Raw genomic sequence first — 57,671 nt, 5'->3', positions numbered from 1 at the left:
AATTACGCAAGGAGGGCCGACGGATAGGCCCGATAAGCACCAGATCCGTGCAGTTATGTTGCCGCAAAAGGGAGAGCATACGCCCGGCAGCACCCAGCCGGACATATTCGTGCGGCCAAGGGCCAATCACTTCGGGTTCGGCAAAACCTTCAAACCCAAGAATAAAAACAGGCCGCCCCGCTGCGGCGGCCGCTTCTGCCACCCTGCCCGGCAGAGGGCCACCACCCGCAAGAATGCCAACGGCAGAGGCTGTGCTCACGCGCCCTCGGTTTCTGCGCGTTCCAGATCCTGCCGTGCCGGGCGCACAAGACCACGCCGGCTGGGGGCATCTATAAACTCCAGAATTTCACGCACACGGGGGTTATCACCAAATTCCGCACGCACACGTTCCAGCCGCACAGAAAACGGATCTTCCGTGCACCCATTCTTGGGGTAGAGTGTCAGGAACGCCTTGCGCATGCGGTGAATTTCATCAGACTGCACGCCATTGCGGCGCAGCCAGATCCAATGCAGGCCAATCAGCCGCGCACGGTTACCCAGCACACTGCCATAAGGGATAACATCGGCTTCCACCCCAGCCACACCGCCCACAAGAGCCGCATGCCCGATGCGGACAAACTGGTGGATGGCGGCAGAACCCATGATACGGGCATCATCCTCAATAGTCACATGTCCGCCCATCACCACGTTATTTACGATAATAACGCGGTCACCCAGCACGCAATCATGCGCTACATGGGCGTTGGCCATAATCAGCACATTCTGGCCCACCCTTGTCAGGCCAGAACCCGTGGCCGTGCCACGATGGATGGTAACGTGCTCACGCACCACCGTGCCCGCCCCGATCTCGCACCGGGTTGGCTCACCTTTGTACTTCAGATCCTGCGGGGCCATGCCCACGGTGCAAAACGGAAAATAGCGCGACCCTGCCCCCAGACGTGTGTGGCCATCAACCACCACATGAGAGATCAGCTCCACTCCATCTTCAATCGTGACATCAGGCCCGACAGAACACCAAGGGCCAATAACCACCCCCTGCCCAAGCCGCGCACCGGGAGCAACAAGAGCCGTTGGGTGGACAACGGTTGATCTGGCTTCCTCTGCAGCGTGCACCAATTCAGTTCCTTATTTCCGTTCACCGTTGGCCGGGCAGATTTACCCTAGCTTACCCTTTGCAAAACAATCTGGGCACTTTCGGGGCAAACCTGACTTGCCTTAACAGAATGATGTGAACAGGCCGGGTTCTCAACCCATAATCATGGCGCTGAATGTAGCTTCCGCCACGACAGTGCCTTCCACACGGGCTTCACCGCGGAATTTCCACACATTGGAGCGGTGGCGTTCCTTGGCAACATGAATACGCACCTGATCCCCCGGTTCTACCGGCCGGCGGAACTTGGCGCCTTCAATGGTCATGAAATAGACCAGCTTGCCCTCAAAGTCCTTGCCCAGTGTCAGCACAACCAGCGTTGCGGCGGTTTGCGCCATGGCTTCCACCAGCAGCACGCCCGGCATGACAGGGCGGGCCGGAAAATGGCCCTGAAAGAATGGTTCATTGACCGAAACATTCTTGATACCTGTTGCCTCTTCTCCCAGGACGATATCTTCCATCCGGTCGATCAGAAGAAAAGGATATCTGTGCGGAATCGCCTGCATGATACGGTTGACGTCAATTCTGTCGATCGTCTGAGCGTCCTGCTGCGATTCTTGTTTCGTCTCCACGTCCCCGAAACCACCCTTTGCGCCGGTGTCTGGCACCGACCTTAGTTTAACCCTTGTCCGAACCGTTTTTGGCCGATCCAGACGCTTTTTTTGCCAGCTTGCGCAATACCGCCACGTTCCGGAAAAATTCCCTGAACGGCATAGCCGGGCTGCCAATCACATCCGCGCCGCCTTCTATATCCGACATCACGCCACATTGCGCGCCAATACGCGCCTTTGCACCAATGCGGATATGCCCGATAAGGCCAGCCTGCGCGGCAATTGTTACATAGTCTTCCAGCACGGTGGAGCCAGAGATCCCGGCCTGTGAAACCACAATGCAACACCGCCCCAGACGGGCGTTGTGGCCGATCTGCACCAGATTGTCGAGACGTGATCCTGCACCAATAACCGTATCGTTGACTGAACCGCGGTCAATCGTGCTATTGGCGCCTATTTCCACATCATTTTCCAGCACCACGCGGCCCAGCTGCGGCACGGTTTCAAACCCCTGCGGGCCAACGGCAAACCCAAACCCATCCTGCCCAATGCGTGAGCCGGGCAGAATAATCACCCGCTCACCCAGCACAGCATGAGAAAGGCTGACATGGCTGCCAATGCGGCAATCACGCGCAAGTTGCACGCCATCCCCCACCACAGCGTGGGAGCCAATAATGCAGCCCGGCCCAATTTCCGCCTTGGCCCCAACCACCACAAACGGCCCAATTTCTGCCGTGGGGTCTATGCTGGCTGTGGGGTCAATACAAGCAGAAGGATGCACACCTGCACGCGCTGGCACCCGCGGGTGAAACAACCGCGCGATGCGAGACCACGCCAGATAAGGCGTGGGAGTAACCAGCGCAGCACACCCGGCAGGCACTTTATCTGCAAATGCGGGGGCAACAATAACCAGCCCGGCTTTGGTTTGCTCCAGCAAAGGCGCATACCGGCGGTTATCCAGAAAGCTGACATCACGCGGGCCTGCTGCCTGCAAAGGCGCAATACCCACAAAGCCATCTTCCGGCACACTGCCCGCTTTGGGCAGCACCAGTTCCGCCCCTGCGGTTTCTGCCAGTGTGGCCGCATCAAACGGCCCTGCACGTGTAAAAAAGCGCGGGTCTGCCGGCCCGGAGAATGTTGACCCCTCAGACACGATTACTGCTGCCCGGCAGCCGGTGCCACCACAGGGGCCGGACCCGTGCGCGGGCCCTGATCTGCATCTGCCGTTGTGGGCATCTTGCCAGATTTAGCCAGTTCTTCCGGGTCCACATTAGCTTCTGGAATGAACACAGACGGCAGAATCTTGTTCAGCTGCACAGCCACTTCGTTGGTGATGTCCTGCCCATCAACATGCAGGGCCACCTGCTCACTGTGCAGAACAAGGTTCATGCCATGTGCAGCCGCCACTTTCTGGATAACCTGCACCAGCTCACGCTCGATCTGCCCCAGAGAAACCTGTGCCGCTTCCTGAATGATACGGTTGCGGTTACGGAAATCGCGCTGCGCCTTCATCACACGAGCCTGCAGGCTGCGTTCACGCGTTTGAATCTGCTCGGATGTTAAAGACTTGGCCTGCGCCTGAAGCTTCTGCTGCTCATCCCGCCAGCCGGCCTGTTCCTTCTGCAGGTCCTGCGCAAGCTGATCACGGCGCCCACCCAGCGTACGTTCCACCTGCATGGCGGCGGAGGACTGGCGCATAACGCCGCCAACGCTAATCACACCAATAACAGTTGTGGGTGGCGGGGCTTCCTTGGCGACTTCCGGTGCGGCGGGAATGGGCGGCAACGGCAGCACGGGGGGAGCCTGATCTGCTTCCTGGCTATCAGCCGGTGGGGCTGGCAACTGCACCGGGGCCGGTGCACGGCGGGCTGCGGCAGGGTGCTGCGCCGGGGCCTGGGCCGGCTGCTGGGTTTTGGGCACAAACCACCCACCCCCATTCTGCGCCTGTGCAGAAGGCACAAAAGCGGAGGAGAAGGATAGGACAACAGCCCCCAGCAGGGCAGTTCTGGTGGAAAAACGCATTATTACCTCAGAATTGCTGACCGAAGCCAAAGCGAAGGAGCTGCGTGCGGTCATTATGGCTTCGCATAACAGGCACACCCAGATCGATGTTCAGCAGACCAAACGGACTTTTCCATGAAAAACCAGCACCAGCACTTACACGTGGGCGCAATGTATCACCGCTGACAGGCGTGTAATAGATACCATCATTGGCCTTGCTTGTATAAAGGCGCTTCACACGCAAACCAGCGACACTCCCTGTATCCACAAACGCGCGTCCGCCAATACCCATGTCAGACAGGAACGGAATAGGGAAGTTAAGCTGGGCAGACGCGTTATACATAAAACGCCCCCCCAACAGATCTTCGGACGAATGGTTCATGATACCCACACTACGTGGGCCTGCACCCCCATCAAGGAAGCCACGCAGGTTGTTACCACCCAGATAGAAGTTATCAATAATATCGCGGCGGCCATGGCCCCAGTCCGCCATGTAGCCAGCACCACCGCGGATCATGAACGTCCAGCTATGGCTGTTGGTAATATCATCCAGCGGCACGTAATATGCGCCGTTCACCTTGCCACGGACATATTTTTCATCACCGCCAATACCGGCAAAGTCACCCCCAACAGATACATAGTACCCGCTATGCGGCGCCATGCGGTTATCACGCGTATCATACATAAGGGTTGTGCCGATCTGCGAAAGCAGAGACTTACCCTTCTGGTCCAGCACGTAGTAGGAGGACTGATCCCACGTATCACCCACCCAGCGGCGGATCAGGCTGTAGTTCCAGGACTGTGACAGGTAGCGGTTGTACGAATACCCCATACGCAGGGTAATACCGTAACGCCCTTCAGAATAGTTCTGATAGGTCTGGTAGTTGTTTTCAACAAAGAAGATATCCGCACCAGCAACAAGGTTGCGCCCCATAAACGCGGGGTTGGTGATGGAAATATCCGCCTGCTTCTGCCACTGAGAAACCGTGCCGGAGAACCCGGCATCCACACCCGTGCCCAGCAGGTTATGCTGCTTGAGCCCCACGTTGCCGATCACGCCCACGTCGGTTGAATACCCGCCACCGAGCGAGAATTCCCCGGTGGGTTTTTCCACCACGTTGACCGAAACATTGGTGCGATCCGGCGCAGACCCCTGAGCAGTGGACACATCCACGCTTTTGAAGAAGCCCAGATCCTGCACCGCTTCCTTGGCGTATTTTTTATAGCTGGTTGTGTAGGGGTCCCCTTCAGCAAACGGCAACTGGCGGCGCACCACGTTATCCTGCGTAATGGTGTTACCGTTTACATCAATACGCTCAACGTAATGGCGCGGGCCTTCGCTGACATCAAACAGCAGGTTAACAATCCGCTTTTCGGGATTGCGGGCAATGGTGGGGCGCACCTGTGCGAACGGATGCCCTTCGGCCTGAAGGATTTCCTCCATATCGGTGGCGTTATCCTGCACGGCCTTGCCATCGTACCACTGATGCGGGAACAGCTCGACATACTTACGCAAGGATTTTGCAGGCACATGGCGCAGGCTGGAGCGGATATCCACCTTGCCCAAACGGTAGCGCACGCCTTCATCCATGGTGAAAGTGACGTAGAAGGATTTCCGATCCGGCGAGAGCTCGCCCTTTACGTCCTTGATCTGGAAATCCACAAACCCGTTGCGCAGATAAAACCGGCGCAGCAGTTCCGCATCATATTTCACGCGTTCAGGGTTGTACTCATCGGATGAGGACAGAAAGTGATACCAAGCCGTTTCCTTGGAGGACACAACGCCCGCCAAGCTGGATTCGCTGTAGGCCTTGTTCCCCACAAACGCAATTTTGCTGATAAGCGTTTGCGGCCCTTCATTGATCTGAAAAACCACATCCACACGGTTATGGGCCAGCTTGATGATCTGGGGTGTGACCACCGCGGCAAAGCGGGCCTTCTGGGCATACACTTCCAGAATGCGCTGCCGGTCATCCGCCGTGGTTTCGGCCGAGAACACCGCACGCGGGCGTAGGGCTAGCACCTTGCGCAGGTCTTCATCCTTGGCAGCGTGGTTCCCCTCGAACACGATACGGTTGACGATGGGGTTTTCCTTCAGGCGCACCAGCAGGATGTTGCCATCACGGCGCAGCGTCACATCCTTGAACAGACCGGTGGCGTAAAGGGTCTTGAGCGAACGGTCCAGATCATCCTGGCTGAACGGGTCCCCCACACGTGCAACCATGTAGGACAGCACGGTGTTGGTTTCGATACGGGTGTTCCCCGATACCCGGATATCTTCAATATACCCGTCAGTCGGCGCGACAGATGATGTGGATTCGGAAAGACGTGGCGTACGCGTATGTATAGCGCGGGAGGGCGCCATCACCGCAGCCGGTGCAGCGGCATTTGTGCCTTCTGCTGATGCGGCAGATGCCTGTCTGCCATCCACCATAACAAAAGGTAGCACACAGACAGAAACGAACAGGGCTGAACGCTTACCCGTCAAGATCTGCTTCCTTCCATCCGGGTCGCTTTTCGTACGGAAGCCCATCTCCCGTTCTCATTCCGCCCGCAACGGGAGGTATCCGAAATCACCCCTGTCACGCAAGCACTTCCCTTCCTGTTCCCGCTGTCATTCATCCTACAAGCGAAGCAATCCACCTGAACAGGCCAAAACCTGAAAGGTCGTTGAACGTTGAGAACAGAAACAGGCCCGCAAGCAATGCAAAACCAACCTGAAAACTGATCTCCTGCACCCGCTTGGAAACCGGGCGGCCTCTTATTGCCTCTATGGCATAAAAAACCAGACGTCCACCATCAAGAAGCGGCACGGGGAAGAGATTAATCAGCCCAAGGTTAACAGAAAGCAGCGCCATAAAGGATAACAGGCTGGCAAATCCATACTGTGCTACCTGCCCGGAAAGTTGCGCAATCTTGAGCGGACCGCCCAGATCTTTGGCTGTATGCTGGCCTGTTAGAATCTGCCATACGCCATCTAGCGTCTGCACACTGGCGTTCCATGTGGCTTTTACGCCCGCCACCACAGCCTGCGGAAATGCCAGCGGCTTGCCCACTTCCGTGGCAAAAATAATGCCAAGCTGACCATGCGGCTTTTGAGGAGTCGAATCCGGGGCCTTGCCGATGGTGATGGGGAGTGTCACGCTCTGCTCACCTCGCTTTACGGTGAGCGTGGTTTGCGCACCGGCCTGCGTGGAAATGGTGGCCTGAACATCTTCCACGCCTGTCACATCATGGCTGCCGATACGCTGAATAATATCGCCCTGTTGCACCCCTGCCACAGCCGCCGCGCCATTTGGCATAACGGTTGCAATCTGATCACGCACATGCGGCTGGCCCGTTGTGGCAAACAGCAGGGTGAACAGCGCAAACGCCAGAATAAAGTTAAAAATTGGCCCAGCCAGAATAACAATGGCGCGGGAAAAAACCGATTTATCGTGGAAGGTACGGCCCTTAATCCACGCGGCTTTCTGCTCTGGCGTGGCGTCTTCGGGGTCTTCAAACCCGTGGGGGCGCACGTACCCGCCCAAGGGAATAGGGCAGACACGCCATTCCGTGCCAGATTTATCGCGCCAGCGGAACAGGGCCGGGCCAAACCCCAGCGAGAACACCTCCACATGCACACCGCGCCACTTGGCCGCCAGATAGTGGCCAAGTTCGTGAAAGCTCACCAGCACACCCAGCACGAAAACGAAGGAAAGCAGTGTACGCAGATAATCGTGTATCATCATTCTTCCGATATCGGCTGGGGGCTGCGTTTTCTCAAGCCGCGTGGGCGGGAATCAGGCGCTGTGCGGCACGGCGTGCCTCGGCATCCCAATGCAGCACGGCATCCAGCGTATCTGCTGGTGGTGCGCCAAGAGCCACCATAACCTCTTCCACAATACGGGAAATATCCAAAAAGCCGATCTGTTCGTGCAGAAAGGCCTCAACCGCAATTTCATTAGCGGCGGAAAGAATGGCAGATGCGGCCCCACCCTTGCGCAGGGCCTCACGCGCAAGGCGCAGGGCCGGAAAGCGCACCACATCCGGCGCACTGAATTCCAGCTTGCCAAAAGCCGCCAGATCCAAACGCGGAGACGTCGTGGCCATACGCTTGGGCCAAGCCAGCGTGTGTGCAATGGGGATACGCATATCGGCAGAGCCCATCTGGGCAATCAGGCTGCCATCTGTGTACTGCACCATGCCGTGCACCACAGATTGCGGGTGCACCAGCACATCAATCTTGTCTTCCGGCAGATTGAAAATACGGGCGGCCTCAATAACTTCCAGCCCCTTGTTGAACATGCTGGCGGAATCGATGCTGATTTTGGCTCCCATGCTCCATGTTGGGTGCTTGAGCGCCTGCGCACGGGTGGCCACACGCATTTCTTCCAGCGTAGAGGTGCGGAACGGCCCACCCGATGCGGTGAGAATAATTTTTTCAACCTGATCAATCTGCCGATCAGCCATGGCCTGAAAAACAGCATTATGCTCAGAATCCACAGGCAGCAGCGTGGCACCTGCTTCCTTTACGGCACGCAGCATCACATCACCGGCGCACACCAAGGCTTCCTTGTTGGCCAGTGCAATGCTGTTGCCGTTCTTAACGGCTGCCAACGTAGGCTCCAGCCCCGCAGCACCGGTAATGGCGGCCATTGTCCAATCTGCCGGAAGGGCTGCGGCATCAATCACCGCCTGACGGCCACAGGCCACTTCCGTGCCGCTGCCTGCCAGCAGGGTTTTCAGCTCTTCAAACGCGCTTTCATCCGCCAGAACGGCCAGTTCCGCCTTCAAGCTGCGGGCCTGCTCGGCCAGTTTGGCCGCGTTTTTACCCCCCACAAGCGCCCGTACCCGAAACTGGTCTCGCGCCTGCTCCAGCAGATCTACGGTTGAACAGCCAATGCTGCCTGTGCTGCCCAGAACGGTTACGGTTCTCATGCTTAACGTCTTTCCAAACCTGAAAATAGAAACGGCGGCACACCGCCCAACAGGCGGCCACACCACCTATTGGCCCTACCCCGGCAGATGGCCTGCCAGAGCCCTTAAAATGGTGCGTGCACCCGCTGCCCAGAATGGCATGGATGCCCCCGCACACACAGAAACCAGTGCCGCCACAGGCGCAGCCACCACCAGCCCATCAAACCGATCCAGCAGGCCACCATGCCCCGGCAGCAGCTTGCCCGAATCCTTAACGCCCAAAGCGCGCTTCATGGCACTTTCGGCCAAATCCCCCGCTTGAGCGGAAATACCCAGAATACCGCCCCACACCAGTGCAGAACCTACGCCACCCAAGCCGGAAAGTGTGGCAACAATACCGCCAGTAACCACAGCCCCCACCAAGCCACCTACTGCGCCAGAGCGCGTTTTGCCCGGAGAGATACGCGGTGCCAGCTTGGGGCCACCAAAAATACGCCCGGCCACATAAGCCGAACTATCGCTGGCCACCACAACAGCAATCACAAACAGAACCGGCCAGAAGCTGGCCTGCCGCAACCATAGCAGCGCCGTGCCTGCCAGAATAATCACACACATAATGGCACAAAGGGGTGCACCAAACACCAAAGAACTGATGCAGAAAATACTAAAATAGGCCCAATGCCCGGTGGCGGCAGAAAGCCCCGCACACACTGCCCACAGCACATACAACACACCGCGCCAGCTTTTGACAGAAAGCCCAAACAGGGCCGCAGCCTCTGCCGCCATGCCGCCCATCATGCCCAAAATAAGGGCATCATACGCCAAACCACCCAAGCCGATGCACGTGCCAGCTACAGCCACCAGTACAGCGGCAGACATTAGCCGGGGGCGCAGATCACGCCATGCCGAGGTATCTTGCGGTTTCGTACTCATGCCGGGCCTTGGGGGCGTGCGCCAAAGCGCCGTTCACGCTGGGCGTATTGGTCCAGCACCATAGCAAAATGCCGTTCGTTAAAATCGGGCCAGAACACGTTTAAAAACACCAGCTCGGCATAGGCGCTCTGCCACAACAAAAAGTTGGAAAGCCGACATTCCCCACTGGTGCGCACCACCACATCGGGGTCTGGCACGCCGCTGGTCCATAAAAAGTTGGCAAATACGGTTTCTGTAATCTGCTCTGGCGCAATGCGACCATCCTTGGCCTCCTGCGCCAAACGCTGCGCGGCCTGCACAATATCCAGCCGCCCACCATAAGAGAGCGCCAGAATAAGCGTGAGCTTGCTGTTGCCACGTGTAAGAGATTCAGCCTGCGCCAGTTCTTCGCGCAAGCTGTCATCAAAGCGGGCCAGATCACCAATAAAGCGCAGGCGCACGCCTTCCTTATGCAGTTCCCGCACCTTGTGGCGGAGGTAATACCGCAAAAGACCGGTGAGGTCTGAAACCTCCTCCTGCCCACGTGCCCAGTTTTCTGATGAAAACGCATACAGCGTTAGATACGCCACGCCACGCTGCATGGCCGCACGCACGCAACGGGCCACGGCCTCTGCCCCGGCCCTATGGCCGGCAAGGCGCGGCAGGCCGCGTTCGCGCGCCCAGCGCCCGTTTCCATCCATGATGACAGCAACATGGGTTGGAATTGCCGGTTTTTTATCAGTTAGCCGCGTGGACATAACAGGCAGGGTTCCGCCCCATTAACTGCACAAACACATCTGAAGAAGCACCAATACTGCCTCAGACCTGTTTGATTTCCTTGTCTTTATCGGCCAGCATATCATCAATTTTTTTCACATACTGGTCTGTCAGTTTCTGAATGGCGTCAGACCAGGCTTTTACGTCATCCTGGCTGATTTCACCTTTTTTCTCAAAGCCCTTGGCCTTGTCCATGCCATCACGGCGCACGCCACGTACGGCTACCTTGCCGCCTTCTGCATAACGGGCAGCAGCTTTTGCCAGCTCGTTACGGCGTTCTTCCGTCAGCTGCGGAATGGGCACACGAATGGTCTGGCCTTCGCCCGCCGGGTTCAGCCCTAGACCGGAATCACGGATGGCACGTTCCACAGCGCCAGCCAGTGCGCGGTCCCACACCTGCACGGTAATCATGCGGGCTTCTGGCACGGCAATGGAACCAACCTGCGTTAGCGGCACTTCACCACCATAGGCTTCCACCCGCACAGGCTCCAGCAGAGCCGGGCTGGCGCGGCCGGAGCGCAGGCCGGAAAAATCACGGCGCAGGCTATCCAGCGCGCCTTCCATACGGCGCTTCAGGTCATCCAGCAGAGCATTCAAGTCAGACACGGTGTTTTCTCCCGTTGCATCCTACAGCAGGGCGGTGGCCTCACGCGCCCCGTTCAGTTTGCCGCATCACTCCGGCACCAGCGTTTTGCCAGAAGGATGCGGCGCTTTTCAGGCGGTTTCGATAATCCGTGTGAAAGGCCCTTCATTACGCATCACACGGGGGAAGGCCCCTTCCTCGCCAATATTGAAAACAATGATAGGCAGACGGTTTTCCCGCGCAAGGCTGATGGCGGCGGCATCCATCACATTAAGCTGGTTGGCCAGCACATCCATATATGTCAGCTCATTATAGCGCTTGGCAGAGGGGTCTTTTTTGGGGTCTGCGGAATACACGCCATCTACCTGCGTGCCTTTCAGCAGCATGTCACATTCCATTTCCGCAGCGCGCAGGGCGGCAGCTGTATCCGTGGTAAAGAACGGGTTGCCCGTGCCTGCGGCAAAAATAACTACACGCCCTTTTTCCATATGCCGCACGGCGCGGCGGCGGATATATGGCTCCGCAATGGAAGACATGTGGATGGCAGACATCACCCGCGTTGCAATCTGCTCGCGCTCCAGCGCGTTTTGCAGCAGCAGCGCGTTAATAACGGTGGCCAGCATACCGGCGTAATCACCCTGCGCGCGGTCCATGCCCTTGGCGGCTGCCGCCAGCCCGCGGAAGATGTTGCCACCCCCCACAACAAGGCACACTTCCGTGCCCGAACGCACCACTTCGCCAATATCATGGGCAATGCGTTCCACCGTCTGCTGATCCACTCCGAAGGCGCCATTCCCCATCAGGGCTTCCCCCGACACCTTGAGCAACACGCGTTTACGGCTTGGCTTTTCGCCTACAGAAGCAGTCATTGGCCCTCGATCTTGCAGAAAGTCCCACACAGATCCCACACCGTATGCAGATACGGCGAGATCGCCCCCTCTTATCCTTCATGGCCCACGGCCACAAGCGCCCATGCGGTAGTTTATGGCACGTCGTCCAGACCAATGGCGCGCAAACGCGCGCGCTCCTCATCCCATCCACCGCGTTCCTTGACGTTCAAAAACAGGTGGCAGGGGCGTTCCAGCAGGCTGGAAAGCTGCTTGCGCGCACGTTCTCCAATCTGGCGAATTTTCTGCCCGCCATTGCCGATCAGGATAGCCTTGTGCCCCGCGCGCGAGACATAGATGGTGGCATCTATGCGCACAGATCCATCTGGCCGTTCCTTATAGCTTTCGGTTTCCACCGTGGCGCTATAGGGCACCTCCTCATGCGTTTGCATAAAAATCTGCTCACGCACCAGTTCGGCGGCCAAAAGCCGGTCTGGCAGGTCTGTCAGATCATCTTCGGGGTACAGGTACGGGCCTTCGGGCAGGCTTGCGGCCAGTTTATCCAGCAGGTCTTCCACACCGTTGCCAGTACGTGCGCTGACCATGAACACATGCTCAACCGGTAGTTTTTCCGTAATGGCGGCCGTAAGCGGCAGCAAAGCTGTGGCGGGCACAAGGTCCGTTTTATTGAGCACCAGCCAAACCTTGCGCTTGGTTTCTGCCAGACGCTCAATAATGGTCTGCACAGCTTCTGTCAGCCCGCTGCGGGCATCTACCAGTAGCAGCGTGATGTCTGCATCTTCAGCACCCGTCCAAGCCGCGGCCACCATGGCGCGGTCCAGCTTGCGGCGGGGGCGGAAGATTCCCGGCGTATCCACCAACAGAATCTGGCTGTGCCCGCGCATAAGAATGCCCAGAACCCGAAAGCGCGTGGTTTGCGCCTTGGGCGAGACAATGGACAGCTTGGCCCCGGCCATGCGGTTAAGAAGTGTTGATTTGCCAGCGTTTGGCGCCCCTACAAGGGCAGCAAAACCGCAGCGCGTGGTATCATCAGCCATGCTGGGCTACCCCTCCAGTTTTTCCAGTAAATCAGCGGCGGCGGCACTTTCCGCAGCACGTTTGCTGCCTGCCCGGCCCTCGCCAAACAGGCCGCCTGCCGTAACACGCACCACAAACAGTGGCGCGTGAGAGGGGCCATCTGCCCCTATTGTTTCATACACAGGCAGGTTTTGCCCACGGCCAAGCACCCATTCCTGCAACGCGGTTTTGGGGTCCTTGGGGGGGTGTGCCTGCGCATCCAGCGCAGATTGCCACCAATCCCGCACCATCTGGCGCGCAGGTTCCAACCCACCATCCAAAAACACCGCGCCAAGCACGGCTTCCAACGCATCGGCCACCACGTTGGCGGCGGTTTGCACGCCAGCACGGGCCTCATGCGCGGCAACGGTAAGAGACTGCGGCAGATCCAGCCGATCTGCAATTTCCGCCAAGGAGACGCGAGAGACCAGATGCGCCAGCCGAGAGCCCAGCGCGCCTTCCTGCTCGTTCGGGAAGCGCTCCAGCAGCCATTCGGCCATCAGCAGACCCAGAACGCGGTCCCCTATAAACTCCAGCCGCTCGTTAGAGCCTGCGCCCTTGGCCTTCTGGCGCTTGCGCCCACCTGCCTTCTGATGCGCGGCGGAACGGTGCGTCAGCGCCTCCTGCAACAGATCCGGGTTGGCAAAGCGATAGCCAAGCCGCACTTCCAGCTCTTCCAGCCGGAAGCGTGCAGCATCGGAAATATTGCTCGGTTTTCTCACGATACGCCCCGCAGAATACGTGCCCACCGAATTTCAGCCGGCCAGTACCAGACCTGCCACCATGGATGTGCAGACTGCACCGAGAAGAAAATACGCTGCGCCCGGCCTACCAGATTTTCCATGGGCACAAAGCCCAGATCCTTGGGGCCATCACCCATAAAGCGGCTGTCTGCGCTATCATCCCGGTTATCACCCATAGCAAAGAAATAGCCGGGCGGCACAACATATTCGGGCGTGTTGTTTTGCATGCCCTCATCCGTCAGCTTGAGAATATCGTGCTTGACCACCGTGCCATTGGCGCTGCCGGGCAACTGTTCCGTGCAGGCTTCCCCTTCCATATCCACCTGCGTTTCATCCTGCGCAATATAGGTGTGGGGGTTCAGGCACGGCACTTCCTGCCCGTTCAGGATCAGATGGCCGTTGGTGACCTGAATATGGTCTCCCGGCAAACCCACAATACGCTTGATGTAATCAACCGATGTATCCTTGGTATAACGGAACACAGCCACATCGCCCCGGTGCGGCTCCGCCCCCCAGATACGCCCTTCAAACAGGTTGGGAGAGAACGGGAAGGAATATTTGGAATATCCGTAACTGAATTTGGACACCCAGATGTAATCCCCCACCTGCAGGGTTGGGATCATGGAGCCGGATGGGATAACAAAAGATTCAAACAGGAAGGTGCGCACCACAGTCACCACCAGCACCACCGTGATGATGGTGCGCAGGGAGTCCAGCACGGTATTTCCGCCCTTTTCGGGCTTGTCCGCCCCGGTGGTGGGAGGATGTTCCGGTGTGCTCATGCGTTATCTCGCCCGTTCCTGCGGTTCAATAAAAAAGAAAAATCCGGCGGATCAAGCCGTGCAGGGCGCTGGATGTCAAGGCAAGTGTCATGCCTTGCGGGCTGATATCAGCACCTGCGCCAGCGCGTATGGGGGTTCATCCGTCATGCTCAGCACAATGTGGGGCACGGTGCCGGGGGGCATAAGCTGCGCCAGTTTTTGCGCGGCAGCTCCGCTTAGCACCAGCGTGGGCTGGCCGGAGGGCAGGTTTTGCACGCCTATCTGGCTATGTGCCACCCCTTGGGCAAAACCTGTGCCCAGCGCCTTTGCACAGGCCTCCTTCGCGGCCCAACGCTTGGCATAGGCCCCAATACGTGCCTGGCCAGATCGACCTTCTGCCTTTGCGCGCTCCTGCGGCGTAAACACGCGCTGCACAAACCGATCTCCAAACCGTTCAAGAACCTGGGCAATCCGGCGCATATCGCACAGATCCACCCCGGCGGAAATCAGTGTCATGATTTTACCCTGTCTGCCTGCGTAATGCCGGGGGCCGCACGCAGGCTGGCAATAACCGAGGAAAGATGGCGCAGATCGCGCACTTCCACGTCCACAAGAATTTCCGTGAAATCAAGCTGGCGATGCACGATTTTAAGGTTCACCATCGCGGCATCGGATTTGGAAATGGAGTTGGTGATGTTGGCCAGCACGGCGGCCTCGTTTTCCGCCACAATGCTGATCCGCCCAACCCGCATCTGCCCCGCCCCGCCAGCGCGGGCCATGGCATCGTAATCCCAATCCACATCCAAAAAGCGTTCTGGCGTTGCGGAAAAACTTTCCAGCGTCTGGCAGGTGCGGGTATGAATGGTTACACCGCGGCCTGTGGCCACAACGCCCACAATTCTGTCCCCCGGCAAGGGGTGGCAGCAAGCGGCGTAATGCACGGCCACACCAGCCCCCAGCCCCACCAGCGGCACAGCAGCGTTGGAAGAGCGACGGCCAGAGCCACCACCGGCCCCACGTGCACGCGGCCCCGCCGTACCCAGCACACCCGGCAGGCCAGAGAGCATACGCGGCACCCGCTGCACACGCTTGAGTTCGGGGTACGCTGTATGCACCACATCCCGCGCGGCCAGATTGCCCGCGCCCACGGCCACGTACAGATCTGTTAGCGAGCTTTGCTTGAGCGGCTTGAGCGTGGTTTCCAGAATCTTTTCAGACCCATCCACACCTTCCTGACGGAAGGCTTTAGCCAGTGCGGCACGCCCGCCATCCAGCGAGACCTGACGCTGCTGCTGCGCCACATAACGGCGGATACGCGCGCGCGCCTTGCCGGTAACAACAAACCTTTCCCACGAAGGAGAAGGCGCGCCGCCACGGGCCGTCATGATTTCAACCTGATCGCCGTTTTCCAGCTCATGCCGCAAGGGCATCAGGCGACCATTGATTTTAGCCCCCACGCAGGTATCACCCACATGGCTGTGCACGGCGTAGGCAAAATCTACCGGGGTAGCCCCACGTGGCAGGGAAATAAGCTGGCCCTTGGGTGTGAAGCAGAAAACCTGATCCTGATACAGTTCAAGCTTGGTGTTTTCCAAAAACTCATCCGGGGCGGATGAGGCTTCCAGAATTTCCAGCAGATCCTGCACCCAGCGCGGGCGACGTAGGCCGCCATAGCCGCCTTCCTCCGTGCCTGTGCCTTCCTTATAGGCCCAGTGCGCGGCTACACCGTTTTCTGCCACATCGTGCATATCCTGCGTGCGGATCTGCACTTCAATCTTCTGGTTGCGGGGGGAGCGCAGCGTCACCCCTGTATGCAAGCTCTGGTATCCGTTGGCCTTGGGGGTGGAGATATAATCCTTAAACCGCCCGGCTATCATGGGGTAGGCCGCGTGCACGGCACCCAGCGCCATGTAGCAATCCTCCCGCGTATCCACGATCACACGGAAAGCCATGATATCTGAAAGCTGCTCGAACGCCACATTACGGCGCTGCATTTTCTCCCAGATGGAATAGGGAGATTTCTCGCGCCCCGAAACCTGAACATTTTTCAGCCCGGCTTCATGGCACAGGCGCAGCAATTCACGCCGCACTTCTTCAATCACATCCGCGCCCTGCCCGCGCAGATAGTTCAGGCGTGTGCGGATGGTGGCATCGGCTTCTGGCTCAAGCTGCGCAAAGGACAGGTTCTGCAACTCTGTCTTAACGCGGTCCATACCAATACGCTCGGCCAGCGGTGCATAGATATCCAGCGTTTCACGCGCAATGCGCTGCCGCCTGTCCTGCCGCTCCACAAAATGCAGGGTGCGCATGTTGTGCAGGCGGTCCGCCAGCTTGACCAGCAGAACGCGAATGTCCTTGGACATGGCGAGCACAAGCTTGCGGAAGTTTTCCGCCTGCTTGGTGCGGTCTGATTGCAGCTCCAGCCGTGTGAGCTTGGTTACACCATCTACCAGATCAGCCACTGTCTGGCCGAACTGTGCCTTCAGCACATCGTAGGTAACGCCGGTGTCTTCAATAGTATCATGCAGCAGCGCGGTGCAGATGGACTGCACATCCAGCCGAAAGCGGGCCAGAATCATGGCCACGGCAAGCGGGTGGGTTATGTAGGGGTCACCATTATCGCGCTTTTGGTTTTCGTGCGCCTTGCAGGCCACGGCAAAAGCGCGGCGGATGCTCTCCACATCCGCCTTGGGTGCGTAGCTGAGCACCCTATTGACCAGCCGCTCACAGTTCAGCTCCCCCCGTCCGCCATTTTCAACAGCAGGCACCGGGGCAGAGCTTTCTACAGACGCGACCGTTTTAACAGGCTGCATCACCTCTTTCTCCGAGTCCCTGCTGGAAACCGGAACGGGAGGTGGAGGATCGCCGCCTGCTTGCGCCACGCGAATTACCGACGTGCGCGACCGGTAAGTGCTGCCTCAATGGCGCGCACATCATCAGCGGCCTCTTCTTCCGCAGAAACTTCCTGCAGACCGAAGATATTCTGTTCGGTGGGGATAAGATCCTGCACTTCTTCTTCCACGGGTTCGGGCTCCGGTTCACGGGCCTGAGAGCGGATCAGATCATTGCGCAGCGCGGTGAGGGAAACGGTTTCATCCGCAATTTCACGCAGGGCAACAACGGGGTTTTTATCGTTATCCCGATCAACTGTCAGCTCTTCCCCGCGGGAGATATTGCGGGCGCGCTGTGCGGCGTAAACCACCAGTTCAAAACGGTTCGGGACCTTTTCCACACAGTCTTCAACGGTGACGCGGGCCATTGCGGAGAGCCTCCAGACAAGTTTCAGCTTATAGATGCTTACAGGAACAGAAAGAGTATATTACCGCATCCGCCCCGCCTACGGAAGCGTTTATTCCCCTACAGGCTGTATTTCCTGCCCTGCAACGCCTTCGAGCAAGGTTTTCAGCCCCTTGCCGGTGAGGGGGTCTTTCCAGTCTGGCGCAACATCACGCAGGGGGCAGAGCACAAAGGCGCGCTGGGTGGCGCGCGGGTGTGGCAGCACAAGGCGCGGCGTGTGCATCTGCACATCATCCATTGAAATAATATCCAGATCAAGCGTACGCGCTGCATTTGGCACGGAACGAACGCGGCCCAACTGCGTTTCCACCTTTTGCAGCGCATCAAGCAGGGCCGTTGGCTCCAGCGTTGTGCGGCAAAGCACCACCCCATTAACGTAAGGAGGTTGGCCAGATGGTGGCACAGGCGCACTTTCATACCAGCGGGAAACACGCTCGACTTCCAGCCCCGGCAGAGTGCGCAGGGCCTGTACGGCTTGCGCACACGTCTGGTGGGCACTTTGTCGCAAATGCGGAAGATTCGCACCTATCGCTATCAGCACTGATCTGGTATTATTTCCCTGCATCATCATGCACCCGTTTTCTGTAACCAATTTTGCCACATTGTATGGATATGTATATCAGATGATCTTACCCAACTTTCTTTTAAAACCGAAACAACCCCAGATCATTTAATAATAACGCCTAAAGCAGCACTCCAAATATTTAGAGGAAACTTACTATGAACCTTCAGAAAACTGAAAAAACCTGCCTTTTTATTGATGGCTCCAGCCTGTATTCTACGTCTCGCAGCCTCGGTTTTGATGTGGACTATAAAAAGCTTCTGGATTTCTTTGCTGCCAAAACACACATTATCCGTGCTTATTACTATGCTGCCATTCTGGATACAGAAGATTACTCTCCGCTCAAGCCATTAACAGACTGGCTCTCCTATAACGGGTATTTTCTTGTTACCAAACCTGCACGGGAATTTACCGATTCCACCGGTAAACGCCGCGTAAAAGGCAATATGGACATAGAAATTGCCGTGGACATGATGGAAATGGCCCCGCATATCGACCACGCCATTCTGTTTAGCGGTGATTCCGATTTCCGCCGTGTGGTGGAAGCCGTGCAGCGGCAGGGCACGCGGGTTTCTGTTGTTTCCTCCATGCGCTCCACCCCGCCCCTGATTGGGGATGATCTGCGCCGGCAGGCTGACCAGTTTTTGGAACTGTCCGCACTGGCTGGCAACTTTACCCGCAGGCAGACAGAAAACCCCCGCCCCGTACGCACCAACGCCCCACCGGTGCGCCACCCGGCAGACCAAATGAGCGAACCTGATGAAGATGAAGATCTTCTCAGCTAAAAATAAAAGTACCCTGTGCCATCCTCCCCCAGAGGGTGGCATTTTTTTTCGTCTGCGTGCAAAACTCTCAAGTTGTCTTGTCGTTATTTAAACGTCACCATTGTTGAAACCCCTTGTTGCAAGGGTGAACCGACAGAGTCATTGCCGGAGAGTTTTTATATGCCCTCATGTTCTGAAGCCAGAAGCAGCCTGCTATCCCTGCTGCGTGGCGTTGAGCACTTCAACACCGAAATTTTTCCTGCCAAGAAAGAACTGTTTGCCAGCCTGGCAAAAGGGCAAGCCCCGGAAGCTCTGTTTATTGCATGCGCAGATAGCCGCATTAACCCCAACCTGATTACCCAGACCGGACCGGGGGACCTGTTTATTCTGCGCAATATTGGCAACCTTGTGCCGGCATATGGTGAAATGCTGGGGGGTGTTTCCTCTGCTGTGGAATATGCGGTTCTGGGCCTTGGGGTTTCCACCATTATTGTGTGTGGCCATTCTGATTGCGGTGCCATGAAGGCCCTGCTGGAACCAGAAAAGAACGGGCTGGATAAAATGCCCACCGTGCGCAAATGGCTGCGTAATGCAGAAGCCGCCCGCGCGGCCACCCTGCATACCTTTACGGGGGAAGATGTGGGCCCGGCCACCGTGCGCTCTGTAGCAGAACAGAACGTGCTGCTCCAGTTGGCGCATTTGCGCACGCACCCGGCTGTGGCCGCCGGGCTGGCAAAGGGCACGCTGTTCCTGCAAGGATGGTTTTATGATATCGGCACCGGTGAAATTACGGTGCTGGATGAACAAACACGTAAAAGCCTGCCTATTAAAGCCGTTATTACACAGATGGAAGAACAGGCCGCCTAAAAGCATCTGGTTTTTCTGTTCTGTATATATTTTTGCCGCGTGTTGCCCGTGTTTTACTTCGGCAACCGCGGCAGATACATTCAAACTCAGCACATGGAATCTGGATTGGCTGCTAGATCCGGTACATCCCGGTTACGCACAGGCGCCCCCAGATATTCCCCATCGTACCCCTGCCGATATTGCCAACCTTGCCAGCTATGCCGCCCGCCTGCATGGTGATGTTGTGGCCTTGCAGGAAATAGAAAGCCCTGCAAGCGCCGGGCAGCTTTTTCCGCCCGCGCGTTATCATCTCCCTTTTAGTCAGGACCATATCTTGCAACATACGGCTCTGGCTGTGCGCACAGATATTCCGTTTGAGCAAAACCCGGATGTTACCGCGCTGGATGCCTATGCAACGGCCCCACTTACGCACCACCATTTACGCAGCGGGCTGGATGTTACGCTGCACCCAAATGGCTATACCTTGCGGATTCTGGTGGTGCATCTCAAAGCCGGATGCCCCGATAACCTGCCCCACGCCACCCGCCCCGTCTGCGCAACGCTGTGGCAGCAATTTGCCGCGCTGGATGACTGGGTGGCCGCACGCACCCAACACCATGAAGCCTTTGCCGTTATGGGAGATTTCAACCGCCATCTTACCGCGCATGATCCACTGTTTCTCACGCTGTTACGTATTGCACCGCTGGATCTGGTAACCGCTGGCATGGCAAGCCCCTGCCAAGGCGGTAGCTATTTTATAGACCACATTATTCTGGGTGGGGCCGCACGCGCATGGAAAATCCCCAACAGCTTACGCGTGCTCTCTTTGCCAGAAAAAACCGGGCAAACACTTTCTGATCACTGTCCGGTTTCCGTTACCTTGCACCTGCCACCTGCTCAGACGCTGCCACAACCCTAGCGCCCGGAAACAAAAAAGCTGCTGCACCCACAGATGCAGCAGCCTTGTTTTGCAAGCTATCAGCCTGCGCCTTACATGCGGCCAGCAGGTGCGCCGGAGCGACCACCACGGGCACCACCACCGCCAGAACGGCGCGGGCCGCCACGACCACCACCGGGCATACCCCCACGCGGCGCGCCACCCCGCGGGGCACCACCACCGCCACGAGCCCCCCCGCGGCCACGGCCACCACCACCCAGAACAGGCGGACGCATGGTGGAAGCTTCAGCCTCAGCCGAATGCCACGGATGATCGCGCACAACCGGCACGGTTTTGCCAATGGTGCGTTCAATATCACGCAACCAAGCGCGCTGTTCTGCATCGCAGAAGGAAACAGCCCAGCCATCACGCCCGGCACGTGCTGTACGACCGATGCGGTGCACGTAGCTTTCCGGCACGTTTGGCAGATCGTAATTGAACACGTGGCTTACGTCGTCCACATCAATACCGCGGGCGGCAATATCGGTTGCCACCAGCACCTTAACGGAACCGGAACGGAAGCCCTTCATGGCCCGCTCACGCGCACCTTGAGACTTGTTGCCGTGAATGGCCTCTGCCACCACGTTGTTCTTGTTCAGAAACTCCGCAACCTTGTTGGCTTCATGCTTCATGAGCGTGAACACCACAGCGCGGGAAACCTTGGGAGATTCCACCATGTTCAGCAGCGCATCGCGCTTATCGCCTGCGCCATTTACAAACATGACAGCCTGCTGAATACGATCCACCGTGCTGGAAGGCGGTGCCACTTCAACACGTGCCGGGTCATTCAGCAGAGATGCTGCCAGATCTTCAATACTGCGCGGCATGGTGGCAGAGAACAGAAGCGTCTGACGCTGCTCTGGCACAAAGGTCATGATACGGCGAATATCGCGCACAAACCCCATATCCAGCATGCGGTCGGCTTCGTCCAGCACCAGAATTTCCAGACCGGACAGATCAATAAAGCCCTGGCCGATCAGATCAAGCAGGCGGCCCGGTGCTGCCACCAGCACATCCACACCACGGCGCATGGCTTCAACCTGCCGGCCCTGGCCCACGCCACCAAACACAACAGCCTGTGTAAACTTCATGTGGCGGGCATAGGCCTTAAAGCTATCGCTAATCTGGGCAACCAGCTCACGCGTGGGGGCTAGCACCAGAACACGCGGCTGCTTGGGCGTGTTCGCACGCGGGTTTTTGATCAGATGTTCCAGAATAGGCAGCGCAAAAGATGCGGTTTTACCTGTGCCTGTCTGGGCCAGGCCCAGCAGATCACGCCCCTGCAACAGATAGGGGATGGAACGTTCCTGAATAGGAGTGGGTGTATCATAACCCTGCTCTGCCAAGGCCTTCAGCAATGGTGGAGCAAGTGCAAGATCAGAAAATTTGGTCATCAGGGCCAACCTTATTTGTGCAGCCTGAAAACGAGATCGAGAGACCGCACCCTTTTCAGTTATGCACTGTCATTTTGTGGCGCACGCGGAACATTTCTGCACCGACTGAGAGTTGAGCACACACAAATTTTTGAACACTTAAAGGCCCACAAAGGAAGTTTTTAAACAACGTCCCTGCCTTATGCGCCTTGTATGAGTGTATATAAGGGGACTTGCCAAACCCTGCAAGGCTTCCGTACCATATTAGTCCTAAAATAATGTCGCTGTAATGTTGTGGATTTTTCAGAAATCGGGCTTCTGAATGTTACAACATTACCGGCCCAAAAAACTTTATGCTGATAATTTAAAGAAGTTTTTAAAATACTCCTTTTCTGAAAATTCCAAAGCCTCCTCACGCAAAAGGCATAAATCTAACAGAATTTTTAGGCAACTTCTGGCTTAAACCCGTATCACGGCCTAGCCATTCCGCCGCCGCAGCAGAAAAAGTGCCTGTTCCCCAAACAGATTGGCCATACGAATAGACCGGCGCCACGGCGCGCGCTCCCCTTCCTCATCCACAGCCATCCATTGCTCTACAATGTAGCCATCCTGCTTACACAGCGCCAGAAAGTCGCGGATGGTACAGGGGTGAATGTTTGGGGTTTCATACCACGGGGTATTCCAAACCGATGTCATAGGCATGCGCCCGCTTAACAGCAGCTTGAGCCGCAACTGCCAGTGCCCGAAATTGGGAAACGAGACAATGGCATACCGCCCAATACGCAACATCTGCCGCAGCACCTCACGCGGGCGGGCAACGGCCTGCAAGGTGCGCTGGAGCACCACGTAATCAAACGCGTGGTCTGGATAATGCGCCAGATCGTGGTCTGCATCCCCGTGCACCACGGGCAGCCCATGCGCCACAGACCTGGTAACAAGCTGCATGTTCAGCTCAATACCGCGCGCATCACACCCACGGTAGCGGAACAGATGGTCGATAAGTGCGCCATCTCCGCTGCCAATATCCAGCACACGGGTGCTGGGGGCTATCATTTCGGCAATCAGCCTTTGATCAAGGCGCATCAGGCAAGCCCCGCATGTTCAGCCACGCCACACAGAAAACCGCGTACCGTACGGTCAAAATCCGGTTCTTCCAGCAAGAAGGAATCGTGCCCCTTGTCTGTCTCTATTTCCACAAACGAGACATTGGCCGCAGCCCGGTTAAGCGCACGCACCAGCGTGCGGGCCGCAGATGTGGGGAACAGCCAGTCGGACGAGAAAGACACCACGCAAAACCGTACCGGCGTGCCTGCAAAAGCGTGCGTAAGTTCGCCATCATGGTCTGCGGCAATATCAAACCAGTCCATCGCGCGGGTGATGGTCAGGTAAGAATTGGCATCAAACCGCCGCACAAAGGTGGACCCCTGATACCGCAGGTAGGATTCCACCTCGAAAATATCACTGAACATGGAAACAGGGCCTTCTGGCCCCTGCCCGCTTACAGGCCCGCGCCGCATACGGCGGCCAAATTTGCGCGTTAAGGCTTCTTCCGAAAGATAGGTGATATGGCCCATCATGCGCGCCACGGCCAAACCACGGGCGGGCACAACGTCATCTGCCCAATAGCGGCCACCGCGCCAGTCCGGGTCTGCAATAATGGCCTGACGCCCGACTTCGTTAAACGCAATATTCTGGGCGGAATGGAACGGAGATGTGGCAATGGGCATGGCTGCCAGCATCATCTGCGGGTATGTCACGGTCCATTCCAGCACCTGCATACCGCCCATGGAGCCGCCAATAACGGCAAACAGTTTTTCTATACCCAGTGCGTGCACAAGCTTGTGCTGCGCGCGCACCATATCCCGAATGGTAATGGGCGGAAACGCCGTGCCCCAAAGCTCTGCGCCATCACCTTCTGCATCCGTGCGCAGAGAGCGCGGGCCTGTGCTGCCCATACAGCCCCCCAGCACGTTGGAGCAGATTACAAAAAACCGGTTGGTATCAATGGGCTTTCCCGGCCCCACCATACGGCTCCACCAGCCGGGCTTGCCGGTAAGCGGGTGTTCCTCCGCCACGTACTGGTCCCCCGTAAAGGCGTGGCAGATCAGGATGGCGTTATCCCGCTTTTCTGAAAGCGTGCCATAGGTGCGGTAGGCAATATCAACAGGGGCAAGGGTAACGCCGCAGTCCAGCCCCAGCCCTTCGGCAAACCGGACATGCTGCTGCTCACCAATGGCCAAGGGTGTTGTGCTGTTCATAAAAACGCCGAATGCTCCAAACAATCCCCTCCGGCATACGAGCGTTTACAGGACAAGGCAAGTCCGGTTTCCAATGGCCCTGCCCTGTTACGCCCGGTGTGCCGGAGGGTTCCGCCCGGTTCCGTTTCAGTGTTCCATTTTAAGTGCGGCCAAAAAGGCGCTTTGCGGAATTTCCACCTTACCAAACTGCCGCATGCGCTTTTTACCTTCCTTCTGCTTTTCCAGAAGTTTGCGCTTACGGGAGATATCACCGCCATAACACTTGGCCGTCACATCCTTGGAAAGGGCGCCAATGGTTTCACGCGCAATCACCTTGCTGCCAATGGCCGCCTGAATGGCAATTTTGAACAACTGGCGAGGGATAAGATCCTTCAACCGTGCGCAAATGGAACGCCCGCGAGATTCCGCTGCCGTGCGGTGCGCAATGAAGGACAGCGCATCCACCGGCTCCTGATTAACCAGAATGGAAATGCGCACAAGGTCACTCTCCTCATACCCATCCATCTGATAATCGAAGCTGGCGTACCCACGGGTGAGTGACTTCAGCCGGTCATAGAAATCAAACACCACTTCGTTCAGCGGCAGGCGATACACGGCCATGGCCCGGCTGCCCACATAGGTCAGGTCCACCTGCACGCCGCGCCGTTCCGTGCACAGGGTCAGCACCGCGCCCAGATATTCATCCGGCACCATGATGGTGGCTTTAATCCACGGTTCCTCAATAGATTCAATCAGAGAGGAATCGGGCATGTCCGCGGGGTTGTGCAGTTCCTCATGTTCCCCATTGGTGCGGGTGATCTTGTACACAACAGAAGGTGCGGTTGCGATCAGATCCAGATCGAACTCACGCGAGAGACGTTCCTGAATGATTTCAAGATGCAGCAGACCAAGGAAGCCGCAACGGAAGCCAAAGCCAAGAGCTGCGGAGGTTTCGGCCTCATAGTGGAAGGAGGCATCGTTCAGGCGCAGCTTGGCAAGGCTGTCGCGCAGTTTTTCAAAGTCATCGGCCACAACGGGGTACAAGCCACACCACACCACGGGAATGGAGGGCTTGAACCCGGGCAGCGGCTTTTCTGCCGGGCGGCGATCATCCGTAATGGTATCACCCACATTACAGTCCGCCACGGTTTTGATGGCCGCGTTAATAAAGCCCATTTCACCCGGGCCAAGGCTTTCAACACTGGTCATACGTGGGGCAAACACACCCACCTGATCCACCTGATGCACCGCACCGGAGGACATCATGCGCACCTTCATACCGCGCTTGAGCCGCCCTTCCTTAATACGCACCAGCACAATCACACCCAAATACGGGTCGTACCAGCTATCAATCAGCATGGCCTGCAGGGGCTTTTCCGCATCACCCTTTGGGGGTGGCAGGCGGGTAACGATAGCTTCCAGCACGCCTTCAATATTCAGGCCGGTCTTGGCGGAAATTTCCACCGCATCATCAGCCGGAATACCAATAACTTCTTCAATCTGGGCCTTTACGCGCTCGGGTTCTGCGGCTGGCAGATCCACCTTGTTGAGCACGGGCACAATTTCATGATTGGCCTCAATGGCCTGATACACATTGGCCAGTGTTTGCGCTTCCACCCCCTGAGAGGCATCCACCACCAGCAGCGATCCCTCACACGCCGCCAGAGACCGGCTGACCTCGTAGGCGAAGTCCACGTGTCCGGGAGTGTCCATCAGGTTCAGCACATAGGTGTTGCCATCCTTGGCCGGATAGGTCAGCCGGACGGTTTGCGCCTTGATGGTAATGCCACGCTCACGCTCCAGATCCATGTTGTCCAGAACCTGATTGGTCATTTCACGCGCGGTCAGGGCACCGCACGCCTGAATCAGGCGGTCAGCCAGAGTGGATTTTCCATGATCGATATGTGCGATGATGGAAAAATTGCGGATGAGCGAAAGGGGTGTATCGGTCATGCTGCTCCTTTAAGCGAAATGGAAAGAAAAGTCAGCCGCTTCCGCACGGGCTGGGGCATTATTCAGGTAAATTTTTTCCGTATGGCCTGCTGCGCCCTCTTTCCTCCCCATTTGCTGCGCGTTTTCAGCCCGATATCAACACAATACGGTGCAGCCATATTCCGGCCTCTGGCGCGGGCACCGGCTCCAGCGCGCTGCGCCCAAAAGGCTGGATGGCTGGCACGGGTTTTTCCTGCAAAATCCCCACCACAGGGGGGTGACTTGAGCGTATCAGCACCACTCTGTCTGCCCCACGTGGGCACAATGCAGGCTGCACAACCAAAGAACAGCCAAGCCGCAGCGTGGGCTCCATGCTTTCCGTATCCACCCGCAACATGTACGCCGAAGGGGATGACAGGGTGAAAAATGTTTCTTCCTGCTCCCACAACCCACCGGCGGGTAGGCCCGCACTATCCAGCACGCCCTCCTGCTGCAACCAGGACAGGGGCAAACACCGCATAAAGCGTGGCGTGTGGCTTTCTGCCGCGGTATCTGGCGGCGTATATCCCCATGCCTTTGCCTCAAACTGCGCCAGAGAAACACGCAGCACATCCAGCGCGCGCAGCAGGCTGGGCAGCGCGGGCCAGCGCCACACACCGTTAGCTGTCTGCCGGCGCGAGGGGTTGAAGGTTGTGGCATCCAGCCCCGCCGCACGCGCAAGGCCCGATGGCGTCATGCCGCGTTCCTGCGCCAGTGTATCCAGCGCATGCCATATGCGTTCTGCCGGTATCATGGCTTTGCGTTGTGGCGCTCTTGCTGCTTCAGCACCTCGCTGGCGTGGCGCGCTGTGCCTTCATCCGTAATAAAAAAACGCCCCTGCCCGTTCTGCTGCGCAAGACCCTTGCCTGCCAGACGTGTCAGGCAGGGGTCATCCTTCATGCCCGTTGGCCGGCCTGCCGTGCCCGCAAGGCAAAGCCGGTGCAGGGCGGCGCGGCAACATGTTTCAAGGTAGGGTTCGTTCCACATACATGCAGGATCACGCATCCCACGCGCGGCGGCAAGAAGATGTTTTCATGCCCACTGCTTTCCCCCAAACGCAAAGCGGGCACATGCATGAAACATGTGCCCGCCAAACCGCTTTTCAAAATAAGGTGGTTTTAGTGTTTTGCCTGCGCATCTGGCAGCGCATAGGCCACCACGTAATCCCCCATCTTGGTGCCAAAGGAACCGTGGCCGCCATCTACCGAGAGCACATACTGGTGGCCGTTTTCCTCATACGTCATGGGGGTGGATTGTCCTCCGGCGGGCAGGCGGTCCTGCCAGAGCTGCTGCCCGGTGGTAATATCATATGCGCGGATATACATATCCAGCGTGGATGTCAGAAATGCCACGCCCCCCGCGGTGATGATAGGCCCACCCAAAGATGGCACGCCCACACGGAAAGCCAACGGCACGGGAGAGCTATCCCGCGTGGTGCCGTTGCGGTGCTTCCACAGTATTTTGTTGGTGCGCAAATCCAACCCGGCCACGTAGCCCCAACCCGGCTGCTTGCACGGAATACCAATGGGGGACAGGAATGGGTGCAAATCCACCCCAAACGGGGTGCCGTATTGCGGTTGCAGGCCAGCCTCCCCGCCAGAAGGGCCAGCATTCTGCGGCGGCTCTGCCGGGTTATTCGGCCCACGCGGCACAAGGCGAGAAACAAACGGCACGGCAATGGGGTTGGTAAATGCCACCTCCCGCACCGGGTCCACCGCCAGACCGCCCCATTCAAACATGCCCAGATTACCGGGGAACACCAGCGTGCCCTGTGTGGAAGGCGGCGTAAACGGCCCTTCATACCGCAGGCGTTTGAACATGATACGGCAGGCCAGTTGGTCAAACATGGTGGCCCCCCACATATCTGCATCTGTCAGGTTGTTTTTGGGGCGGAATGTGAGGGCCGAGAACGGCTGGGTGGGAGAAAGATGATCCCCCGGCGCAGGACCCTGCGGCACAGGCATTTCTGGCGCAGGTACCAGCAGATGGCCGTTGCGCCGGTCCAGCACAAAGATGTTGCCGGTTTTGGCAGGTGCATACAGCGCAGGCACTACAGCGCCATCGGCCTGTTTTATGTCCACAAGGCTGGGCTGGGCAGGCACGTCCATATCCCACAGATCATGATGCACGGTCTGGTAAAACCACACCTTGCGCCCGGTATCGGCATCCAGCGCCAGAATGCCCGATGCATAGCGCTCCTGATCCGGCGTGCGGTGCCCGCCCCAGATATCCGGCGTGGCCACACCTGTGGGAATGTAAATCTGGTTCAGCCGTGCATCATAGGCCGAGGTGATCCATGAATTGGGGGAATTGGCCACATAATGATGCGTGGCGGAGGGCAGCTCGTTCGGGTCCGGGTTTCCCGGATCAAACGCCCATACCAGCTTGCCGCTATACAGATCATACCCGCGTGTCACGCCCGAAGGCTCATGCGTGGAGTAGTTATCCGTGACCGCGCCAGAAATAATGGCCACTTTGGAAGTAATAACCGGCGGAGATGTGGGTTCATAAAACCCTGGCGTGCGCATGGGCATGCCCTCTGTAAGGTCCACTGCGCCATCACGCCCAAAACCACGGCACAAGGCTCCGGTATCAGCATTTAACGCAAACAGACGGCCATCATTGGTGGGGAGGAAGATACGGCGTGCGCACTCATCTGCCACAGCCACATCGTGGGCCTGTTCTTCCGCCACCGGAGTTTCTGCGTAGGACACACCGCGGCATGTCATGTGCTGATAGGAGGCGTTGTAGGTAATTTTGGGGTCAAAATGCCAGCGCTCATGCCCGGTGGCGGCATCTATCGCAAACAGGATCTGATGTGGGGAGCACAGATACAGCGTATCACGCACCTTTATGGGCGTGGCCTCATCTGTAATTTCTCCCGGATCATCCGCACGTTTCAGATCATGGGTGCGGAATACCCATGCCACCTTCAGATCATGCACATTGCTGGCATTGATCTGCGCCAGTGAGGAGTATCTGTCCCCCGCCTGTGTGCGGCCATATGCGGGCCAGTCTGCCGCGGGCACAGGCGTGGCATCACCCGGTAGAAGGGCGGCCGAGGCCCGCGCACCAGCACGCGGCAATGTTCCGGCAATATCCTGCGGGTCCTGCGTAAGAGCATAACCATACACACCGGCCCCTGCCACAACGCCTGCAATCAGTGGTGCGCTGTTCCAGCCCGAAGAGGGTAACAACCGGGAAGACACAAAAGGCAGAACAAGCCACAGGCCCAGCGGCAACAGCACATCACCCCGCGGGGCCAGTGCCCAGAAATCAAACCCGCATTCCCCAACAGACCACACAAGCGTGGCCGCAACCAGCACCGCATACACCCATAGGGCCGCGCGCTGGCGGCGCCACAACAGCACCGCCGTGGCCAGAAGCCCCACACCACACAGCACGTAAAAGCAGGACCCGCCCAGCAAAGCCAGCCAAAGCCCGCCACCTGTAAGAAAAAAGCCCGCTGCCGCGTAAACCGCTGCGGTAATCTGTAATACAATATCGGGCCGGTTGCTGTTTGTGTGTATCATGTGACCTGTTTTCCGCCCCGCATACGTTTACATCTGTATTTTTCTAAACAAGAAAAACTGTTTCAGGCTGATCAATACAACAGCGCGGCAGTGCAACCCAAGAAAATACCGTAAAGGCCGAAAACTGTGCCTGCATTTTTTTATAAAATCTGGCAATTTCAGCAATATGCACTTCAAAAACTGGGGGCTTGATACTTGAACGTATCAGTTCCAACAAAAAAGCGCGGCCCCCAACGGGAACCGCGCCTTTTCTGTTTCTGAAACCTTCCCCGAAGGGAAAGAAAATCAGACGGAGTAGTACATTTCGAATTCAACCGGGTGCGGTGTGTGTTCGAAACGGTACACATCATCCCATTTCAGGGTGATGTAGCTTTCGATCTGGTCTTTGGTGAACACGCCACCAGCCAGCAGGAACTCATGATCCGCTGCCAGAGCTTCCAGAGCTTCACGCAGGGAGCCCGCAACTGTCGGGATCTGCTTCAGTTCTTCCGGCGGCAGGTCATACAGATCCTTGTCCATGGCATCGCCCGGGTGGATCTTGTTCTTGATGCCGTCCATACCAGCCATCAGCATGGCAGCGAATGCCAGATACGGGTTGGCTGTGGGGTCCGGGAAGCGCACTTCAACGCGCTTGGCCTTGGGGCTTGTTGCGTACGGAATACGGCAGGAAGCAGAACGGTTGCGGGCAGAATATGCCAGCAGCACAGGTGCTTCAAAGCCCGGAATCAGGCGCTTGTAGGAGTTGGTGGACGGGTTGGTGAAGGCGTTCAGCGCCTTGGCGTGCTTGATAATGCCGCCAATGTAATACAGGGCCGTGTCAGACAGGTCTGCATAGCCATTGCCAGCAAATGTGGGCTTGCCGTCTTTCCAGATAGACTGGTGAACGTGCATGCCGGAGCCGTTATCACCATAGATGGGCTTGGGCATGAATGTTGCTGTTTTGCCGTAGGAATTGGCAACATTGTGCACACAGTATTTGTAGATCTGCATGAAGTCTGCTGCGCGTACCAGCGTTTCAAACTTGGTGCCAAGTTCGTGCTGAGACTGCGCCACTTCATGGTGGTGCTTTTCAATAGCCAGACCCATTTCGCCCATGGCTGCCAGCATTTCTGCGCGCAGGTCGCTTTCGCTATCCACTGGCGGCACGGGGAAGTAACCACCCTTCACACCCGGACGGTGGCCCATGTTGCCTTCAGGATATTCCTTCAGGGATGCATCGGGGCCTTCAATACTGTCCAACTGATACTTGCCGTAGTTCGGGCCGGTACCAAACAGCACGTTGTCGAAGATGAAGAATTCAGCTTCCGGGCCAAAGAATGCCGTATCACCCAGACCGGAGGACTTGAGATACTGCTCAGCCAGCTTGGCGGTAGAGCGCGGGTCGCGGTTGTAAGGCTGCCCGGTGGAAGGTTCGATAATATCGCAGAACAGGATCAGCTGCGGACGAGCAGAGAAAGGGTCCATCACTGCGGATGTCGGATCCGGCAGCAGAACCATGTCGCTTTCGTTAATGGCTTTCCACCCGCCGATGGAAGATCCATCAAACATAAAGCCATCGGTAAAGCTATCTTCTTCGATGGTGCTGACATACTGGCATGTATGATGCCACTTGCCCTTGGGGTCTGTAAAACGCAGATCCACCAGTTCCACAGAGTGTTCCTGAATCAGATCAAAAACCTTGGCAATTGCAGCAGCCTTGCTGTCACCCGCCGGAGCTGTTTTTTTTACCATGCTCTCTTCACCTAAGCTTTGTCAGCATGCCGCACTTTGCGGGCATGCGGTCTGCGGGAATCATGCACGCGCACATCTCCACCCCTTACGCTAGCGCAAGAGGGTGTATCAGATTGCGTCTTCCCCTCGTTCTCCGGTACGGATTCGCACCACGTCATCCACCGGACTCACGAAAATCTTGCCATCCCCAATGCGGCCTGTGCGGGCCGCAGCGGAAATGGCTTCTACCGCCCGCTCCACCATGGAAGCAGGGCACACAACCTCAATCTTCATCTTGGGCAGAAAATCAACAATGTATTCCGCGCCGCGATAAAGCTCCGTATGCCCCTTCTGCCGGCCGAAACCCTTGGCTTCGATCACGGTAATGCCCTGTAATCCAAGCTCATGAAGGGCTTCTTTCACCTCATCCAGCTTGAAGGGCTTGATTATGGCCTCGATCTTCTTCATCGCGCGTCGTCAATATACCATTGTTGTGCCCGTTATTACGGGCCTGTCCATTATGGCGCCACCCTGCCCTATAGGCAGAAGGCACCCCACACCGTTACACTTGCACGGCTTGCCCGTGCGGGCAATCAGGCAGATGCAGATTTGTATCGATAAAGCACCAAACCAACCTTTATGCGCACTGTTTCGGCAACGCGTTTTATTCGCCGCTTTCCGCCCGCGGGGCAAGGAACTTTGTAATGACAAAATTGCTTAACAGGCAGCTTGCAAACCAGCCTGTCACTATATTCACGCTTATGTCCGAGCTGGCCCGCAAGCACGATGCCATCAATCTTGGGCAGGGTTTTCCTGATACGGAAGGCCCGCAGGATATGGCGCAGCTTGCCGCAGATGCCCTGCTTGATGGGCGCAACCAGTATGCGCCCCTTACAGGCCTGCCAGAACTGCGCACGGCCGTTGCAGATGCCTCTGCCCGATTCCAGAACATTCCTGTTGATGCCGAATCGGAAGTGGTGGTGACCTCCGGCGCAACCGAAGCCCTGGCAGCCTCCTTCCTGGCGTTGATAGAGCCGGGGGATGAGGTGGTGCTGATGGAACCCCTTTACGATACCTATCTGCCCGTTGTGCGCCAGCTTGGGGGCATTGCGCGCCTTGTGCGGCTGGAAGCGCCAGACTGGGCGCTCCCGCGTGAGGCCCTGAAGAACGCCTTTGGCCCGCGCACCAAAGCCATTGTGCTCAACACCCCCATGAACCCCACCGGCAAGGTATTCACCGCCGAGGAACTGGCCTTTATTGCCGAGCTGATGCGCCAGCATGATACCTACGCTATCTGCGATGAGGTGTATGAACACCTTGTATTTGGCGTGCCGCACCTCTCGCTGATGGCGTTGCCGGATATGCGCGAACGCTGCATCCGTATTGGCAGCGCAGGCAAAAGCTTTTCCTTTACGGGCTGGAAGGTGGGCTACGTTACCGCCCCGGCCCCGCTGGCGGCCGTGGTGGCCAAAGCGCACCAGAACCTTGTATTTGCCACCGCCCCCAACCTGCAACGCGCCGTGGCCTTTGGGCTGAACAAGGATACCGCCTACTTTACCCAACTGGCGCAGGAGATGGATACAAAACGCCAGATCCTTTCTGCCGGGCTGGCGCGTGTGGGCTTTGGCGTGTTGCCCTGCCAAGGCAGCTACTTTGTGATGGCCGATATTACCCCGCTGGCAAACGGGCTGGATGACATGGCCTTCAGCCGTCTGCTGACAGAGCAGGCCGGTGTCACCACCATTCCTGCATCTGCCTTTTATGATGCGCAAAGTGGCACGCCCCCGCGCAACCTGATTCGCTTTGCCTTTTGCAAGCGTGAGGAGGTGCTGATTGAAGCTGTGGCCCGTCTGGAACAGTGGAAAAGCCGCCAGAGCTGATTTTTCTACATAAAAACGCCAGAAGTGATTGACGAACGACGCAGTTTTCTCTAAACGTCCGCTTGCTGTGCGGCGGACGTAGCTCAGCTGGTAGAGCGCCGGTTTGTGGTACCGGTGGTCGCGGGTTCAAGCCCCGTCGTTCGCCCCAGCATATTTCCTTAAAATTCAAAATACCTTCTGCACAGCACCCATACTGCGTGCCATGCCACCGTCTTATGCTTGCGCAACTACCCTGCTGGCTTGCATCTGCGGCAACCGGTTGAAGGCGTTGCACCACATTCTGCACGCAAGTAGTCCTGAGCTTCGTGCAGACTATCAAAGCAGTGCTTAGAATAAACCACCGTGCGCCCTTTGTGCTGCTGTACGGACATGCACCCAGACCGATGCGCTACAATATATTTTGGATTCAGACGCCCTGGACTTGAGTTTACAAAAATCCCGGATGGATGCGCCCTTTGCCAATCCTGAAAACGCTGCTCGTCTTCTTCCTTGTACAATGCGGCATATGTCATCAGTGGCTTTTCCCCTGCGATGAAAACCCGAACAAAAAAGCCGGTCAGAACGAACTGACCGGCTTTTGCCAAAATACTCTTTAAGCGTTGTCCTGCATGAACTGGCGTAAATCCTGTTCAGAAACCGCACCTTCATGTTCCAAAAGCGCATCCTTGCCACCAACATGGTGCGACATCACCATAAGGGGCGTGCCTTCATCCATGAAATGGATCCGCAGGTCATTCCAGCGCGATGCAATAAAGCGATAATAGGCCTGCGCCAGTGCGCACTGGTCTATGCACCAGTTGGTTGGGTTTTCCGTACTGTAGGTGCGTTGAACATAATTGTGCAGATACTGCCCAATCTGCGGCAGAAGCGCCATTTCTCCAAAATAGGACAGGCCCGCCCCAAAGCCCCAAGGCTCACCATAGCGCTGCTTTCCATCATGGTTATAGGCATACAGCCGGAACCCGTAATCCGCGCTGGATGTAAGTTCCTTCCATAAAGTGGGGAAATCCTGCGGGAAGTAGCCATCGCAATCTGCTGTCAGCACCGGGCAGGGCCACTGGTTTACAATGTGCGGCAACATCAGATAGCGGATGCAGGTATAAGTGGCTTGATCGGCATGGGTAAGTTGCCCGTGCACAAATGTGAAATCCATCCCCCGATCTTTTGCCGAGAAAAAGGCTACAAGATCACGCAGCAGGGTGAGTTGCTCATCCGTAGGCCGATCCACCCCCAGACACAACCGAAAACGCCCCTGATCCGGCTGTGCCTGACATGCCTTTGCAAGAGACATGACAAGCTTGGGAACAAAGCGGAAATAGGCGCTATCACACCCCATAACAATACAGGCATCGGGGGTATCTGCCTCAGTACGTTCTGGCGCAGCGCTGGAATGCCAGTGCCACCCGCCAAAGCCCAGCTGGTCTGTTACCTGCTGCTCATGCAGGTTATGCGCGGCCCCTTCAGGCAGCCACGTGTAAACACCGCAATTATAATGAATGGCCTCAATACCGGATGTAATGGAAAGCTTGCGGGCCGTGGCATAATGCGGATCTGCACTGGTGCGGTCCTGATTGAGCCAGGCATAATGGCCCGCCACAACCTGGTTCCAGTATTGCACGCCGTTCAGCGCCTGGTCGGCCTGCACCAGTTGCAACCTTTCTGGCTGGGTGCACGCAGATGCCATCTGCTCAAACTGATGGGCATAAACCTGCCGCACATCTTTTGCCCCCAGCATGGCAAGCGGCAAAGGCGCCATTAAAAAGTCAAAAGCTGGGTCAAATCCTTCTGCGTGTTCTTTCAAGGCAGAAGGCAGCAATAGTAGCGCGGCCTCTCCCTGCTCTGTTCTTTGCACCAACTGTTGCAGGGGCTCAGGTATGGGGGCCGTGCCAAACCGGCCTTTCAGCGCCAGATTGGCCAAAGCCGCAGCCTGTTTGTTCGCTTTTTCCCGCAAGGACAGAATAGCGCAAAAGAAATACAGATCCGGCCGGAAATCTCGCAATGCCGCGCACAGTATGGCCGTACGTGCCAGATCAAACTTTCCTATCTTGGCGCATTCTTTTGCCAGTTCCAGCAAACAAGCTGAATCTTCGGGCTGCAACTGCAACTGTTCACGGGCTTTTTCTGCGGTTTGTGCAAAGGGTGTGCCGGCCATTGCCTTAATCTGTGCAGAAAGCATGGCCATAAACGTTTTCTGCACAGGTAACGGACAGGCCTGCAGAATGGTCTCTGTTTCCCGCCCATCGGAAATAATGATGGTATCGTCTTTTTCACGCAGGAAAAGGGTGCGCAAATCCCACTTGTTGCTGCCAAGATGCACCCAATGCTCATGGAACAAAACCGGCTCTGGCTTTTGCTGCCCTGCAATAAGCCATTCCCCCTGCGCCAGCCGTGCCAGCAAAGGCACATGCTGGCTGAGCACTGGCACAAACAGCTCCCATGGCAAAATATGCGGCACCCAAGTTATTCTGCCTGTGGGCTGGGCAGAAAAAAACCGGTCGTTCTGCCCCAGCGTAATCAGGCCTTTGTTTTCTCCGTCCTCAACAACACCGACATTCACATCCGCAAAGCCCTGCAAATGGTTGCCGTCTGCCGCCAGTTGCACCACGCTCCAATGTGGAGAAACAGCCTGCGCAACCGGAATACACGTCAGGTAAAAATCTCGGTGCGCCAGAATGTGCCCGTGAAATGATATAAAAGAAAACATGCCTCAGCTTACCCCGGCTGCCCGTTCCAGATGCGCAATCATGATTTTGGCAGGCGCTTGCATACAGGCGGTCCGCCAATTTTTTCTGTTGTTAGCATAATCAGGCGGCACGGGCACCTCCCCCTTAATCTTGCAGGGCGGACACCCCATTACGCCTGACATGTTTGTGATAACACTGGATATTCCGCAGAAAACAAAGATTTTTGCACATGCTCCATAGGCTTTGAGCGCACATGGGCCTGTTTTGTCATGATCGTGAACAGCGCAGTATTTCAACCCCGCTTATGGTTCTCAATTCGCGCACTGCATGATGCCTATACGTAACCCGCATCTGCGCGCCACAAAAGCAAGACACACTTCGAATCGGATGCAGTATTATGGCTAAAATCAAGGTCAAGAACCCGGTGGTGGAAATGGACGGGGATGAAATGACCCGTATCATCTGGCACTTTATTCGTGAGCGCCTGATTCTGCCCTATCTGGATATTGACCTGAAATATTACGATCTGGGCATAGAAAACCGTGATGCCACGGATGACAAGGTGACCGTAGAAGCCGCAGAAGCCACCAAACGCTACGGCGTGGGCGTAAAATGCGCCACCATCACCCCTGATGAAGCACGGGTGAAGGAATTCGGGCTGAAAAAGATGTGGCGTTCACCCAACGGCACCATCCGCAACATTCTGGATGGCACCATTTTTCGTGAACCCATCATCTGCTCCAACGTGCCGCGCCTTGTGCCGCACTGGACAAAGCCCATCGTGATTGGCCGCCATGCCTATGGGGATATCTACCGCGCTGCGGAAACCAAGATCCCCGGCCCCGGCAAGGTGACGCTCAACTACATTCCCGAAGATGGTGGTGAGCCCATTACGCTGGATGTGCATGACTTCAAAGGCCCCGGTGTGGCACTGGGCATGCACAACACCCGTGCCTCTATCGAAGGCTTTGCCCGTGCCTCCCTCGCATATGGGCGGGACCGCAAGCTGCCGGTGTATCTGTCCACCAAAAACACCATCCTGAAAGCCTATGATGGCATGTTCAAGGATGTGTTTCAGGAGGTGTATGAAAAGGAATTCAAGGCCGAGTTTGAAAAGCTGGGCCTGACCTACGAACACCGCCTGATTGATGACATGGTGGCCTGTGCGCTCAAATGGCCGGGCGGCTACGTATGGGCCTGCAAAAACTACGATGGCGATGTGGAAAGTGACATTGTGGCACAGGGTTTTGGCAGCCTTGGGCTAATGACATCCGTGCTGCTGAACCCCACAGGCGATGTGGTGGAGGCCGAAGCCGCACACGGCACCGTCACCCGCCATTATCGGGAGTATCAGAAAGGCAAGCCCACCAGCACCAACCCCATTGCCTCCATTTTTGCATGGACACGCGGGCTGGCCTATCGTGGCCGCTTTGATGATACGCCAGACGTGGTGCACTTTGCCAACACGCTGGAAAAAGTGTGCGTGGATACAGTGGAAGGCGGACAGATGACCAAGGATCTGGCGCTGCTGGTGGGCAACGGCACCAAATGGCTGGATACGCAGCCTTTCCTTGATGTGCTGGATGCAAAACTCAAGCAGGCCTTGGCCAAGGGCTGAGTTTTCCGCCACACTTACTTTTTGCCTTGTACGTTATGTGCACCCCGGAGCAAATTTCTGCTTCGGGGTGTTGCTTATTCTAGGCCATTGCGCACCGGCCCGTGCTGGCGCAAAACAGAAACCGTATTTTAATGTAACCAGATAAGGGAGCATCACGCCACGCCATGACTGATACGCCAGCAGAAACAGACGTAGCCATAATTGGCGCTGGCCCAGCGGGGCTTTTTGCCGCTTTTCAGTGCGCCATGCTGCGGCTGAACTGTGTGTTGATAGATGTGCTGCCAGAAGTGGGCGGCCAATGTGCGGCCCTGTATCCGGAAAAGCCGATTTACGATATTCCCGCCTGCCCCGCCGTAGAAGGCGCGCAACTTATTGCCCGGCTGGAAGAACAGATTGCCCCTTTTAACATCCCCCGCCTGCTCAAGCACCGGGTGGAAAGCCTTGAGGGCCACCGGGGCAACTTTACGCTGGGCACCAACCAAGGCACCACGCTGAAGGCCAAGGCCATTATTATTGCCGCCGGTGCAGGTGCCTTTGGCCCCAACCGCCCGCCATTGGAAGGTTTGGAAGCGTTTGAAGATACCGGGGCCGTGCAATACTATGTGCGCCGCAAAGCCGATTTTGCAGGCCGCCGTATTGTCATTGCCGGTGGGGGCGATTCCGCACTGGATTGGGCGCTTTCCCTCAAAGACAATGCAGAAAAACTGTACCTCGTGCATCGGCGGGACAGGTTCCGCGGTGCGCCAGAAAGCCTGCGCCAGTTGGATGAGGCCGTAGCCGCCGGGCAGATTGAAAAGGTGGTGCCCTATCAGCTCCACGCCCTGCATGGCCAGAACGGTGCGCTGGAAGGTGTGGAAGTGGCTGATCTGGATGGCGCAACCCGTATGCTGGAAGCCGATGTGCTGCTGCCTTTCTTTGGGCTGGCCACAGATCTGGGGCCTGTGGCGCGCTGGGGTATGGATACCATGCGCTCCACCATTCCCGTTACCCCTTCAAGCTGTGAAACCAGCCTGCCGGGCGTGTTTGCCGTGGGCGATGTGGCCACCTACCCCGGCAAGCTGAAGCTGATTTTGCAAGGGTTTAGCGAAGCCGCCATGGCCGCCCACGCCATTTACCCCATTGTGAACCCGGATCAGGCGTTGCACTTTGAATATTCCACCAGCAAAGGTGTGCCTGCCTAAACCCCACGCCATTATGGCGGCATGGCCCCAAGCAGGCACAACATGCCGCCATTTTTTATAAACGCATCTTTGTTGTGCAATGGGTTAGGCACTTTTTGCGCGTTATTCTCGCATACCTCCCGGCAGCCAGCGCCATAGACCGTTTTCTTACGGGTTCTGGCGCGTACGGGCACAGCAAGGTATGGTGCTTGTCTGATCCATTGGCCTTGTGAGTAAGGATAAAACCGTGCAAGTCATCATTCTGGGCGCTGGCGTTATCGGGGTAACATCGGCCTGGTATCTGGCCTGCCTTGGGCATGAAGTCACGGTAATAGACCGCCAGTCCGCCCCGGCACTTGAAACATCGTTTGCCAATGCCGGGCAGGTTTCCCCCGGATATTCCACGCCGTGGGCTTCTCCCGGCCTGCCGCTTCAGGCTGCAAAGTGGATGCTGCACCCCAAAACCAGCCCGCTGGTTATTCGCAAACGGTTTGATCTGGCCATGATCCGCTGGCTGGACCAGCTTTTAAAAAACTGTAACGCCCATGCGTATGACATTAACAAATCCCGCATGTTGCGCATTGCCGAATACAGCCGCGATTGTCTGGACGCCCTGCGTGAGGAAACCGGCATTACGTATGATGACAGGCAGCGCGGGCTGATCCAGCTTTTCCGCACCAACAAGCAGATAGATACCGCCCAGCACGATATGCGCCTGCTGGCAGAAGCCAACATTCCCCACCAGCTTTTGGCGGTGGATCAGGTTTTGGAGCACGAACCCGGCCTTGCCCATGCCAAGCATCTGCTTACGGGTGGGCTGTATTTACCCGGTGATGAATCGGGCGATGCGCATGTGTTCACCCAAAGGCTGGCCCGCATGGCGGAAGCCAAGGGTGTGAAGTTTGTTTATGATGCCACCGTTCTGGGGCTGGATGCCGCTGCGGATGAAATTATGTCTGTGCGTACCAGTGCCGCACATTTCAGGGGCGATGCGTATATTGTGGCTATGGGCAGCTACAGCCCGCTGCTGCTGCGCCCATTGCGCGTGCATCTGCCCGTTTACCCCGTAAAAGGCTATTCCCTCACCCTGCCCCTTACGGATGAAACCCACGCCCCCATGTCCACCGTGAATGATACCTCCTACAAGTTGGCCATTACACGGCTTGGCAACCGCATTCGTATAGGGGGCACGGCGGAACTGACGGGTTACAACCTGAAACTCAGCCCCGACCGGCGTGAAACGTTGGAGCTGTCTTTTTCAGAACTGTTTGGCGGGGGAGACCTGAGCGCCGCCACATACTGGGCGGGCCTGCGCCCCTGCACGCCAGATGGCACACCCGTTATTGGCCCCGTGTCTGGCTTTAAAAACCTATGGCTCAACACCGGCCACGGCACCCTGGGCTGGACAATGGCGTGTGGCTCTGGCCGCCTGATTGCAGACCTTGTGCACGGCAGAAAGCCCGATATTCCCGCGCTGGATCTTTCCATCAACCGATATAACTAACGGCGCAAAAAAGACCGCGGTGGCAGATACCTCCGCGGCCTTTTTATAGTGCGCAGCTTTTAAGCCACGGCAGGCAGAAGGTACCGCGCCTGTAACGCAGCACCCCCTTGTGCCGGGTGATTACTGTGCGGAATCGGAAGAGGAGTCAGAAGCCGGAGCAGCGGACTTCTTCTTACCGTGGTGTTTGCCACCGTGGTGTTTGCCACCCTTGTGGCCTTTGTGCTTGCCCTTATGTGCAGCAGCACCTTTGCTTTCTTCGGTTTTACCAGCTTCTGTAGCAGCCGGGCCAGCACCTTCAGGTGCAGCAGCTTCCGGGCCAGCCGGCGGAGCCGGAGGCGCAGCTTCCTGCGCGAAGGACGGAGCAGCAACGCCCAGCAGGGCAACGGTGGACAGAGCCGCAAGCAGACGACGAGAAATCATAAAATATCTCCAAAAACCCGTGGTCCAATCCACCTCATGCAGGACAACCCTACATTCAGCTATAGACCGGTTTATAGGCTGCTTAATATCACGGCAAAAGCACAGCGTCTTGGGCTAAAATTTGTGCAATCTTTATACATATCATTGCCCCGCCACTTGACAGCCGCAAACCAGCCATATTGGCACTTGCAAAACCCAAAAAACCGCCCGGTAACAGGCGGTTTCCCTTGGATTCAGGCATATTGCGCGTTTTGTATATGACAAATCGGTGTCACTGAAAAAAATACATCAACACCACAAATGCGCCACACTTACCGGCCCCCCAAAGTGCTGGACAGCCGATAAGTGAGAGAGAATCAGTCTGCTTTTTTGCCGCGCTTCTTGCGTTCGTTGGGGTCCAGATACCGCTTGCGCAGGCGAATAGCAGATGGAGTAACTTCCACCAGCTCATCGTCTTCAATATACGCAATCGCCTGTTCCAAAGACATACGGCGCGGCGGGGTCAGCAGCAGGGCTTCGTCCTTACCGGCGGCGCGCATGTTGGTCAGCTTCTTTTCACGGATCGGGTTTACTTCCAGATCATTCTCACGGGAATGCTCACCGATGATCATGCCCTGATAAACCGTTTCACCCGCATCCACAAACAGCGTGCCACGATCCTGCAGGGAGAACAGGGAGTACTGCGTGGTTGCCCCGTTTTCTGCAGAAATCAGGGAGCCATTGCGGCGGCCTTCCACAGTGCCAGCATAAGGCCCGTAGTGGGAATACAGACGGTTCATGATACCCGTGCCGCGCGTGTCGGTCAGGAACTCACCGTGGTAGCCTATCAGCCCGCGTGAGGGGATGATAAATGTCAGGCGCACCTTGTCACCGCCAGAGGGGCGCATGTCCTGCATCTGGCCTTTGCGGAGGGACATCTTTTCCACCACAACGCCGGAATAGGGTTCGTCCACATCAATGGTAACTTCTTCGTAAGGCTCTTCGCGCTCACCGGTTTCTTCATTGGTGCGGAACAGCACGCGCGGGCGGCCGATTGTCAGCTCAAAGCCTTCACGGCGCATGGTTTCAATCAGCACACCAAGCTGAAGTTCACCACGGCCAGCCACTTCAAACGCTTCGCTTTCGGGGCTGTCTGTCACGCGAATAGCAATGTTGCTTTCGATTTCCTTGAACAGACGGTCACGAATCTGGCGAGACGTCACCTTCTTGCCTTCACGGCCACCCAGCGGGCCATCGTTCAGGCGGAAGGTCATGGACAGTGTCGGCGGATCAACCGGAATGGCTTCCAGCGGCGCTTCAACTTCCGGGGCGGCAATGGTGTCTGGAATGGTGGCTTCAGACAAACCTGCCACGGCCACAATGTCCCCAGCTTCCACTTCTTCCACACCCACGCGGTCCAGACCACGGAAGGAAAGCAGCTTGGTCAGGCGGCCTGTTTCCACCACGGAGCCATCGGCCCGCAGCACCTTAACAGGCATGTTCACCTTGGCGCGGCCCTGTTCCACACGGCCTGTCAGCACGCGGCCCAGAAAGTTGTCACTTTCCAGAATGGTGGCTGTCATGGCGAAGGGCTTGTCTTTGTCCAGATTCGGAGCTGGCACATGGCGCAGGATCAGCTCGAACATCGGGCTCAGGTCCTTGCGGGGGCCATCCAGCGTTTCATCTGCCCAGCCCTGACGGCCAGAGGCAAACAGCATCGGGAAGTCAAGCTGCTCATCATTTGCGCCAAGGGCTGCAAACAGATCAAAAATTTCGTTGTGCACTTCATCGGGGCGGGCATCGCCACGGTCAATCTTGTTCACAACCACAATTGGCTTCAGGCCGCGGGCCAGTGCCTTGCCCACCACAAACTTGGTCTGCGGCAGCGCACCTTCGGCGGAGTCCACCAGCACAATGGCGCCATCCACCATGCTTAAAATACGTTCCACTTCCCCGCCAAAGTCGGCGTGTCCGGGGGTATCAATAATGTTGATACGGGTATCTTTCCAGACAACGGATGTGCACTTGGCAAGAATGGTAATGCCACGTTCGCGTTCCAGATCGTTGCTGTCCATTGCGCGTTCGGCAACGTGCTGGTTTTCGCGGAACGAACCCGACTGCTTGAGCAGTTCGTCAACCAGAGTCGTCTTGCCGTGGTCAACGTGGGCAATGATGGCGATATTGCGGATATCCATGTAAAGGCCTGATATTCCCTGCGGGCCACGCCACCGCTTTCTGCCATGAAAGGGCGGAGAATGGCTTTGCTGATGTTTGCTTGGGCAGACAGATAGCCGCCCGCGCGCCGGAATGCACGCAAAATCCTCACCAATACGTATCATGGCTGCCACCGCAGATAGCCGCACAGGGGCCGCATGGCTTGCATTTGCCACCCTGCGGTGGTGTGCTTGGGGCCTTGGAACACATTATATTGAAAGGGTTTTCAGCATGGATATTCAGGCCATAGATCAAACCTACAACCAGTTTCAGGCACAGGCCCAGCAATCTGCCACCGCCCTACAAACATTGTGCAACAAAATGCAGACCGCCGCCGATGGTGGAGATATGCAGGCGCGTGAATGGCTGCTGGACCTAAAGGAACTGGCCCTTTCCCTGCGGGATGAGCAATCTCAGGTCATCAACCTGCTTCAGGCTTTGCACACGGCCCTTGCCACGCAGGTGCAGCAGAATGTGGCCCCGCCGCAGCCCTCTGCCCTCAGTTCCGTCAAGCCGGAAGTCGAGAATGTGCTGGATGACGTGATCAATTCCGGCTTTGCCCATTCTCTGGCCTCTGGCGCGGGGTTTGGCATTGGCAACACGCTTATCAATAAACTGTTTTAAATACGCACTCCCCCAAAGCGGCATGAAGGCTGGCTCCGGCCCACGCAACCCGCTACAAGCCAGCCATGCTGCCTCACCCTTCCGCGCGCCCTGTTGTCACCGCCGCCCCTACCCTTTCCCTTACTGTTGTGGGGCTTATGTTCGGGCTGGTTATGGGGCTGGGTGCGCCCCTGTTTACGCTGGAAATGGTGGATCTGGGGTTTGGCACCGGCATGATTGCCGCCAATACCATGATGCACGCTGTGGGCTCGCTGGCCATTGCGCCGTTTATGCCACGCATCAGCATGGCTTTGGGGCCCAAACGGGCCGTTACGTTGGCTTTGCTGACAGGGGCGGCCACGCTGGCCTTTTTTCCACTATTGCCATCCATCTGGGTATGGTTTGGCCTGCGCGCCGTACTGGGGGCCGCGTGCGAGATTATTCTGGTGCTTTCTGAAAGCTGGCTGAACCAGATAACGCCCGATAATGCCAGAGGCCGCGTAATGGGGCTTTACAGCACGCTGCTTTCTATTGGCATTGCCGCAGGCCCCGCCTTGCTAACGCTTACAGGCCGCACCAGCGCCTTGCCCTTTGCCTGCGCCAGTATTGGCCTGTTGGTGGCTACCGGTCTGGTGGCTGCGCCGTGGTTGCCACACCCGCAGCTTACACCGCCACAACGCCCCAGCCTGCTGCGCTACCTGCCCTTGGCCCCCATAGCCATTGCCGCCACATTGCTGATTGCCATGCTGGATTCGGCTGCCACCTCTTTTCTGGCGCTCTACGCCATGCATTTCGGGTGGTCAGAACATGGAGCCACGCTGCTGCTGAGCATCATGCTGCTGGGGGCCATGGCGTTTCAGATTCCCATTGGCTGGATAGGAGACCGCACAAGCCGCCGCTGGCTTCTGGTCTCATTGGCCGGGCTGGCAAGTATGGGCGCGTTATTGTGGCCCGTGGCCATTCATCACCCCGGCGTGGCCCACGCGCTGCTGTTTGTGTGGGATGGCGTGTTTGCCAGTATTTACACTGTAGCGATGTCTGTTGTGGGAGACCGCTATAAAGGCGGAGACCTGATAGCTATTTACACCCTTAGCTCCCTTGCGTGGGGTGCGGGCGCATTTGCAGGGCCTGCGCTGGCTGCCAGTTCCATGGCGGCAACGCCGGATGGTCTGGCATGGTTTGCCGCCATCACCTGCGCGCTGTTTGGCTTACTGCCCCTGCTGCTGAAGAAAAGCGCCTGACCGCTGTTTTCTCAGGCCGGAGCAGCACCTTGCGTGTTCACCTGCAAGCGGTAGAGCGAATCCCCCGCGCACATAAACAGCCAATCGCGCTTGGGGCCGCCAAATGTGAGGTTAGAAACGCTCTGCGGCAGACGAATGCGGCCAATAAGATGCCCTTCGGGGTTAAACACAAACACCCCGCACAGCCCCACCGGCCCGCTTACACCGCACCAGATATTGCCGTGCACATCGGCCTTCATGCCATCTGGCCCCATCTGCACGCCTTCAAACCGCATGTTAGTGAACAGGCGCGGGTTGGAAAGCGGCAGTTCTTCCTTGTGCAGATCAAACACATGCACGGCCTGATCTCCATCATGCCCGTGCCCGCCCGGCTGCTTGCCGGAGGAAATAACGTAAAGCCGTGAAAAATCGGGCGAAAAACACAGCCCATTAGGGTTGGGCAACTGCGCCTGCGTGAGCACTACATCAATATGCCCGGCCGCATCTACCCGAAAGGTATGGTCCGCCTGCCGCCGTGTGCCGCCAATGGAGCCTATCAGCTCCTCCCCTATTTTCCAGCGGATATGGCCATCCGGGTTGGCCTCACCTCCGGGCATGTCTGCATGGCCTTCGGCCACGTTGTCTCCATATCCCGGGTCGGTAAACCAGATGCTGCCATCGGGGTGGGCAATCACATCGTTGGGGGAATTCAGCGGGTGGCCTTCAAACTTGTCTGCCACCACATGGGCGGAGCCATCGTGCTCCCACCTGATCACACGGCGCAAAAAGTGCTCGCACGTAATCTGGCGGCCCTGATAATCAAACGTGTTGCCATTGGCATGGTAGGATTCCGGGCGAAAAACCGTAACCTCTCCCGTCTCCCACAAATAGCGATATTGCTGGCTTGTCACCACATCACTGAACAGCAGATACCGCCCTTGGGAGGACCACGCAGGCCCTTCCAGCCATGTGCCTTTATCCCACACCCGGTGCAGGGCCGCGTTACCGTACAGCAAGTCCCGAAAGGAGCGGTCAATCACCAGCACATCCGGGTCTGGCGTATAGGCGGGAGGCGCGTTTGCACCCCACTGGCGCGGCGGATTGGTGGTGACATCAGGCGGGCGCACGGTATCGGGTGCAACCTCATCCGCCCCACGGGCCAGCACGGGGGCCGCCACGGTTGCAGAAAGCGCAGTTATGCCTTTCAGCATTGCACGTCTTGCCAGCCTGCTGCGTGGGGGTGCCATCATGCCTCCTGCGTTTACCAGACAGTTATCGGGCAATTTTTGCCGTATTGTGCGGGTGCATACTGCCTTGTTCGCGCACTGTCACCCCTTGGCTGTGGCAATGCCTGCATGCCGGGGTAAAGGCTTTGCAAACCTTTTGCCCCATGCTGGCTCAATCAATATGGGCAACACGCAAAAGGTTGGTAGACCCACTTACGCCAAAGGGCACGCCAGCGGCTATCACTACAGAATCGCCTTGCGCGCCTATGCCTGCACGGGCCACCACATCCAGCGCAACCTCCACCACATCTTCCGCTGTGGTTGTGGGTTTGTGGGGCGCGCTAACAAAGGCCCGCACACCCCATACCAGCGCCATGCGCCGGGCAGATGTATGTGTGGGGGTAATGCCCAGAATGGGGCATGTTGGCCGCTCACGCGCAATGCGCAGCGCTGTGGGGCCACGGTGCGTATAGGCCACGATGGCCGGAGCCTTGAGCGTAGCCGCCACCTGCTGGGCAGCACTGGCAATGGCATCGGCCACGTAATCTTCCGGGGCCAGACGGGCTGCGGCCATATGGGCCTGCCAACCGGCATCTTCTTCCACCCGCCACAAAATGCGGTTCATAATCCGCACAGCTTCACGCGGGTATTTGCCAGCGGCGGATTCGGCAGAAAGCATTACGGCATCTGCACCATCAAACACGGCTGTTGCCACATCCGATGCCTCGGCCCGTGTGGGAGTTGGGGCGGAAATCATGCTTTCCAGCATCTGGGTGGCCACCACAACGGGTTTGCCCAGCCTGCGGGCAGCGCGGATAATGCGCTTTTGCACCAGCGGCACGCTTTCGGGCGGCAGTTCAACACCCAAATCCCCACGTGCCACCATAACCGCATCAGACAGTTCCAGAATGGCGTCCAGATTTTCAACCGCCTGCGGTTTTTCCAGCTTGGCCAGCACGGCGGCGCGTTCCCCCACCAATGCACGGGCCTGTGCCACATCCTCGGCCCGCTGCACAAAGGAGAGGGCCACGTAATCCACCCCCATATCCAGCGCAAAGGCCAGATCCTTGCGGTCTTTTTCCGTCAAAGCGGGTATAGGCAGCGCCACATCCGGCACGTTCACGCCTTTATGGTCGGAAAGCGGGCCACCAATATCCACCCGCGTTTCCAGCCAGTCCGGCCCCACCTTTTCCACAATCACAGCCAGTTTGCCATCATCCATCAGCAGGCGGCTGCCGGGGCGCACGGCGCTGATAATTTCCGGGTGCGGCAGGTTTACGCGGTGCTCATCCCCCGGCACGTCAGACAGATCAAACCGAAAGGTGGCACCCGGCTGCAAGATAACACTACCAGCGGCAAAGCGACCCACGCGCAGCTTTGGGCCCTGCATGTCGGCCAGAATACCGATGGGGGTGCCCAGTTCCGCCTCCACCTGCCGCACAATGGCGTGGCGGGCGGCGTGATCTTCATGCGTGCCGTGGGAGAAGTTGAAGCGGAACACATCCGCCCCGGCCAGAGCCAGATCGCGGATGGTGGCGTAATCTGATGAGGCCGGGCCGAGTGTGGCCACAATTTTGGTGCGGCAGGTTTGCGCCTGCTGTGCGCCGGCACTCTGCTGTGTGGGGTCTGCCATCTCTACGTCTCCTTCTCGTTCACCGAGGTTGTTCAGGAGGGGTTTATGGCCTCATCCGCATCCACACCCCAGATCGCCTTGCGCGGCACCCAGCCATTATACTGTTTAACGGAAACCCTGCACCAAGCAGACCCGGCCGCACATTCCTTAACGGAGCCTACAGCACCGGGCTTTAGCACCGCCACAACCGGGGCATCATCACTGGCACTTGCGCGCAGCATAACCGCGCCTGCAATGTTTTTGGCATCATCCAGCGTGGGCACTGTTTCTACAACGCGCGTATCCATATGGCCGGATGCGGGAATTTTCTCGCCATTCTTGTCCAGCTTGGGCGGTATGGGGGCATCATCCCCCGGGGGTTCACCCGGCACCAGAAAATCCCGCCCGCCTGCAAGTGTAGCCTGCTGCATCCAGCCTTTCTGGCCTGTGGGGTCTTCCACCAGGCGCCATACATCAAACTCACGCTCGATCCGCACCGGCATGCCACGGCGATGATACACCCAGATAATGGGGAAACGCTGCCCCGGCCCGGCCCGCATGTTCACTTCATCTGCTCGCAGGGCGGCATAACGTGGGAGCGGCAGGCCCGTTACGGTGCCCTTTGGCGGTTCTGGCGCGGCATCTGCGGGCGGTGTGGCCGGGTTTGCGGCATCTGCCGCAGCGGCGCCTGCAGCTACGGCACCTGCACCCGCTGCGGCCCCTGCGGCAGCCGTGGCGGCCGGGTGATGCTTGGGTGCTGCCGCATGCGTGGCCTCTGCACTATGGTGCTTTTTATGATGTCTGCCTTTTTTGGCGTGCTCAGAGCTTTCTGACTTGGCACTTTCTGACTTGGCGGAAGCCTTTTTTCCGGCCTTGGCAGATGTGCCCTCATGCTTGCCTTCGGCATGATGGGTATGGTGGCTGTGCGCCGTGGTTTTTTTCTGTTCTGCCGCATGGGCAGAAACCGCAGGAACACCGGCAAAAGCCACGGCACAGCCAGCCACGCAGGCAAGCAGGTGAATCCGGAAAATGGAAGAGCGTGTGAACATCATGCCTGCATCCCTGCCAAGAGAGACGCGCCGGGGCAAGAGGCATCACGCCGGACCCCATGCGCGGTGGCAGAAGGGCTTGTGCCTTCCTGCCTGCCAAAGCTGCGGTAAATCTAGGCCAAACGCTTTGTTCCCGCCAGATATGGGCTGCACCCGCGCCTTTTGCACAATATGGCTGCACCAGCCCATTGCTACCGGCAGAATGTGTTTTTTATCTCTCTCGTTCCGCTGCGGCACATACTGACGCAGCAGGAGTCGGGCACAATGGCCGCGTTACCCGGCGGAAGGAGCAGCCTGCTGAGGCGCTGCAGGCGTGGCCCCCATGCCGTGGCATACGGGGCAGTTTGGGTCTGCCTCCAGCATAATGGTAGTAAAGCGCGTGCGCAGGGCATCCCACATCAACAAACGCCCGGCCATGCTTTCCCCTATGTTCAAAAGCTCCTTCAGGGCCTCGGTGGCCTGTAAGGTGCCCATTACACCCGTTACGGCCCCAAATACTCCGGCCTCTCCACAGCTCAGGCCAGAGGCTTCACCATCGGTTTGCGGGTAGAGGCAATGGTAACACGGGCCACCACGCCAAGGGGAAAAGGTGGAAAGCTGGCCTTCAAACCGCTGCACAGCGGCAGAAACCAGCACCTTGCGGGTTTTTACACAAGCGGCGTTTACCACGTAGCGGGTGGCAAAATTATCGCACCCGTCGCACACCAGATCATACTGGCTTATCAGCCCTTCTGCCGATGCAGCATTGAGCCGCTGGAGATGTGTTTCCACCACAATACCGGGGTTGAGAGCTTCCAGCGCAGCGCGGGCCGAGTCCACCTTTGCGCGGCCCACATCTGCCGTGGCGTGCAGGATCTGGCGTTGCAGGTTGGAAAGCTCCACCACATCATCATCCACCAGCCCGATGCGCCCCACTCCGGCCGCTGCCAGATACAGCGCGGTGGGGGAACCCAAGCCCCCTGCGCCAATAATCAGCACGGAAGCCCCTTTCAGCGCCATCTGCCCGGTTCCGCCAACCTCGGGCAGAAGAATGTGGCGGGAATAGCGCTGAATTTCGTCTTCCGAAAACTGCGAAATCATGGTGAAGCGTCCTGAAAAAAGTAAAAAAGCCAGTGAACCGATCGGTCAAAACGGCGTTAAACAGCCAACATGCTTCCTGTTTCTGCAAAAATCACGTTTTTGTAATAACAGGAAAAACATGACATGTTAGTGTGCATCAGAGGTATGCTTCTGTTATACTAATCTGCAATTTCAGCATGAGAGGAATGCAATCATGATATCCCTCCCACAGTCCGGGCAGTCCGCCCGGTCAGCCAGTCTGACCCCGCGCCAGACCGCGCGGGGGATATGTGTTGCCTCAGCCGCATTGGGTGTGTATCTGGCATCACCTTTTGTCACGTTGTGGCACGTGGGGTCCGCCCTGCGCACGCATGATATGGATGCCCTTGGGCAGGTAATTAACTGGAGCGCGCTGGATGCCTCCATCAAGCAGCAGACACTAAACGGCCTGCACCTTGTGCCTGCATCGGATGATCTGCCCGAATTTGGAGAATCCTTTGCCGCCACGGCTGTTTCCAATGCGGTGGATACAACGGTTACCCAAAGCAATCTGGGCATGCTGGTAGATCAGGCCATTCCGGCAGCGGTGCCTGTCAGCCAGCCCAATATTTCCTTTGCCTCTCTGGCAGCCCATGCTTCCGTACGGTTTGCACGGCTGGACCAGTTTGTGGCGGAGGTGCCCCTACCAGGGCATGAGCGTGAAACGCCCCTACGCATTGAAATGCGCATACAAGGGTGGAAGTGGAAAATTACCAACGTGCAATTCCCTACCGCGCGGGCTCCTGTGCTCCAGGCATCTGCGGCGCCATCCAACGCCTGAACCCTGCCCCGCCTGCACATTAAACACACCCTGGTGGGTGGCCCGGTGTAAAAAAGGCCACCCACCCGCAGGCAGCGCCATAGCACCCGCCTGCGTGTAACGCGGCCTTAAAAACCCGTGCGCCAGTGTTATTTGGCGGCGGGCAGGTCTTCTTCCAGCACCACAATGTTTACGGCGTAAGACACATCGCCATCTTCATCATCACGATGAATGGTGCCGATCACTTCACCATCAGAGGCCAGCTCAACAGACATGCCTGCACGCGGCGCGGGGTTGATGGTCAGTTTTTCGGAACCCAGCAGCCTGCGCAGGGCTGTCTGAAGCCGGGAGATTTCTGAAGGAGATATGGAACCACTCATGTCAATTTTTTCCTGCGGGCAAAACTGTGCGCCAAAATAAGACAAACCGCGCAGGCTGGGGCCACTCCGCCCAAAACCGGTAGAGCGACCGGGCACTGGCGCGGTCGCCTTTCCGATCTGTGGCCCCGCTATAGGACAACCACCCACGCTGCCGCAACCTTTCCGCAGCATTGCCCTGCCGCCGCCACTTTTTGCACGGCATGGTACCAACAGGTTAGAGGAGGATCTGCCTTTGCGTTTTTTGCGTGCTCTTGTGCCGATGCTTTCTGCCTGCGTGCCGGTGGGCATGTGCCTGTTTGCCCTGCAACATGCACCCCTGCACCCACACCAGCCAGAACGTGCTGCCCATATTCTCACCATGGTGGAACATGATGGCGCTGCGCAAACCGCACAAACGCTCTCACGCCACAAGGGATGGGGAGATGTGCAGCACGCCGTGGCCTCTGGCCAGCCCGCTGCCGCGCGGCTTGTGCCCGCCCTGTTGCCTGCCGCAGATTCTCACACAACGCACACGCTTTACAAAACCATGCAATCCGCCCTGCCTGCACACCCGGCCATTGTGTTGGCTGCCACCAAGCAGGGCGGCCCCATGCAGGCCGATGTACAGGCCGTATGCTCACCTGCGGGTATGAGCCGCACATGGCGCCAACAAGCCCGGCAGGCTGTGGCGCATGTGCATGATGTGCATTTGTCTGAGCGGGTGCAGCGATGCCTGAACAGGCTAAGCGGCTGAACACTTTTTTGTTTATTTTATAAATCAGTTTTTATGAAACCCTGAGACTGGCACAAAAACACAAGAAATACTGCCAGTTTCAGCCGGTTTTTACGCGCTATTTCAGCACAAAATGCGCCATAGGCGAGGAATGCGTATAACGCAATTTAGGTATTCACTGAACGCCTAAGCTGCTAACATACAAATATTAGATATTCATTATTAGAATATCTCCCAAAAAAAATAACAAGAAGCGAATCTCGGCCCATGACCGCATACCCCGGAATTTCCCGTCCCGGACAGGCCATTGCCGCCGTTTACTGTCCGGCCCTTTTTCCTTCCACCCAGTCTGCCTTTATGGATGTTTACTGGCCCATCTGGGGCCAGCGCGCCATGCTGGTGGCGGCCTCTGCTGCAGGGGTTGCGCTGTGGCTGGCGCCCGCAGCCTTTGCTGCGGAAACAGCGCCCAATGCGCCGCACCTGCATTACCCGCACACACCCGCGCCTGCTCGCACAACACGCCCCTCCGCCGTTGTGCCTGCAAGGGAGGGCCCGGCAGAAGTCACCACTTCCGCTACCCCGCCCCCCAAACCCGGATTTTGGGATAACACGCGCCTGCTGCCCCCGCTCACCAGCCGACCGGAAGCTTATGGCCAGCCGCAGGCGCTGGAGCTTTCCCCCTTGCCCACTGCCTTGTTGCATCAGGGGCCGTGGGGCGTGTTTAACGCCAATACCGGGGCCGCCGCAGGGTTTGGCACCGTGGGCTACTATGCTGTTTCACGCTGGGCGGAGGATTGGTCCAGCCTGAGGGACAAGCGCAACCATATAGATGACATGGATGCCCTTAAATACATTCCCTTCAATCAGGAAGGTGACATGTATCTGTCCTTCAGCGGTAACTTCCGCCAGCACAATTTTTATGACCAGCGCGCAGGCTTTGGCACCATCAAAAAAGACCCCGCCTACCGCAACAACTTCCGCTGGAATCTGGGCGCAGACCTACATCTGGGCGAACATGTACGTCTGTATGGGGAGCTGATGAGCGGGCAGGCTGCGGGTGTAAACTATTATGGTTATGCCGGGGGCCGGTGGCGCAGCAAGCTGGATGCCCAGCAGGCATTTATAGAAGTGCGCGGCAAGGTGCTGGGCGCCACTGTAGGCGGCATGGCCGGGCGCATGACCTTTTTGGATGCGCCCCCCTATTTTACGGCAGGCAGCGTGTATCCCTCCCTGCCCTACTCATGGAACGGCCTGCGTGGCTATGCCTTCTGGAAAAACTTCCGTGTAGATGGTTTTTACCTGACACTTACAGATAACAGCCCACCCATTGCTTTTCATGATACCGTGGGGTGGAGGTCTCGCCTGTTTGGGGCCTATACATCCTACGCGCTGCCCAAATTTTCGTTTCTGGGCAAAAGCAGCCAGGTGTTTGTAGATAGTTTTTACTACGGCATCATTCTGGCCAGCAGTTCCCTGCCTACGGCAGCGGGCGGCAGCATTGCCGGTTCCACTCATCGTGATACACCGGGCATGCGCGTATGGGGCAACGCTGGGCCACTTGAATTTTCTGTTGGCGGCATGTGGCAGGGTGGAGAATTCCGCGCAGCCAAAAATGGCCCTACACGGCCTGTTTCCGCCTATTCCATCAACGCCACGCTCTCATGGCGCTTTGCCAAATGGGCGGGGCACCCGGCTGTGGGTATTCAGGTGGATGATGTGTCTGGCGGCAATATGAACAAAAGCCAGCGCAGCAGCTGGGGCAGCTTTCTTTCACCCTATGTGCCCAGCGCCTACTATCTGGATATCAGCACCTATCTGGGGCAATCCAACCTGATTGATGTGGGGCCCATTGCTACGGTTTCCCCCACCCCCAACACCACCCTGTTAATGAAGGTGCCCGTGGTGTGGCGCAACAGCACGCAGGATGCCATTTATGCCAGCGGCACGGCCTTTTATAATCTGCGCCCACACGGCGCCTATACGGCCACCATGCCGCAGGCCAGCTTTACGTGGCGAGCCACGCGCCACATTACGCTGAGCATTGATGGCGAATACATTTTTGCCTCCAAAACCATGATCAACGCGGGCGCATCCTCTGGCGCGTTCGTGCAAAGCAACCTGGAACTCACGTTTTAAAAACCCCGCCCCTGTGCCCATTGGGCCACAGCGGTACAGACAAACTGCCCCGTCCATCGTAATGCTTGGCTGCATATACAAACCAGACGGGGCAGCCCCACGCGCCACGCATGTCCTGCACATGCACCCTCGGGCCACCCTGCCAGACCAAGCAGCCAGAGGCCCCGCATGACGCCAGCCCCCACCCGCCGAGAACTTACCCTGCGCGGGCTTGTGCTGGGCGCGCTTATCACCATCGTGTTTACCGCCTCTAACGTATATCTGGGGCTGCGTATCGGGCTGACATTTGCATCTTCCATTCCCGCAGCGGTTATCTCTATGGCGGTGCTGCGGATGCTGGGTGGTGGCTCCATTTTGGAAAACAACATGGTGCAAAGCCAGGCCTCGGCAGCGGGCACGCTGTCTTGCGTGTTTGCCACTTTTCCGGGGCTGGTGATGGCGGGCTACTGGCAGAACTTTCCGTTCTGGCAAACGGCAGGGCTTTCCCTCGCCGGGGGCATATTGGGCGTGCTGTTTACCATCCCGCTGCGGCGTGCGCTGGTAACGGAAAGCAGTCTGCCTTACCCGGAAGGTGTGGCTGCGGCAGAAATTTTGCGCGCCGGGGCAGAAAAAGGCCATAGCCAAGGGCTGCGCGCCCTTATTGGCGGCGGCGTTATTGCCACGCTTTTCTCATTCGCCAGTGCTGGGCTGCGGCTTTTGGCAGATACACTCACCCTTACGGCCTCGGCCGGGGCAGCGGTGTTTCAGTTTTCCGGCGGGCTTTCCCTCGCCCTTGTGGGCGCGGGGTATCTGGTAGGGCTGGCAGGCGGGCTGGCCATGTTGCTAGGCTGTATTTTGGCATGGGGGATGGGTGTGCCGTGGCTTACGGCCCATTTGCCCAACCCGCAACATCTGGCCCCTGCCGCCTTTGCGCATGATGTGTGGCTGCACAAGGTGCGCTTTATTGGCGCAGGGGCTATTGCCGTGGCATCACTCTGGACATTGGTGGAGCTTATGCCCCCTGTGCTGCGTGGCCTGCGCGCCATGTTTGCAGGCCGTGGCCAAACACTGGTACCCGATGCCGAGCGCGATATGTCTGGCCGCAGCATGGGGCTGTTGCTGCTGCTTTCCGCCGCCATGCTGGCCGGGCTGTTTGCGTATTTTCTGGCCCCTGTTGCCGTGGGGTTCTGGCCTGTTGTGGCTGCTGCTGTGCTGTTCTGCATTGTGTTCGGTTTTATTATGGCGGCAGCCTGCGGCTATATGGCGGGCATTGTAGGCTCATCCTCCTCCCCCATATCGGGCATTATCATTATTGGGGCTGTGCTTTCCGCCCTGATGATACTGGCGCTGGAAGCCTTGAGCCTTGCCCCCGCTAGCATGATGGCAGACGGGCAGAAACTGGCCACAGCCTTCACCATTTTAGTGCTTTCGACCATTACCGCCACAGTGGCCATTTCCAACGACAACTTGCAGGATCTTAAAACCGGGCAGCTTGTTGGGGCCTCACCGTGGAAGCAGGAAGTGGCGCTGATTGTAGGTTGTGTGGTGGGCGCTGCGGTTATTCCGCCCGTGCTGAACCTGCTTTATCAGGCCTATGGTTTTGCGGGCACCATGCCCCGCCCGGGCATGGACCCCACACATGCGCTGTCTGCCCCACAACCCGCGCTGATAGCCATGATTGCCAATGGCATTTTCACGCATTCGCTAGACTGGAGCATGCTTTCAATCGGCATGGTGTTGGGGGCTGTTCTGGTGGGGGTGGACCAGCTTTTGCGCCGGCGCCATATGGCGTTGCCGCCTTTGGGTGTGGCGGTGGGGCTGTATCTGCCTGCCTCTGTCAGTATTACACTGGCTTTTGGAGCCATTCTGGGCTGGGGGCTCAAGCACCATATCAAAACCCGCCGGGCACAAGCCGCACAGGGTGCACCTGCTGCCAACGCCGCCATTGGCACCATGCTGGCCTCCGGCTTTATTGTGGGCGAAAGCCTGACAGGCGTGGCGCTGGCCGTGCTTTCTGGCGCGCTGGGGCAGGATGATGTGCTCTCACTCGCACATTTTGTGCCTCAAAGCCTGCCGCCTGTGTTGGGCGTTGTGGCTTTTGTGGCGGCCTGCTGGTGGTTTGCCCGCAAAACTCTGCAAGCCGCAACATAGGAGCGTTAACGCAGCCTATTTTGCCAGTATCGCACAAGATTTTTCCGCATTCCGCCCACGCCGGAAACCCAGCCCCAGCAAGGCCAGCCCAAACATCAGCCCTGCCCAACCCCACGCCATGCCGGGTGGAGTGAAGGAAAAGCGAATATTCGCAGGCCCATTTGGCAAAGTTACACGCTGGAACAGGTTTTCTTCATACCCAAGGGCAGCTTCCTGCCTGTTTATGCGCACATGCCAGCCGGGCAGCATGAGTTCACGCCGGATGAGCGTGGCAGGCGTGCGGCAGTTTGTGCGCAGTTCCGTGCGCGAAAGTGGCTGGATCTCGCAGTTCTCGGCAGCCTCAAAATATGGGGCGGGATGCGGCAGGCGGTACAGATCATTCGCAGCACTTGTGTAAAGAAGTTGCAGGCGTTTTTCAGCGGGGGCCTCCTGCTGCCCCGGCAAGGCCATGCCGTGCGGCACCACAGCCAGTGCTACGCCCAGGCGTTCCAGCACCTCCGGCCTTTGGCCCAGCACATCCTGCAAAAAGAAGTGCCCATTTGGGGTGTTGGGCGTAATGCCATCAAACGTCACGGGGTTAAGGTTGGCGCCAAAATCCTGCTGCAAGCGGGTAATCCACGCTGCGGGCATGGGCACGCCGTTATGGTTAATGGAGGCCAGCCCAAAATATGCGCCATAATTAGGGGCCAACCCGCCGAGGGAAACAAATCTGTTCAGCCCGATCTGGGCCTTCATGGTGTTTATCAGCGTGGCATCTACCGGCAGCACGCTGCGGGTGGAGAGCAACGGCACGCAAAACAGAAAAAGCACTTCTGCCACCATGGCACTTGCCACAATAGCCACACGCCACCGCGCAAAAATGGGCAACAGTAACGCGGCAAGGCACAGCGCCACCAACGCACCACCAGCCAGCACGGAACCAAACGCATAAAAGCGGGAAGAAACAGGCCCCTGCGCAAAGCCCCATAAATCTGCCCGTGCGGGGGCGTTCCAGCGCCACACGGCATAAGTGGCCAACAGCAGCACACCTCCGGCGCACAGCGCAGGCCATGCTGTTACCAACCAGTTTCTGGTGCGTTGTTTTGCACCCTCCGCGCCTGACCGAATAGCGGCATTGCGGCACACATCATCCAGCCCGAAGGCGGCCAGAAGAAGAAGCGCCATTTCCTCCATCGGGTAGCAAAAGCGATGAAAAAACGTGAGCGCTATACCGGGCACCATATCCATCAGCGGGGCTATGCCGGGCAGGTTGGCCTGCTTGCCCACACACGCCACAAAATAGGCTGCCAGCAGCATGCGTGCGGCCCGCTCCCTTCGCCCCCACAGGCCCAGAACAGCCAGAAACGGCAGCACGGTGCCCCAGTATCCGCCCACACTCCACCATGCCTCGTACCGAGAGGCCGGGCCATAAAAGATGGGGCCATTGATGTAGGGAAACAGCGCCATAGCCCAACACGTTATGGGCTGGGTGATGGTAATGCCCGCTGCGTGGTCTCCCACCCACGCATGGGGCAGATAGGTGGCAAATGCCACAAGCTGCGGGGCGGCCAGAAGCAGCGCCGTGCTGCCCCCAACCGCAATCGCCCCGGCGAAAGGTACGCGTGCCCCCGCAGGTTGCTGCGCCAGCCGCAAAAGCGCCCAGCACAATACCAGCGTGCCTTGCAAAAACGCGGTTTCGGGAAAGCTGGAAAGCACCATGCCCCCCAAACCGAGGGCCAGAAGGCTCCAGTTGCGCACGCCAGCCCAGCCACGTGCCGTGCTGCGCAATGCCTCCA

At 57.6% G+C, this 57,671-nt stretch carries 50 protein-coding genes and 1 tRNA gene (2 of these 51 only partly in view); 14 read left to right on the top strand and 37 right to left on the bottom strand.

From position 1 onward, the window contains the following. The 19 genes from CSR02_RS06730 to folK form a co-directional block, all read right to left on the bottom strand. Nucleotides 1-259, bottom strand: the 5' end (the start) of a protein-coding gene (locus CSR02_RS06730; RefSeq protein WP_099541009.1) for an LpxI family protein. Its footprint begins 611 nt before the window's first position; the window shows 259 of its 870 coding nt (coding positions 1-259); the start codon lies at nt 257-259; the stop codon falls past the left edge of the window. Then, nucleotides 256-1,113 (bottom strand): acyl-ACP--UDP-N-acetylglucosamine O-acyltransferase, encoded by an 858-nt coding sequence (gene lpxA, locus CSR02_RS06725; protein ID WP_042788722.1) that lies wholly within the window; start codon nt 1,111-1,113, stop codon nt 256-258. Before lpxA ends, CSR02_RS06730 begins: the two co-directional genes overlap by 4 nt. 132 nt (nt 1,114-1,245) lie before the next feature. After that, the gene (gene fabZ, locus CSR02_RS06720; protein ID WP_414144931.1) at nt 1,246-1,674 is read right to left on the bottom strand and encodes a 3-hydroxyacyl-ACP dehydratase FabZ; all 429 of its coding nucleotides are present in this window, start codon (nt 1,672-1,674) and stop codon (nt 1,246-1,248) included. 94 nt (nt 1,675-1,768) lie between these two features. Continuing rightward, nucleotides 1,769-2,854, bottom strand: coding sequence for a UDP-3-O-(3-hydroxymyristoyl)glucosamine N-acyltransferase (gene lpxD / locus CSR02_RS06715; RefSeq protein ID WP_099541008.1), 1,086 nt, complete (start codon nt 2,852-2,854; stop codon nt 1,769-1,771). Between the two features lie 2 nt (nt 2,855-2,856). Continuing rightward, nucleotides 2,857-3,726: an OmpH family outer membrane protein gene (locus CSR02_RS06710; RefSeq protein WP_042788723.1), complete on the bottom strand. Its 870-nt coding sequence runs from the start codon at nt 3,724-3,726 to the stop codon at nt 2,857-2,859. Between the two features lie 4 nt (nt 3,727-3,730). Further along, on the bottom strand, nt 3,731-6,235 hold the full coding sequence (bamA, locus tag CSR02_RS06705; protein ID WP_052013601.1) for an outer membrane protein assembly factor BamA: 2,505 nt from the start codon (nt 6,233-6,235) through the stop codon (nt 3,731-3,733). Between the two features lie 85 nt (nt 6,236-6,320). Further along, nucleotides 6,321-7,433 carry an RIP metalloprotease RseP gene (gene rseP / locus CSR02_RS06700; protein WP_095045925.1) on the bottom strand — a complete coding sequence of 371 codons (1,113 nt, stop codon included), beginning with the start codon at nt 7,431-7,433 and terminating at the stop codon, nt 6,321-6,323. A 31-nt stretch (nt 7,434-7,464) separates the two neighbouring features. Beyond that, the gene (dxr, locus tag CSR02_RS06695; protein ID WP_099541007.1) at nt 7,465-8,622 is read right to left on the bottom strand and encodes a 1-deoxy-D-xylulose-5-phosphate reductoisomerase; all 1,158 of its coding nucleotides are present in this window, start codon (nt 8,620-8,622) and stop codon (nt 7,465-7,467) included. A 75-nt stretch (nt 8,623-8,697) separates the two neighbouring features. Next, the gene (locus CSR02_RS06690; RefSeq protein WP_099541006.1) at nt 8,698-9,534 is read right to left on the bottom strand and encodes a phosphatidate cytidylyltransferase; all 837 of its coding nucleotides are present in this window, start codon (nt 9,532-9,534) and stop codon (nt 8,698-8,700) included. Then, nucleotides 9,531-10,271, bottom strand: a complete 741-nt coding sequence (gene uppS, locus CSR02_RS06685) for a polyprenyl diphosphate synthase (RefSeq protein ID WP_099541005.1) — start codon at nt 10,269-10,271, stop codon at nt 9,531-9,533. The genes CSR02_RS06690 and uppS overlap by 4 nt, the downstream gene beginning before the upstream one ends. A gap of 61 nt (nt 10,272-10,332) precedes the next feature. Next, entirely contained in the window at nt 10,333-10,854 is a 522-nt protein-coding gene (gene frr, locus CSR02_RS06680; protein WP_052013604.1) for a ribosome recycling factor, read from the bottom strand. Nucleotides 10,855-11,004: 150 nt separating this feature from the next. Beyond that, nucleotides 11,005-11,742, bottom strand: a complete 738-nt coding sequence (gene pyrH, locus CSR02_RS06675) for a UMP kinase (RefSeq protein ID WP_099541004.1) — start codon at nt 11,740-11,742, stop codon at nt 11,005-11,007. A 113-nt stretch (nt 11,743-11,855) separates the two neighbouring features. Beyond that, nucleotides 11,856-12,758, bottom strand: a complete 903-nt coding sequence (gene era / locus CSR02_RS06670; protein ID WP_042788649.1) for a GTPase Era — start codon at nt 12,756-12,758, stop codon at nt 11,856-11,858. 6 nt (nt 12,759-12,764) lie between these two features. Next, the gene (rnc, locus tag CSR02_RS06665) at nt 12,765-13,481 is read right to left on the bottom strand and encodes a ribonuclease III (RefSeq protein WP_099541128.1); all 717 of its coding nucleotides are present in this window, start codon (nt 13,479-13,481) and stop codon (nt 12,765-12,767) included. Nucleotides 13,482-13,495: 14 nt separating this feature from the next. After that, a complete protein-coding gene (gene lepB, locus CSR02_RS06660) occupies nt 13,496-14,302 on the bottom strand; it encodes a signal peptidase I (protein WP_042788650.1) in 807 nt (268 codons plus the stop codon). An 87-nt stretch (nt 14,303-14,389) separates the two neighbouring features. Next, entirely contained in the window at nt 14,390-14,797 is a 408-nt protein-coding gene (gene acpS / locus CSR02_RS06655) for a holo-ACP synthase (RefSeq protein ID WP_099541003.1), read from the bottom strand. Beyond that, nucleotides 14,794-17,163 (bottom strand): RelA/SpoT family protein, encoded by a 2,370-nt coding sequence (locus CSR02_RS06650; RefSeq protein WP_099541002.1) that lies wholly within the window; start codon nt 17,161-17,163, stop codon nt 14,794-14,796. The genes acpS and CSR02_RS06650 overlap by 4 nt, the downstream gene beginning before the upstream one ends. 5 nt (nt 17,164-17,168) lie before the next feature. Further along, the gene (rpoZ, locus tag CSR02_RS06645) at nt 17,169-17,540 is read right to left on the bottom strand and encodes a DNA-directed RNA polymerase subunit omega (protein WP_042788653.1); all 372 of its coding nucleotides are present in this window, start codon (nt 17,538-17,540) and stop codon (nt 17,169-17,171) included. Nucleotides 17,541-17,630: 90 nt separating this feature from the next. Then, entirely contained in the window at nt 17,631-18,143 is a 513-nt protein-coding gene (folK, locus tag CSR02_RS06640) for a 2-amino-4-hydroxy-6-hydroxymethyldihydropteridine diphosphokinase (RefSeq protein WP_099541127.1), read from the bottom strand. Nucleotides 18,144-18,298: 155 nt separating this feature from the next. On the opposite strand from folK, the gene CSR02_RS06635 reads away from it, so the two are divergent. The 3 genes from CSR02_RS06635 (at nt 18,299) to CSR02_RS06625 (ending at nt 20,669) form a co-directional block, all read left to right on the top strand. Then, nucleotides 18,299-18,925 carry a LabA-like NYN domain-containing protein gene (locus CSR02_RS06635; protein ID WP_042788654.1) on the top strand — a complete coding sequence of 209 codons (627 nt, stop codon included), beginning with the start codon at nt 18,299-18,301 and terminating at the stop codon, nt 18,923-18,925. A 159-nt stretch (nt 18,926-19,084) separates the two neighbouring features. Continuing rightward, entirely contained in the window at nt 19,085-19,771 is a 687-nt protein-coding gene (locus CSR02_RS06630; RefSeq protein WP_042788655.1) for a carbonic anhydrase, read from the top strand. Then, nucleotides 19,704-20,669, top strand: a complete 966-nt coding sequence (locus CSR02_RS06625; RefSeq protein ID WP_099541001.1) for an endonuclease/exonuclease/phosphatase family protein — start codon at nt 19,704-19,706, stop codon at nt 20,667-20,669. Before CSR02_RS06630 ends, CSR02_RS06625 begins: the two co-directional genes overlap by 68 nt. A gap of 71 nt (nt 20,670-20,740) precedes the next feature. Here the strand turns inward: CSR02_RS06625 and CSR02_RS06620 are convergent, their stop codons facing one another. From CSR02_RS06620 to CSR02_RS06580, 9 genes are all read right to left on the bottom strand, one after another. Continuing rightward, nucleotides 20,741-22,081: a DEAD/DEAH box helicase gene (locus CSR02_RS06620; protein ID WP_099541000.1), complete on the bottom strand. Its 1,341-nt coding sequence runs from the start codon at nt 22,079-22,081 to the stop codon at nt 20,741-20,743. A 456-nt stretch (nt 22,082-22,537) separates the two neighbouring features. After that, nucleotides 22,538-23,143: a methionine biosynthesis protein MetW gene (gene metW, locus CSR02_RS06615; RefSeq protein WP_042788658.1), complete on the bottom strand. Its 606-nt coding sequence runs from the start codon at nt 23,141-23,143 to the stop codon at nt 22,538-22,540. Next, nucleotides 23,143-24,318: a homoserine O-acetyltransferase MetX gene (metX, locus tag CSR02_RS06610; protein ID WP_099540999.1), complete on the bottom strand. Its 1,176-nt coding sequence runs from the start codon at nt 24,316-24,318 to the stop codon at nt 23,143-23,145. Before metX ends, metW begins: the two co-directional genes overlap by 1 nt. 126 nt (nt 24,319-24,444) lie before the next feature. Continuing rightward, complete coding sequence (gene lepA, locus CSR02_RS06605) at nt 24,445-26,250, bottom strand: translation elongation factor 4 (protein WP_042788660.1); 1,806 nt, start codon at nt 26,248-26,250, stop codon at nt 24,445-24,447. Nucleotides 26,251-26,374: 124 nt separating this feature from the next. Next, nucleotides 26,375-27,022 (bottom strand): helix-turn-helix transcriptional regulator, encoded by a 648-nt coding sequence (locus CSR02_RS06600; RefSeq protein WP_099540998.1) that lies wholly within the window; start codon nt 27,020-27,022, stop codon nt 26,375-26,377. Continuing rightward, complete coding sequence (locus tag CSR02_RS06595) at nt 27,019-27,273, bottom strand: hypothetical protein (RefSeq protein ID WP_095045928.1); 255 nt, start codon at nt 27,271-27,273, stop codon at nt 27,019-27,021. The genes CSR02_RS06600 and CSR02_RS06595 overlap by 4 nt, the downstream gene beginning before the upstream one ends. Before the next feature lie 113 nt (nt 27,274-27,386). Next, complete coding sequence (locus CSR02_RS06590; protein WP_099540997.1) at nt 27,387-29,801, bottom strand: glucose/quinate/shikimate family membrane-bound PQQ-dependent dehydrogenase; 2,415 nt, start codon at nt 29,799-29,801, stop codon at nt 27,387-27,389. Between the two features lie 285 nt (nt 29,802-30,086). Continuing rightward, nucleotides 30,087-31,532 (bottom strand): type I glutamate--ammonia ligase, encoded by a 1,446-nt coding sequence (gene glnA, locus CSR02_RS06585; protein ID WP_003622499.1) that lies wholly within the window; start codon nt 31,530-31,532, stop codon nt 30,087-30,089. Between the two features lie 108 nt (nt 31,533-31,640). Further along, nucleotides 31,641-31,979, bottom strand: a complete 339-nt coding sequence (locus CSR02_RS06580) for a P-II family nitrogen regulator (protein ID WP_003622497.1) — start codon at nt 31,977-31,979, stop codon at nt 31,641-31,643. 236 nt (nt 31,980-32,215) lie between these two features. Here CSR02_RS06580 and CSR02_RS06575 point away from each other — a divergent pair, with 236 nt between their 5' ends. Beyond that, nucleotides 32,216-33,391 carry an aminotransferase gene (locus CSR02_RS06575; protein WP_099540996.1) on the top strand — a complete coding sequence of 392 codons (1,176 nt, stop codon included), beginning with the start codon at nt 32,216-32,218 and terminating at the stop codon, nt 33,389-33,391. Nucleotides 33,392-33,463: 72 nt separating this feature from the next. Beyond that, a tRNA-His gene (locus CSR02_RS06570) sits at nt 33,464-33,539 on the top strand. A 444-nt stretch (nt 33,540-33,983) separates the two neighbouring features. On the opposite strand, the gene CSR02_RS06560 is transcribed toward CSR02_RS06570, so the two are convergent. Next, complete coding sequence (locus CSR02_RS06560; protein WP_099540994.1) at nt 33,984-36,095, bottom strand: hypothetical protein; 2,112 nt, start codon at nt 36,093-36,095, stop codon at nt 33,984-33,986. Between the two features lie 377 nt (nt 36,096-36,472). On the opposite strand from CSR02_RS06560, the gene CSR02_RS06550 reads away from it, so the two are divergent. From CSR02_RS06550 to CSR02_RS06540, 3 genes are all read left to right on the top strand, one after another. Next, nucleotides 36,473-37,693 (top strand): NADP-dependent isocitrate dehydrogenase, encoded by a 1,221-nt coding sequence (locus tag CSR02_RS06550; protein WP_099540992.1) that lies wholly within the window; start codon nt 36,473-36,475, stop codon nt 37,691-37,693. Between the two features lie 164 nt (nt 37,694-37,857). Further along, nucleotides 37,858-38,874, top strand: coding sequence for an NAD(P)/FAD-dependent oxidoreductase (locus tag CSR02_RS06545; RefSeq protein ID WP_003622489.1), 1,017 nt, complete (start codon nt 37,858-37,860; stop codon nt 38,872-38,874). 226 nt (nt 38,875-39,100) lie between these two features. Beyond that, a complete protein-coding gene (locus CSR02_RS06540; RefSeq protein WP_099541126.1) occupies nt 39,101-40,357 on the top strand; it encodes a D-amino acid dehydrogenase in 1,257 nt (418 codons plus the stop codon). A gap of 120 nt (nt 40,358-40,477) precedes the next feature. Here CSR02_RS06540 and CSR02_RS06535 read toward each other — a convergent pair whose 3' ends face one another. Together CSR02_RS06535 and typA are read right to left on the bottom strand one after the other, a co-directional pair. After that, nucleotides 40,478-40,777 (bottom strand): hypothetical protein, encoded by a 300-nt coding sequence (locus CSR02_RS06535; protein ID WP_099540991.1) that lies wholly within the window; start codon nt 40,775-40,777, stop codon nt 40,478-40,480. A 356-nt stretch (nt 40,778-41,133) separates the two neighbouring features. Next, the gene (typA, locus tag CSR02_RS06530) at nt 41,134-42,951 is read right to left on the bottom strand and encodes a translational GTPase TypA (RefSeq protein ID WP_042788733.1); all 1,818 of its coding nucleotides are present in this window, start codon (nt 42,949-42,951) and stop codon (nt 41,134-41,136) included. 142 nt (nt 42,952-43,093) lie between these two features. Between typA and CSR02_RS06525 the strand changes: the two genes are divergently transcribed. Together CSR02_RS06525 and CSR02_RS06520 are read left to right on the top strand one after the other, a co-directional pair. Beyond that, a complete protein-coding gene (locus tag CSR02_RS06525; RefSeq protein ID WP_099540990.1) occupies nt 43,094-43,594 on the top strand; it encodes a hypothetical protein in 501 nt (166 codons plus the stop codon). 65 nt (nt 43,595-43,659) lie between these two features. Next, the gene (locus tag CSR02_RS06520; protein ID WP_099540989.1) at nt 43,660-44,814 is read left to right on the top strand and encodes an MFS transporter; all 1,155 of its coding nucleotides are present in this window, start codon (nt 43,660-43,662) and stop codon (nt 44,812-44,814) included. Between the two features lie 11 nt (nt 44,815-44,825). On the opposite strand, the gene CSR02_RS06515 is transcribed toward CSR02_RS06520, so the two are convergent. From CSR02_RS06515 to CSR02_RS06500, 4 genes are all read right to left on the bottom strand, one after another. Further along, nucleotides 44,826-46,040 (bottom strand): SMP-30/gluconolactonase/LRE family protein, encoded by a 1,215-nt coding sequence (locus CSR02_RS06515; protein WP_042788735.1) that lies wholly within the window; start codon nt 46,038-46,040, stop codon nt 44,826-44,828. 151 nt (nt 46,041-46,191) lie between these two features. Next, entirely contained in the window at nt 46,192-47,652 is a 1,461-nt protein-coding gene (pyk, locus tag CSR02_RS06510) for a pyruvate kinase (RefSeq protein ID WP_099540988.1), read from the bottom strand. A 32-nt stretch (nt 47,653-47,684) separates the two neighbouring features. After that, nucleotides 47,685-48,683 carry an SH3 domain-containing protein gene (locus tag CSR02_RS06505; RefSeq protein WP_099540987.1) on the bottom strand — a complete coding sequence of 333 codons (999 nt, stop codon included), beginning with the start codon at nt 48,681-48,683 and terminating at the stop codon, nt 47,685-47,687. Nucleotides 48,684-48,953: 270 nt separating this feature from the next. After that, nucleotides 48,954-49,760, bottom strand: a complete 807-nt coding sequence (locus CSR02_RS06500) for a HesA/MoeB/ThiF family protein (protein ID WP_099540986.1) — start codon at nt 49,758-49,760, stop codon at nt 48,954-48,956. Between the two features lie 193 nt (nt 49,761-49,953). Between CSR02_RS06500 and CSR02_RS06495 the strand changes: the two genes are divergently transcribed. Further along, the gene (locus CSR02_RS06495) at nt 49,954-50,559 is read left to right on the top strand and encodes a DUF2939 domain-containing protein (protein WP_099540985.1); all 606 of its coding nucleotides are present in this window, start codon (nt 49,954-49,956) and stop codon (nt 50,557-50,559) included. A gap of 128 nt (nt 50,560-50,687) precedes the next feature. Here CSR02_RS06495 and CSR02_RS06490 read toward each other — a convergent pair whose 3' ends face one another. Continuing rightward, complete coding sequence (locus CSR02_RS06490; protein WP_042788736.1) at nt 50,688-50,918, bottom strand: DUF3126 family protein; 231 nt, start codon at nt 50,916-50,918, stop codon at nt 50,688-50,690. Between the two features lie 232 nt (nt 50,919-51,150). Between CSR02_RS06490 and CSR02_RS06480 the strand changes: the two genes are divergently transcribed. The 3 genes from CSR02_RS06480 (at nt 51,151) to CSR02_RS06470 (ending at nt 55,896) form a co-directional block, all read left to right on the top strand. Beyond that, on the top strand, nt 51,151-51,651 hold the full coding sequence (locus CSR02_RS06480) for a hypothetical protein (protein ID WP_244176847.1): 501 nt from the start codon (nt 51,151-51,153) through the stop codon (nt 51,649-51,651). Between the two features lie 246 nt (nt 51,652-51,897). Continuing rightward, nucleotides 51,898-53,766, top strand: a complete 1,869-nt coding sequence (locus CSR02_RS06475; RefSeq protein ID WP_099540982.1) for an alginate export family protein — start codon at nt 51,898-51,900, stop codon at nt 53,764-53,766. A 168-nt stretch (nt 53,767-53,934) separates the two neighbouring features. Beyond that, nucleotides 53,935-55,896 carry an OPT family oligopeptide transporter gene (locus CSR02_RS06470; RefSeq protein WP_099540981.1) on the top strand — a complete coding sequence of 654 codons (1,962 nt, stop codon included), beginning with the start codon at nt 53,935-53,937 and terminating at the stop codon, nt 55,894-55,896. Nucleotides 55,897-55,911: 15 nt separating this feature from the next. Here the strand turns inward: CSR02_RS06470 and CSR02_RS06465 are convergent, their stop codons facing one another. Beyond that, nucleotides 55,912-57,671, bottom strand: partial view of a hypothetical protein gene (locus CSR02_RS06465; RefSeq protein WP_099540980.1) — the 3' portion only. The gene runs 595 nt beyond the window's last position; only the last 1,760 of its 2,355 coding nucleotides appear in the window; its start codon lies beyond the right edge, outside the window; the stop codon is at nt 55,912-55,914.

The sequence above is a fragment of the Acetobacter pomorum genome, assembly GCF_002738225.1.
Taxonomy (GTDB): domain Bacteria; phylum Pseudomonadota; class Alphaproteobacteria; order Acetobacterales; family Acetobacteraceae; genus Acetobacter; species Acetobacter pomorum.
This window is presented reverse-complemented; position numbering and strand designations above follow the sequence as displayed.

Excerpts from the sequence above, each read along its gene's own strand:
- bamA (WP_052013601.1), bottom strand. The coding sequence starts at position 6,235 with ATGGGCTTCCGTACGAAAAGCGACCCGGATGGAAGGAAGCAGATCTTG.
- rseP (WP_095045925.1), bottom strand. The coding sequence starts at position 7,433 with ATGATGATACACGATTATCTGCGTACACTGCTTTCCTTCGTTTTCGTG.
- dxr (WP_099541007.1), bottom strand. The coding sequence starts at position 8,622 with ATGAGAACCGTAACCGTTCTGGGCAGCACAGGCAGCATTGGCTGTTCA.
- CSR02_RS06690 (WP_099541006.1), bottom strand. The coding sequence starts at position 9,534 with ATGAGTACGAAACCGCAAGATACCTCGGCATGGCGTGATCTGCGCCCC.
- uppS (WP_099541005.1), bottom strand. The coding sequence starts at position 10,271 with ATGTCCACGCGGCTAACTGATAAAAAACCGGCAATTCCAACCCATGTT.
- frr (WP_052013604.1), bottom strand. The coding sequence starts at position 10,854 with ATGGAAGGCGCGCTGGATAGCCTGCGCCGTGATTTTTCCGGCCTGCGC.
- pyrH (WP_099541004.1), bottom strand. The coding sequence starts at position 11,742 with ATGACTGCTTCTGTAGGCGAAAAGCCAAGCCGTAAACGCGTGTTGCTC.
- era (WP_042788649.1), bottom strand. The coding sequence starts at position 12,758 with ATGGCTGATGATACCACGCGCTGCGGTTTTGCTGCCCTTGTAGGGGCG.
- lepB (WP_042788650.1), bottom strand. The coding sequence starts at position 14,302 with ATGAGCACACCGGAACATCCTCCCACCACCGGGGCGGACAAGCCCGAA.
- acpS (WP_099541003.1), bottom strand. The coding sequence starts at position 14,797 with ATGACACTGATTTCCGCCGGGGTGGATCTGTGCGATATGCGCCGGATT.
- rpoZ (WP_042788653.1), bottom strand. The coding sequence starts at position 17,540 with ATGGCCCGCGTCACCGTTGAAGACTGTGTGGAAAAGGTCCCGAACCGT.
- folK (WP_099541127.1), bottom strand. The coding sequence starts at position 18,143 with ATGCAGGGAAATAATACCAGATCAGTGCTGATAGCGATAGGTGCGAAT.
- CSR02_RS06635 (WP_042788654.1), top strand. The coding sequence starts at position 18,299 with ATGAACCTTCAGAAAACTGAAAAAACCTGCCTTTTTATTGATGGCTCC.
- CSR02_RS06630 (WP_042788655.1), top strand. The coding sequence starts at position 19,085 with ATGCCCTCATGTTCTGAAGCCAGAAGCAGCCTGCTATCCCTGCTGCGT.
- CSR02_RS06625 (WP_099541001.1), top strand. The coding sequence starts at position 19,704 with ATGAACAAACACGTAAAAGCCTGCCTATTAAAGCCGTTATTACACAGA.
- CSR02_RS06620 (WP_099541000.1), bottom strand. The coding sequence starts at position 22,081 with ATGACCAAATTTTCTGATCTTGCACTTGCTCCACCATTGCTGAAGGCC.
- metW (WP_042788658.1), bottom strand. The coding sequence starts at position 23,143 with ATGCGCCTTGATCAAAGGCTGATTGCCGAAATGATAGCCCCCAGCACC.
- metX (WP_099540999.1), bottom strand. The coding sequence starts at position 24,318 with ATGAACAGCACAACACCCTTGGCCATTGGTGAGCAGCAGCATGTCCGG.
- lepA (WP_042788660.1), bottom strand. The coding sequence starts at position 26,250 with ATGACCGATACACCCCTTTCGCTCATCCGCAATTTTTCCATCATCGCA.
- CSR02_RS06600 (WP_099540998.1), bottom strand. The coding sequence starts at position 27,022 with ATGATACCGGCAGAACGCATATGGCATGCGCTGGATACACTGGCGCAG.
- CSR02_RS06595 (WP_095045928.1), bottom strand. The coding sequence starts at position 27,273 with ATGCGTGATCCTGCATGTATGTGGAACGAACCCTACCTTGAAACATGT.
- CSR02_RS06590 (WP_099540997.1), bottom strand. The coding sequence starts at position 29,801 with ATGATACACACAAACAGCAACCGGCCCGATATTGTATTACAGATTACC.
- glnA (WP_003622499.1), bottom strand. The coding sequence starts at position 31,532 with ATGGTAAAAAAAACAGCTCCGGCGGGTGACAGCAAGGCTGCTGCAATT.
- CSR02_RS06580 (WP_003622497.1), bottom strand. The coding sequence starts at position 31,979 with ATGAAGAAGATCGAGGCCATAATCAAGCCCTTCAAGCTGGATGAGGTG.
- CSR02_RS06575 (WP_099540996.1), top strand. The coding sequence starts at position 32,216 with ATGACAAAATTGCTTAACAGGCAGCTTGCAAACCAGCCTGTCACTATA.
- CSR02_RS06560 (WP_099540994.1), bottom strand. The coding sequence starts at position 36,095 with ATGTTTTCTTTTATATCATTTCACGGGCACATTCTGGCGCACCGAGAT.
- CSR02_RS06550 (WP_099540992.1), top strand. The coding sequence starts at position 36,473 with ATGGCTAAAATCAAGGTCAAGAACCCGGTGGTGGAAATGGACGGGGAT.
- CSR02_RS06545 (WP_003622489.1), top strand. The coding sequence starts at position 37,858 with ATGACTGATACGCCAGCAGAAACAGACGTAGCCATAATTGGCGCTGGC.
- CSR02_RS06535 (WP_099540991.1), bottom strand. The coding sequence starts at position 40,777 with ATGATTTCTCGTCGTCTGCTTGCGGCTCTGTCCACCGTTGCCCTGCTG.
- typA (WP_042788733.1), bottom strand. The coding sequence starts at position 42,951 with ATGGATATCCGCAATATCGCCATCATTGCCCACGTTGACCACGGCAAG.
- CSR02_RS06525 (WP_099540990.1), top strand. The coding sequence starts at position 43,094 with ATGGCTGCCACCGCAGATAGCCGCACAGGGGCCGCATGGCTTGCATTT.
- CSR02_RS06520 (WP_099540989.1), top strand. The coding sequence starts at position 43,660 with ATGCTGCCTCACCCTTCCGCGCGCCCTGTTGTCACCGCCGCCCCTACC.
- CSR02_RS06515 (WP_042788735.1), bottom strand. The coding sequence starts at position 46,040 with ATGGCACCCCCACGCAGCAGGCTGGCAAGACGTGCAATGCTGAAAGGC.
- pyk (WP_099540988.1), bottom strand. The coding sequence starts at position 47,652 with ATGGCAGACCCCACACAGCAGAGTGCCGGCGCACAGCAGGCGCAAACC.
- CSR02_RS06505 (WP_099540987.1), bottom strand. The coding sequence starts at position 48,683 with ATGATGTTCACACGCTCTTCCATTTTCCGGATTCACCTGCTTGCCTGC.
- CSR02_RS06500 (WP_099540986.1), bottom strand. The coding sequence starts at position 49,760 with ATGATTTCGCAGTTTTCGGAAGACGAAATTCAGCGCTATTCCCGCCAC.
- CSR02_RS06495 (WP_099540985.1), top strand. The coding sequence starts at position 49,954 with ATGATATCCCTCCCACAGTCCGGGCAGTCCGCCCGGTCAGCCAGTCTG.
- CSR02_RS06490 (WP_042788736.1), bottom strand. The coding sequence starts at position 50,918 with ATGAGTGGTTCCATATCTCCTTCAGAAATCTCCCGGCTTCAGACAGCC.
- CSR02_RS06475 (WP_099540982.1), top strand. The coding sequence starts at position 51,898 with ATGACCGCATACCCCGGAATTTCCCGTCCCGGACAGGCCATTGCCGCC.
- CSR02_RS06470 (WP_099540981.1), top strand. The coding sequence starts at position 53,935 with ATGACGCCAGCCCCCACCCGCCGAGAACTTACCCTGCGCGGGCTTGTG.